Consider the following 53,982-nt stretch of genomic DNA (forward strand, 5'->3'; position numbering starts at 1 on the left):
AACGTCGTTGCCAAGTGGACCGGCTCCCGGCACGATTGGAAAGGCGCGATGACGCAGTTTGCACTGCTTTACCCGGAGCGATTCAATATCGGAATCTGAGTCTCAACCCGCCTCACACACGAAATTCCGGATACCTCCGGATGCCGACGTACTGAGTTGGTTCAAGTCGCAAGGTCATGGCTACCAGACGCGCATCAACAAGCTCCTGCGCGCGTACATGCAGGCGCATCAGCGGCGGCATTCCTGAATAACACCGCGCGTGCGGAGCTCAAAGCACTGTTCTCACATGCCAAAGCTCCGGAAACAGCACGACGTCCAGCATCTTCCTCAGATAGGGCGCGCCGCTCGTCCCGCCGGTTCCCTGCTTGAACCCGATGATCCGCTCGACCGTCGTCACGTGCCGGAACCGCCATTGCCGGAATGCATCCTCGAGATCGACGAGCTCCTCCGCCATCTCGTAAAGCTCCCAGTGCGCCTGCGGATTGCGGTAGACCTCGAGCCACGCGTCCTCGACCGTCTGGTCGTGCAGCGTCGGCTGCGTCCAGTCGCGCTCGAGCCGTTCCGGCGCGATTGGGAAGCCGCGCCGTGCGAGCAGGCGGATCACCTCGTCGTAGAACGACGGCGCCTCGAGCGTCGCGCGCACCTGCGCGAGCACGTCGGGCCGGTGCGCATGCGGCTGCAGCATCTGCGGATTCTTGTTGCCGAGCAGGAATTCGATCTGCCGATACTGGTACGACTGGAACCCGGACGACTGCCCGAGGTACGGCCGCATCGCCGAATATTCGGACGGTGTCATCGTCGCGAGCACGCTCCACGCGGACACGAGCTGCTCGAGAATCCGCGACACGCGCGCGAGCATCTTGAACGCGGGCGGCAGTTCGTCGCGATGGACCGCGCCGAGCGCCGCGCGCAACTCGTACAGCGCGAGCTTCATCCACAGCTCGCTCGTCTGATGCTGGATGATGAACAGCATCTCGTTGTGGTCCGGCGACAGCGGATGCTGCGCGTTCAGGATCGGCTCCAGCGACAGATAGTCGCCGTAGCTCATCGACTTCGAGAAATCGAGCTGCGCGTTGTGCCAGCCGGCTCCGTCGTCGGGCCCGCCGGGCACGTGCGACGCTTCGTGAGTGGCTTCGTGGGTTGCTTCCTGTGTTGCGCGTGCGCCCGAGAACGGGCAGCCCGACGGTGCGTCGTCGCCGGGCGGCTGCATATGACCGGAATTCACGGTTGTCTCCCCAATGAAATGGATGGTGGGTTCGCGCCGGCGAGGCGGGCGCGATGTATTTGTTTCAACGCGCGTTTCAGCGCGGCGCCAGTTCGCGCAGCACCGCGCGCACCGGGCTCGCGTCGAGCGTCGCGAGCTTCAGCGGCAGCGCGATCAGCTCGTAGTCGCCGGCCGGGACGTCGTCGAGGACGATCCCTTCGAGAATCGCCATCCGATGCGCGCGGATGCGCGCGTGCGCGTCCATCGTCTTCGATTCCTGCGGGTCGAGCGACGGCGTGTCGATGCCGACGAGGCGTACGCCGTGCGCGGCGAGCAGGTCGATCGTCGCCGGCGCGACCGCGCAGAATCGCGGGTCCCACTCGGAAACGGGCGCGTGCGCGTACGTGCGTAGCAGCACGCGCGGCGGCGTGCCGTCGAGCGCGGCCGCGACGTCGCCGGGCTCGACGACCGGCGATGCGCCGATGCAGTGGATCACGCGGCACGGGCCGAGATACGCGTCGAGCGGCACCGCGCCGATCGGCGCGCCGTCGGCGGCGTAATGGAGCGGCGCGTCCGCATGCGCGCCCGTGTGCGGCGACAGCGTGAGCCGCGCGACGTTGACGGGCGAGCCGGCTTCGATGCGCCACACGCGCTCGATCGACACCGGCGTGTCGCCGGGCCAGACGGGCGTTTCAGCGGCGATGGAAGGCGTGATGTCCCAGAGCTTGTGCATGCGGCATGAACGGTGGATGGATGCTTCGCATGATAGGCGGATGTCCGCAAAAGGTGCTTGCGAAATAGACATGGACAATCGGCCGGATTGACAGATAATTCGAATAGGAGGGAAAACGGAGACCAAAAAATGCATGGCATCACGCTAGACGCCACCGACTGCCGAATTCTCGCGGTACTGCAGGAGGAGGGCAGAATCAGCAACCTCGATCTGGCCGAACGGATCGCACTGTCGCCGTCGGCCTGTCTGCGCCGCATGCGGCTGCTCGAAGAGCAGGGGGTGATCGAGCACTATCGCGCGTGCCTGAGCCGCGAAAAGCTCGGCTTCGAACTCGAGGCGTTCGTCCAGGTGTCGATGCGCAACGAGGAGACGCAATGGCACGAGCGCTTCGCCGACGCGCTGCGCGAATGGCCGGAAGTCGCCAGCGCGTTCGTGGTGACGGGCGAGAGCCACTATCTGCTGCGCGTGCTCGCGCACAACCTGAAGCACTATTCCGACTTCGTGCTGAACCGGCTCTACAAGGCGCCGGGCGTGATGGACATCCGCTCGAACATCGTGCTGCAGACGCTGAAGGACGAAGCGGGCCCGCCCGTCGCGCTGGCCCGCACCGGGCCCGTCAAAGCGATGTGAGGCCGTGGAATGCGCCGCCGTGGAACACGAGCGGCGCGAGATCGGCGGCGTCCGGATGCACGCCGCAGCGCTCGACCTCGCCGACGAAGATCACGTGATCGCCTTCGTCGTAGCGGCTGCGGTTGTGACACTCGAACCACGCGAGCGCGCCGTCGAGCACCGGCATCCCCGATTCGCCGGCCGCGTGCGACACGCCTTCGAAACGGTCGCCCTTGACGGTCGCGAAGCGCTTGCACAGCTCGACCTGCGTGGCCGCGAGCACGTTGATCACGTAATGGCTGTTGCTGCGGAACACCGGCATCGACGCCGAGCGCTGCGCGAGGCTCCACAGCACGAGCGGCGGCGCGAGCGACACCGTATTGAACGAACTCGCGGTGATCCCGATCAGTTGCCCGGACGGCGCGCGCGTCGTGATCACGGTCACGCCGGTCGCGAACTGGCCGAGCGCTTGCCGGAACATGGCGGAATCGAAGTTCGGCGGGCTGGCGCGGGTCATCGGCGGGGCGTCCGGAGCGAAACCCGCGGCGTGCGTGCACAGCGGGCGGAAAGAGCGAAACGTGTGAAACGTGTGAAACGGACGAGGGGCGGCAAGGCAGTTCTTCTGGAATCGGGGTGAATGGCCCCGATTTTAGCGGAATCGCGCGTGGCCGGCCCGGTCGAACCTCAAGTTATCCGGCCCCTTGCCGTAACTCCTGTCTTTCACGTCAGACAGGTAAACGAAAGATGAATGTAGGTAATTTGACGGTCAGGGCGAAGCTGACCGCCGCGTTCGGCTTGTTCGCGGCGCTGGTGCTGTTCGTGTCGGGCCTCGCGCTGTTCGCGCTCGCGGGGGCGAACGACCGCTTCGCCAGCTACGTGAACGGGGTCAGCGCGCGTGCGGGGCTGGTCGAGGACGTCCGGGCGGCGGTCGACCGGCGCGCGATCGCCGCGCGCAATCTGGTGCTCGTGACGAATCCGGGCGATCTTGAGCTCGAGAAGCAGGCCGTCGCGCAGGCGCACGCGCAAGTGCAGGCGAAGCTGAAAGCGCTCAACGAGAAGATCGCGAGCGCGACCGACACGACCGACGACGCGCGGCGCCTCGAGGCCGAGATCGAACGGATCGAGCACCGCTACGGGCCGATTACGCTCGCGATCGTCGATGCCACGCTGCAGGGGCGCCACGACGAAGCGATCCGGATGACGAACGAGCAGGGCCGGCCGCTGCTCGTCGCGCTGATCAAGGCGACCGATGCCTACAGCGACTACACGCGCACGCGCGCGCAGCAGATGCTGCGCGAGTCGGACGCGCGCTATGTGCTGCAGCGGCTGCTGCTGATCGTGATCAGCATCGCGGCGGCGAGTGCGGCGGTGATCGCGGCGCTGATGATCACGCGCAGCTTCACGCGCGCGCTCGGCGCCGAGCCGGGCACGCTCGGCGACGTGACGCGCCGCGTCGCCGAAGGCGACCTGAGCTCCGTCGACGGGATGCGCGCGGCGCCCGACGGCAGCGTGCTCGCGTCGATGGGCGCGATGCAGGAAAGCCTCGTGCGGCTGATCGGGCAGGTTCGCTCGGCGAGCGAGAACATCGCGACGGGCTCGAGCCAGATCGCATCCGGCAACCAGGATCTGTCGTCGCGGACCGAGCAGCAGGCGTCGTCGCTGCAGGAAACCGCGTCGAGCATGGAGGAGCTGACGTCGACGGTGCGGCAGAACGCGGAGAACGCGCAGCAGGCCAGCATGCTCGCGACGAGCGCGTCGGAGATCGCGCAGAAGGGCAGCACGGTCGTCGGCGAGGTCGTCGACACGATGGACGACATCAGCCAGAGCTCGACGAAGATCGCCGAGATCACGGGGATCATCGAGGGGATCGCGTTTCAGACCAACATCCTCGCGCTGAACGCGGCAGTCGAGGCCGCGCGCGCGGGCGAGCAGGGGCGCGGCTTCGCGGTCGTCGCGAGCGAGGTGCGCAGCCTCGCGCAGCGCTCGTCGAGCGCGGCGAAGGAGATCAAGGACCTGATCGGCGCGTCGGTGCAGAAGGTCCGGGACGGCTCGGCGCTTGCCGGCCACGCGGGCCGCACGATGGCCGAGGTCACGCACGCGGTCGCGCGCGTGACCGACATCATGGGCGAGATTGCCGCGGCGTCGAGCGAGCAGAGCTTCGGGATCGAGCGCGTGAACGTCGCGATCTCGCAGATGGACGGCGTCACGCAGCAGAACGCCGCGCTCGTCGAGCAAGCCGCGGCCGCCGCGCGCTCGCTCGAGGATCAGGGGCGCCAACTCACCCGCGCGGTCGCGTTCTTCCGGCTCGATCCGCCGCAGCCGGCGTGAGCGCCACGCCACCCGCTCGCCCGCGCGTGCCGGCCTTGCGGCGCGCGGGTCTTTTCCCCCGCCGGGCGTCCGGGTTCCTATACTGAGCACTTTGAAGACTCTTTCCCCCGAGGTGCAGACATGAGCGAAGTGGCAACGCTGGGCGGCGGCTGTTTCTGGTGCCAGGAGGCCGTGTTCCTCGACGTCGACGGCGTGACGGCCGTCGAATCCGGCTACGCGGGCGGCCATACGCGCAATCCGGGCTACCGCGACGTCTGCGACGGCGACACCGGCCACGCGGAAGTTGTCGCCGTGACGTTCGATCCGGCGCGCATCGGGTATCGCGAGATTCTCGAAATCTTCTTCGCGACGCACGATCCGACCCAGTTGAACCGGCAGGGGAACGACGTCGGCACGCAGTACCGGTCGGTCGTGTTCACGCACTCGGACGCGCAGCGCGACACCGCGCTCGACGTGATCCGCGAGATCGAGCGCGAGGGCGTGTACGCGCAGCCGATCGTCACACAGGTCGAGCCGCTCGGCGGCAATTACTGGCCGGCCGAGGATTATCACCAGAACTATTACGCGCGCAATCCGGGCCAGGGCTACTGCGCGGTCGTGATCGGGCCGAAGCTCGCGAAATTCCGCCAGAAGTTCGCGCACCGGCTGAAGTCCCGGCGTGGGTAAGCGGGTGAGCGGGTGAGCGAGGGCGTGCGAGCGGTTCGCGCGCGGGTTTGCGTCGTTCGGCGCCGGCAGGCAGGCGGTCCGCGTGCCTAGCCGGCGGTGTCGCCGCGCGCCTGCGCGCACGCGGCGGCGATTTCGCGCGCGAGCGCGATGCACGACAGCGGCGCGGAGCCTTCCGCCTTGTTGTTGATCGTGATCGTGACCGGCTGCCCGGCCAGCACGTAGCGCGCGACCAGTTTGGCGAGCGCGGCGCGCGTGACCGGATCCTCGTCGACGAGTCGGTCGAACGGCTCGTATTTCGCCTTCGCTTGCTCGTACTTGAAGCCGCCGTGCAGGCTCCAGCGCACGATCAGCGGGCCGGGCGCGTCGCCGTCGAGCAGCGCGAGCGCGGCCGCCTGCCGCGGCGGATCCGGCATCCGCGCATGCAGGCCGACGCAGTAGCGCACGCCGAGCGCCGCGAGCGCGCGGATGAAGCGCGGCGTGAGCAGGCTCGCGTCGCGGATCTCGACCGCGTAGCGCGGACCGTCGTCGGCCGTGAGTGGTGGTAAAGGCGGCAGCGCCGCGAGGAACGCGGAGATCCGGTCGATCAGCGCGGCCGGATCGGCGAGCAGGTTGTCGGGCAGCGGCGAGAACTGGAACACGAGCACGCCCGCCTTGCGGCCCAGGCCTTCGAGGCACGGCTTGACGAATTCGTCGGTCGCGAGCGTCGCGTCGAGAAACGTCGGGTTCGGCCCCGACGGCTCGCCGCGCCGGCCGCGCACGACCGCGTCGGTGACCGACGCCGGCGCCTTCACGACGAAGCGGAAGTCGTCCGGCACCTGCTGCGCGTAGCGCAGATAGTCGGCGACCGACAGCGGCGCGTAGAACGAGCGATCGAGGCTGACGCTCTTCAGCAGCGGATGCTGCGCGTACGCTTCGAGGCCTTCGCGGGAGAGCTTCGTCTGCGCGTAGTCGCCGTCGAACACGATGCCGTCCCAGCCGGGGAAATACCACGACGACGTGCCGAGCCGCACGTTCGGCGGCAACGCGGCCGCGGCGGCGGCGACGTCCGGTGCGATCGGGGCCGGCGCGACGCCGCGCCGGCGCTTCTTCGCAGCGGCGGGCGGCGGATCGTCCGCCGCTTCGTTCGCTTCGTTCGCGTCGTTCGTCAGTCGGCCGGCATCGTCGCCGGACGCCGCGCCGAACAGATCGAATTGCCCATCGTGCCGATCCTGCCCATCCGGCGGCGGCCCGTCCGGATCGCGCGGTTGCCCGCGCCGTGCGCTGCCGTCACCCATGCGTGCCGGTGTGAGGCACCGCCGCGTCGCGCGGCAGCGCGTTTTCGTACATGTAGCGTCGCGACCACGGCAACGTTTTTGCGCTTTGGCCGGCCTTGCGGCACACCATCTGGAAGATCGACACGTCGTCGTGCTCGAACGCATACGCGCAGCCGGCCAGATACACGCGCCAGATGCGGAATTTCTCGTCGTCGACGAGCCTGCGCGCTTCTTCCGCGTGCGTCTCGAAGTTCTCGGTCCAGATTTCGAGCGTGCGCGCGTAGTGCCGGCGCAGGCTTTCGATGTCGATCGCCTCGAGCCCGCCGCGCTGCGCCGCTTCGAGCGCGAGGCTGATGTGCGGCAGCTCGCCGTCCGGGAACACGTAGCGGTCGATGAATTCGCCGCCGCCGAGCGCGGTTTCGCCGCTGTCGGCGTCGGTCGACGTGATCCCGTGATTCATCGCGATCCCGTCGTCGGTCAGCAGCTCGCCAATCTTCGCGAAATAAAGCGGCAGGTTCTTGCGACCGACGTGCTCGCACATCCCGACGCTCGTGATCCGGTCGAACTGCCCGTTGATTTCGCGGTAGTCCTGCAGGCGGATTTCGATCAGATCCTGAAGGCCGGCGGCCCGGACGCGCTCGGTCGCGAGGTCGAACTGGTTCTGCGACAGCGTGACGCCGACGCAGCGCGCGCCGAATTTGCCCGCCGCGCGCAGCACGAGCGCGCCCCAGCCGCAGCCGATGTCGAGCAGGCGCTGGCCGGGCTGCAGCCGGATCTTCGTCAGGATGTGGTCGATCTTCTTGATCTGCGCGGTCGCGAGGTCTTCGTCGCCGTTCTCGAAGTACGCGCACGAATAGACCATGTTCTCGTCGAGCCAGAGCTCGTAGAACGCATTCGACACGTCGTAGTGATACTGGATTGCCTTCTTGTCGGCCGTCTTCGAGTGACTGAAGTAGCGCCGCACGCGCGCGAGCTTGCTCGCGCTCGTGACCGTGCTGCGCGCGAGCGAGTAGCTGATGTTGATGATGTCGGACAGTTTGCCCTCGATGTCGATCTTGCCCTGCACGTATGCTTCGCCGAGGTTGTCGAGACTCGGTTCCAGCAGAAGCGGCAGTGCCGACGCGCTATTGACCTTCAGCGTGACCTGCGGCGCCGCGAACGTGCCGAAGTCCAGTTGATCGCCGTTCCACAGCACGAGGCGCGCGGGGATGTCCGCCTTTGCTCGTACATCGTCCGCCCACTGTGCCAGCTTCTTTTCCCAGAACATTTCGAATCTCCGAAGTTCGTTGAAATGAATACAGCCTAGCTTCTTGACGGCGCCCGCCCGCAAGCGAGGCGGGCGCCCGGAATCCGTGCGAAACCGCGAAGCGCGCGCCATCGGCGCGCGAGCGCTGCTACGGCGACAGGCGATCGATCGTCCAACCGTGCGGCGCATCGGGCTCGCGCGTGTAGCGCAGCCGGTCGTGCAGCCGCGACGGGCGGCCCTGCCAGAATTCGAACGCATCGGGCACGACGCGATAGCCGCCCCAGTGCGGCGGACGCGGCGGCTCGCCGCCATACCGATCGGCAAGCGCCTTCTCGCGCGCTTCGAGCGTCGCCCGGCCGTCGATCACCGCGCTCTGCTCGGATGCCCACGCACCGATTCGCGAGCCGAGCGGGCGCGACGCGAAGTAGCGGTCGCTTTCGTCGGCGCTCGTCTTCTCGACGCGGCCCTCGATGCGCACCTGGCGCTCGAGCTCGATCCAGTAGAACAGCAGCGCCGCGTACGGATGCGCGGCGAGGTCGCGGCCCTTGCGGCTGTCGTAGTTCGTGAAGAACACGAAGCCGCGCGCGTCGACGCCCTTGATCAGCACGATCCGTGCGGATGGCCGTCCGTCGGCACCGACGGTCGCGAGTGTCATCGTGTTTGGTTCGGGAAGTTTCGCCGTGAGCGCTTCCTTGAACCACCGGTCGAACTGCGCGAACGGGTCGGGGTTCGCGTCGGCTTCGTCGAGCGACGCGCGGGAATAATTGATACGGAGATCGGCGAGTGTCGTCATGTTATGCGAACGCTTCAATCATGAAATTAGTATAGCGAAGCCCGAAGATTCCTGCGTGGCAGCGCCGCGTCGGGCGCGCGGCGATCAGGCAAAATAGCGGGCTGCACGACTTCCGTTTTCCCTGCCGCCATGTCCGCATCCGACCCCGTCCCGACACCTGTCGATCTTAACCCGAGCCCTCCGGAGCCGTTTGACGCCGATCGTGCGCGGCGCTTCGGCGGGATCGGCCGGCTGTACGGCCCGGCCGCGCTCGCCGCGTTCGAGCGTGCGCACGTCGCGGTGATCGGGATCGGCGGCGTCGGCTCGTGGACCGCCGAGGCGCTCGCGCGCAGCGCGGTCGGCACGCTGACGCTGATCGATCTCGACAACGTCGCCGAGAGCAACACGAACCGGCAGATCCACGCGCTCGACGGCAACTACGGCAAGGCGAAGGTCGACGCGATGGCCGAGCGGATCGCGCTGATCGATCCGGCGTGCCGCGTGCGGCGGGTCGAGGATTTCGCCGAGCCCGAGAACTTCGACGCGCTGCTCGGCGGCGGGTTCGATTACGTGATCGACGCGATCGACAGCGTGCGCACGAAGGTCGCGCTGATCGCGTGGTGCGTCGCGCGCGGGCAGCCGCTCGTGACCGTCGGCGGCGCGGGCGGCCAGCTCGACCCGACGCGGATCCGCATCGACGATCTCGCACTGACGATCCAGGACCCGCTGCTGTCGAAGGTGCGCGCGCAACTGCGCAAGCACCACGGCTTTGCGCGCGGGCCGAAGGCGCGCTTCAAGGTCGCGGCCGTCTACTCGGACGAGCCGCTGATCTATCCGGAAGTCGCCGCGTGCGACATCGACGACGGCACCGAGCCGTCCGCGGCCGCGGGTGTCGCGGGGCTGAACTGCGCGGGCTTCGGCTCGAGCGTCTGCGTGACCGCGAGCTTCGGCTTCGCGGCCGCCGCGCATGCGCTGCGCGCGATCGCGGCGCGTGCGGGAAGCTAGCGCGCGCCGGAGGCCCGGGCGCGCCGGAAGCTAAAAAAGGCCGGCGGGCGCCGGCCTCGTCGATCAGTTGAGCGCCATGCTCAGCTTGCGCCGCCACGCGGCGACGAGCTCCGGCTGGTAGCTCGCGAGCTCGAACACCGAGATCATCGTCTTGCGGCCGAGATCGTCGCCGAACGCGCGGTCGCGCTTGACGATCTCGAGCAGCTGCTCGAGCGCGCCGTCGTAATTGCGCCGCGCGATCAGCGCCTGCGCGAGGTCGAAGCGCGCCTGCAGATCGGCGGGATCGGCCGCGACGCTCGCCTCGAGCGCGTCGGTCGGCGGCAGGTCGGTCGTCGCGTCGAGCGCTTCGAAGCGGGCGACGATCGCCTGGTAGCGCGGATCGTCGCCTTGCGTCGTCTGCGGCGACAGCCGCGCGGCCTCGTCGCGCGCCGCGTCGACCGCGTTCTGCGCGAGCAGCAGCTCGATCAGGTCGAGCCGCGCGTCGTCGTAGCCGGGGTTCAGCGCGAGCGCCGCTTCGAGATGGCTGCGCGCGTCGCCGATGCGCGATTCGGCGAGCGCGGCCTGCGCCGCCTGCCGCTGCGCCTCCTCGGGCGCCGGCAGCAGCCGGTCGAGGAACGCGCGCAACTGGCCTTCCGGCAGCACGCCGACGAACTGGTCGACCGGACGCCCGTCCGCGAACGCGATCACGTGCGGGATGCTGCGCGTCTGGAAGTGGCCGGCGAGCTCCGGGTTTTCGTCGACGTTGACCTTGACGAGCTTCCAGCGGCCTTCGTAATCGTTCTCGAGCTTTTCGAGCAGCGGGCCGAGCGTCTTGCAGGGGCCGCACCACGGCGCCCAGAAGTCGACCAGCACGGGCGTGTCGAGCGACGCGTCGATCACGTCCTTCTCGAAGGTGGCAAGGTTGGTGTCCATGTCGTTCTCTCGGGTTCGAATGTGCTCAGGATGGGGGCGCCCCCGCGTTTTTCAACGCGGCTTGCGCTCGGGCAGCGGAATCCACTCGGTCTCGCCCGGCACCTGGCCCATCTGCTGCTGCGTCCACGCGGTTTTCGCACGTTCGATCGCCTCGCGGCTGCTCGCGACGAAATTCCATTCGATGAAGCGCTCGCCGTCGATCTTGTCGCCGCCGAGCAGCATCGCGCGCGCGCCGGCGTCGCTCGTCAGCGCGACGTCCGCGCCCGGCGCGAGCACCGCCATCCGCTCGGGCTCGAGCGGCACGCCGTCGATCGACAGCGCGCCGTCGACCAGATAGACCGCGCGTTCCTCGTGCGACGCGTCGAGCACGATGCGGCCGCCGGCCTCGAACTCGGCGGCGACGTACAGCGTGCGCGAGAACGTCGAGACGGGCGCGCGCAGCCCGAACGCGTCGCCGGCGATCACGGTCAGCGCGACGCCGTCGCGCGCGAGCTTCGGCAGCGTGTCGGCCGGATGATGCTCGAACGACGGCGGATCGTTCTCGTGCGCGACCGGCAGCGCGATCCAGGTCTGGATCCCGTGGATCGTGTGGCCGCTTGCGCGCAGCGCATCCGGCGTGCGCTCCGAGTGGACGATCCCGCGGCCGGCGGTCATCCAGTTCACGTCGCCCGGCGTGATCGGCTGCACCGAGCCGAGACTGTCGCGGTGCAGGATCGCGCCGTCGAACAGGTACGTGACGGTCGCGAGCCCGATGTGCGGATGCGGGCGCACGTCGAGGCCGCTGCCGGCCGGCAGCTCGGCCGGCCCCATGTGATCGAAGAAGATGAACGGGCCGACGAGGCGCGCGGCGAGCGCGGGCAGCACGCGCCGCACGAGAAGATTGCCGATGTCGTGCACGTGCGGCTTCAGCAGGGCTCGAATGGAGTCGGTCATGGCGGGAACCTGTGGTGGCGACGGGGATGCGGCCCATTGTACCGGCACCGGCCGCCGCTGGTCGCCGCCGGTCGTCGCCGGTCACTGCGTCGCGGCCGCACGAACCGTTTCCATGCGCGCCGCGCGGGTTTCTGAAGCGTTCACCGAATCCCGGTAGACTGACCCGTTTCACGCCTGCGCACCGAGGAGACGACGATGATGGCCCCGAAGGATCTGCTGCTCGCACTCGTGGTGATTCTGGCCTGGGGCGTGAACTTCGTCGTGATCAAGGTCGGGCTGCACGGGATGCCGCCGATGCTGCTCGGCGCGCTGCGCTTCGTGTTCGCGGCGGTGCCGGCGGTGTTCTTCGTGCCGCGCCCGAAGATCTCGTGGCGGCTCCTGCTGCTGTACGGCGCGACGATCCAGCTCGGCCAGTTCGCGTTCCTGTTCACCGCGATGGCGGTCGGGATGCCGGCCGGGCTCGCATCGCTCGTGCTGCAGTCGCAGGCGTTCTTCACGCTCGTGTTCGCGACGCTGTTCCTCGGCGAGCGGATGCGCGCGCAGAACCTCGTCGGCCTCGCGATCGCGGCGGCCGGGCTCGCGGTGATCGCGACGGACGGCGGGCACGCGATGACGCTCGCGGGCTTCGCGCTGACGATCTGCGCGGCCGCGATGTGGGCGCTCGGCAACATCGTGACGAAGAAGCTCGGGCAGGCCGAGCTCGTATCGGTGATCGTGTGGGCGAGCCTCGTGCCGCCCGTGCCGTTCCTGCTGCTGTCGCTCGGGTTCGAGGGGCCGCGGCAGATCGTCGCCGCGCTCGGCTCGTTGACGCTGTCGTCGGTGTTCGCGGTCGCGTATCTCGCGTTCGTCGCGACGCTGCTCGGCTATGGGCTGTGGAGCCGGCTGCTGTCGCGCTATCCGGCCGCGCAGGTCGCGCAGCTCTCGCTGCTCGTGCCGATCGTCGGGCTCGCGTCGTCGTCGCTGCTGCTCGGCGAAGCGCTGACGCGCGCGCAACTCGCCGGCGCGGCGCTCGTGATGGGCGGGCTCGGGTTCAACGTGTTCGGCGGCAAGCTGCTGCGGCGCCGCGTCACGCCATCCGGTTCTTCGCGAGCGGCGGATTCGCGGCGAAATAGCGCTTGATCCCGCGGAAGATCGCGTCGGCCATCTGGTCGCGATAGCTTTCGTCGTTGAGCTTCGCTTCCTCTTCCGGATTGCTGATGAACGCGGTCTCGACGAGGATCGACGGAATGTCCGGCGCCTTCAGCACCGCGAACCCGGCCTGCTCGACCGAGCCCTTGTGCAGCTTGTTGATCGTGCCGACCTCTTTCAGCACGTAGCCGCCGTAGCGCAGCGAATCGCGGATCTGCGCGGTCGTCGACATGTCGAACAGCGCGCGGTTCACGGTCGCGTCCTGCGTCTTGACGTTGATCCCGCCGATCAGATCCGACGAGTTCTCCTTGTTCGCCATCCAGCGCGCGGCCGCGCTCGACGCGCCGTGCTCCGACAGCGCGAACACCGACGAGCCGCGCGCGGCCGGCGTCGTGAACGCGTCCGCGTGGATCGACACGAACAGATCCGCGCCGACGCGCCGCGCCTTCTGCACGCGCACGTTCAGCGGCACGAAGAAGTCCGCGTCGCGCGTCATCATCGCGCGCATGTTCGGCGCCGCGTCGATCTTCGCGCGCAGCCGCTTCGCGATGTCGAGCGCGACGTGCTTCTCGTACGTGCCGCCGCCGCCGATCGCGCCCGGATCCTCGCCGCCGTGGCCCGGATCGACCGCGACCGTCAACAGGCGCACGGTGCCGCCCTTGCCGGACTTCGGCGCGGTGAACGCGTACGCGTCGCTGCTGTCGCTGGCGTCGCCGCCGTCGTCCTTGCCGCCGTCGTTGTTGTTCGCGACGGCGGGGGGCGGCTTGACCGACGGCTTGACCGATGGCTTCGCGGGCGCCGCGGGCGCGCCGCCTGCCGCGGGCGGCGTGCGCGGCGCGGGCGTGTTCTGCGCGAAGCGCTGGAAGAACGCGTCGCTGCCGTCTGCGCCGGACGGCGGCGCGGCCGGGCCGTTGAGCGCGGTCGGCGGCTGAACCTGTTGCTGCGCGCGCGTGGCATCGTTGAGCTGCTGCTCCTTGCGCTCGGTCTGCGCGATCAGGTCGGTCAGCGGATCGGGCGCGACGGCCGGATACAGGTCGAACACGAGCCGGTAGCGGTAGGTGCCGACGGGCGGCAGCGTGAACACCTGCGGCTTCACCGAGCCCTTCAGGTCGAACACCATCCGCACGACGTGCGGCTGATACTGGCCGACGCGCACCGAGCGGATCTGCGGATCGTTCGGCGCGATCTTCGACACCAGATCGCGCAGCGCCTCGTCGAGATCGAGGCCGGTGAGGTCGACGACGAGGCGGTCGGGCGCCTGCAGCAGTTGCTGGCTGTTCTGCAGCGGCTGGTCGGATTCGATCGTGACGCGCGTGTAATCGCGCGCGGGCCACACGCGCACGCCGAGCACCGAGCTCGCATGCGCGAGCCGCGGCGCGACGAGGCCGAGCACCAGCGTCGACGCGCCCGCGCACAGGATCTGGCGGCGGCGCCAGTTGTGCGTCGCGGTGGCCGCCGATTCGATCGAGCGGAACGGTTTGATCAACATCTTTCGAGACATGCCTTTCCTGAAACGCTGTATGCCCGTGCGGTGAGGGCGCGGCCGTCGCCGTCCACGTCGAGCGATAACACGAGATCCGGGACGCCGAGCAGCGTGCCCGCCTGTTGCGGCCATTCGACGAGGCAGATCGCGCTGGAATTGAAATATTCGCGAAAGCCGGCGTCTGACCATTCGGCCGGATCGTTGAATCGATACAGATCGAAGTGATAGACCTCGAGTTCCCCGTCGTCGCGTTCGAGCGCGTACGGTTCGACGAGCGTGTAGGTCGGGCTGCGCACGCGGCCGCGATGGCCGAGGCCGCGCAGGATCGCGCGCACGACGGTGGTCTTGCCCGCGCCGAGGTCGCCGACGAGCTGGATCTGCAACCCGTCGAACGCGTGCGCGTGAAGGAGCGCGCCGCGCGTCGCGTCGAGCGCCTGCGCGAAGCGTGCGCCGAACGCGTGGGTCGCCGCCTCGTCGGGCAGCGCGATCGTGCGCTCCGCGAGCGCCGCGGGCAGCGCGGGCGTTTGAGGCAGGTGGCTGGGCGTGGCTGGCATTCTCGTAAAATAGTGCGATGAACCGATTACCGGAACGCGCCGCACCCGACACATCTTCGTCACATGACGAGGCGGTGTCGCCGCGCGTCCTCGACGAGACGGCGCTCGTCGCGCTCGCCGCACGCATCAGGGCATGGGGGCGCGAACTGGGTTTCGGGGCGATCGGCATCAGCGATACCGATCTCTCGGATGCCGAAGCGGGGCTCGCCGCCTGGCTCGAAGCCGGTTGCCACGGCGAAATGGATTATATGGCCAAACATGGGATGAAACGCGCGCGGCCGGCCGAACTTGTGGCCGGTACGCGACGCGTGATCTCCGCGCGGCTCGCGTATCTGCCGCGCGACACGCTCGCCGTGGACGCTCTCCCGGATGTACGTGCCGATGCCCGCACCGACGTCGCGACGGCCGCCGCCCAGACGGCCGCTGCCGTGCCGGCCGATCCCGCGCCGCGCGATTGGCGCGCACGCGAACTCGCGCGGCTCGACGATCCGCAGGCCGCGGTCGTGTCGATCTACGCGCGCGGCCGCGACTATCACAAGGTGCTGCGCAACCGCCTGCAGACGCTCGCCGAGCGCATCGAGCGCGAGATCGGCGGGTTCGGCTACCGCGTGTTCACCGATTCGGCGCCGGTGCTCGAGGTCGAGCTCGCGCAGAAGGCCGGTATCGGCTGGCGCGGCAAGCACACGCTGGTGCTGCAGCGCGACGCGGGCTCGCTGTTCTTCCTTGGTGAAATCTACGTCGATATACCGCTGCCGACCGATGCGCACACGTCGCCCGACACGGCGCCGCAGACGCCGGGCGCGCACTGCGGCAGCTGCACGCGCTGCATCGCCGCGTGCCCGACCGGCGCGATCGTCGCGCCGTATCGCGTCGATGCGCGGCGCTGCATCTCGTATCTGACGATCGAGCTGAAGGGCAGCATTCCGGAGGATCTGAGGCCGCTGATCGGCAACCGCGTGTACGGTTGCGACGACTGCCAGCTCGTCTGCCCGTGGAACAAGTTCGCGCAGGCCGCGCCCGTCGCCGATTTCGACGTGCGGCACGGGCTCGACCGCGCGACGCTCGTCGAGCTGTTCGGCTGGAGCGCCGCCGAGTTCGACGAGCGGATGCAGGGCAGCGCGATCCGCCGCATCGGCTACGCGTGCTGGCTGCGCAATCTCGCGGTCGGGCTCGGCAACGCGCTGCGCGCGCCGCGCGAGCGGCTGTCGCCGGCTGCGCGCGACGCGATCGTCGCCGCGCTGCGCGCGCGCGCCGCCGACGCGTCGCCGCTCGTGCGCGAGCACGTCGAGTGGGCGCTGCGCGCCGCGTGAGCACGGCGTAAACTGACGTTTGGGTATGACGTTCCGGTTCGTCTTGAGGAGACAACGATGTTCGATGCAGTGATCGACGCGCCGTTCGGCAAGATCGGCATTCGCACGGATGCGTCGGTGGTGCGGGAGATCGTCTATCTGCCCGATTCGGTGAAGAGCATCGCGCCGGCCTCGCCGCTCGCGAAGCGCACCGCGCAGCAGATCGAGCGCTATTTCGAGCGCGCGTCCGCGACGTTCGACCTGCCGCTCGCCGACGTCGGCACCGCGTTCCAGCATCGCGTGTGGGATGCGATCAGCGCGATTCCGCCCGGCGTCGTGCTGACCTACGGCCAGCTCGCGAAGCAGATCGGCAGCGCGCCGCGCGCGGTCGGCCAGGCGTGCGGCGCGAACTATTTTCCGCTCGTGATTCCGTGCCATCGCGTCGTCGCGTCGGGCGGGATCGGCGGCTTCGCGAATCACGACGGCGACGGCTACTTCGTGAAGGTCAAGCGCTGGCTGCTCGCGCACGAGGGCGTGCCGTACCAATGAGCGAGCCGTTGCTTTCAGAGGAAGACCGCGACGCGCTCGACGCGTCGCCCGCGTTCGTCGCGAGCCGCGCGTCGATCGACGCGTTCTGCGATGCGATGTGGCTCGAGCACGGGCTCGCGCGCAACACGCTCGACGCGTACCGGCGCGATCTGGCGCTGTTTTCTCAGTGGCTCGCGCGCACGCACGACACGGCGCTCGACGCCGTCACGCAGACGATGGTCGAGCGCTACATCGCGGCGCGCAGCGACGGCAAGGCGACGTCGTCGAACCGGCGCCTGTCGGTGTTCCGCCGCTACTACGGCTGGGCGATACGCGAGCATCGCGCGGCCGCCGATCCGACGCTGCGCGTGGTGTCGGCGAAGCAGGCGGCGCGCTTTCCGTCGACGCTGTCCGAAGCCCAGGTCGACGCGCTGCTCGGCGCGCCCGACGTCGATACGCCGCTCGGGCTGCGTGACCGCACGATGCTCGAGCTGATGTACGCGAGCGGGCTGCGCGTGAGCGAGCTCGTCACGCTGAAGACGGTCGAGGTCGGCCTGAACGACGGCGTCGTGCGCGTGATGGGGAAGGGCTCGAAGGAGCGGCTCGTGCCGTTCGGCGAGGTCGCCGCCGACTGGATCACGCGCTATCTGCGCGACGCGCGGCCCGCGCTGCTCGGTGCGCGCGCGGCCGACGCGCTGTTCGTCACCGGCCGTGGCGACGGGATGACGCGCCAGCAGTTCTGGAACATCATCAAGCGCCACGCGCAGGCGGCCGACGTGCGCACGCACCTGTCGCCGCACACGCTGCGCCACGCGTTCGCGACGCATCTGCTGAACCACGGCGCCGATCTGCGCGTCGTGCAGCTGCTGCTCGGGCACAGCGACATCTCGACGACGCAGATCTACACGCACGTCGCGCGCGAGCGGCTGAGGACGCTGCATGCGAAGCACCATCCCCGCGCATAGCGCGACGATGCGCGCGCGGTTTCGGCGCGTTCGCCGTTAAAATCCCGCCCATGAGCAAAACCCGACACGTGTCCGAAACGCCCGCGACCCAGCTATTGCGCCGCCATCGCGTCGCGTTCGGCGAGCATCCGTACGAATACGTCGAGCATGGCGGCACCGGCGAATCGGCGCGCCAGCTCGGCGTCGACGAGCACATCGTCGTGAAGACGCTCGTGATGGAGGACGAGCACGCGAAACCGCTGATCGTGCTAATGCACGGCGACCGCACGGTGTCGACGAAGAACCTCGCGCGGCAGATCGGCGCGAAGCGCGTCGAGCCGTGCAAGCCGGACGTCGCGAACCGGCACTCGGGCTATCTGGTCGGCGGCACGTCGCCGTTCGGCACGCGCAAGGCGATGCCCGTCTACGTCGAATCGACGGTCCTCGCGTTGCCGACGATCTACCTGAACGGCGGCCGGCGCGGCTATCTGGTCAGCCTCGACCCGGCGGTGCTGACGGCGCTGCTCGGCGCGAAGCCGGTGCAATGCGCGAGCGTCGAGTGACGCGCGCGATCCGGCCGGCCGCGGCTTCGGTAGAATGAGCGCCGCATTGGTCACGCCACGCCGCGCCGGGCCGCACCGCGCGGCCGTCCTTCCCCCAATATGTTGAAAGAAGAGTCCTTCGCATGCAGATCCTGCTCGTCGCCCTCGCTGCCTATCTGATCGGCTCGGTGTCGTTCGCCGTCGTCGTCAGCGCCGCGATGGGTCTCGCCGATCCCCGCTCGTACGGATCGAAGAACCCCGGCGCCACCAACGTGCTGCGCAGCGGCAACAAGAAGGCGGCGATCCTGACGCTCGCCGGCGACGCGTTCAAGGGCTGGTTCGCCGTCTGGCTCGCGAGGCGCTTCGGCTTCGGCGACGTCGCGCTCGCGTGGGCCGCGATCGCGGTGTTCCTCGGCCATCTGTATCCGGTGTTCTTCCGCTTCCAGGGCGGCAAGGGCGTCGCGACGGCGGCCGGCGTGCTGCTCGCGGTGAGCCCGGTGCTCGGCGTCGCGACGCTGCTGACCTGGCTGATCGTCGCGTTCTTCTTCCGCTATTCGTCGCTCGCCGCGCTGTGCGCGGCCGTGTTCGCGCCGGTGTTCGACGTGTTCCTGTTCGGCACGCGGCACAATCCGGTTGCATGGGCGGTGCTCGCGATGAGCGCGCTGCTGATCTGGCGCCACCGCGCGAATATCCGCAAGCTGCTCGCCGGCGAAGAGAGCCGGATCGGCGAAAAGAAGAAGGGGGGCGCCGACGGCCAGACGCCGGACGGCGGGCGGGCCTGACCGCGCAAGCGCGGCGCGCTCGCGCGTGATCGGCCGCGCCGGATGAGGAAACGGGTGGGCCGGCCGCGCCGGATGAGGAAACGTGGGGCCGGCTGCGCCGGCCCGCCCCGCGACGCTCAGTCGCGGAAGTTGTTGAAGTCGAGCGGCGTGTCGGTCACGTCCTTGCGCAGCATCGCGATCACGCTCTGCAGATCGTCGCGCTTCGTGCCGGCCACGCGCACCGCGTCGCCCTGGATGCTCGCCTGCACCTTGATCTTGCTGTCCTTCACGAGTTTCACGATCTTCTTCGCGAGATCGCCGGACACGCCTTTCTTCACCGTCACGACCTGCTTGACCTTGTCGCCACCGATCTTCTCGACCTTCCCGTAATCGAGGAAGCGCACGTCGACGTTGCGCTTGGCCATCTTGCCGAGCAGCACGTCGGTGACCTGGCCGAGCTTGAAGTCGTCGTCGGCGAACAGCGTCAGCTCGCGCTCCTTCTGCTCGACGCGCGCGTCGGAGCCCTTGAAATCGAAGCGCGTCGAAATCTCCTTGTTCGACTGCTCGATGGCGTTCTTCACTTCGATCATGTTCGCTTCGCTGACGACGTCGAACGATGGCATGGCATTCTCCCTTCGAAACGTGCGGGCCCGGCTCGTGCGCGGGCGCTCGCTATAATGGCGGACTGTCCGCCATTTTACCGGTAGCCCCCTCGTTTGCCCAAGGCCGCCCGCCGCCCGCCGCTCGTTTCGCGCCGGCCGGGCTGCTTCATTCCGATTGCCGCAGATTGCCGATGTCCGACGCCGATTCCGCCCTGACGCTGCTCCCCGACTACCCGCTGCGCGCGCACAACACGTTCGGCTTCGACGTGCGCGCGCGCTTCGCCGCGCGCATCGCGCACGCCGCGCAGTTCGACGCGCTCCATCGCGACGCGCGCATCGCGCATCTGCCGCGGCTCGTGCTGGGCGGTGGCAGCAACGTCGTGTTCACGCGCGACTTCGACGGCGTCGTGCTGATCGACGAGATCGCCGGCCGCCGCGCCGTGCGCGAGGACGGCGACGCGTGGCTCGTCGAGGCGGGCGGCGGCGAGAACTGGCACGCGTTCGTCGCCTGGACGCTCGAGCACGGGATGCCGGGCCTCGAGAACCTCGCGCTGATTCCGGGCACGGTCGGCGCGGCGCCGATCCAGAACATCGGCGCGTACGGGCTCGAGATGAAGACGTACTTCGATTCGCTCGTCGCGATCGAGCTCGCGACGGGTCGAAGCGAGCGCTTCGACGCCGCGCGCTGCGCGTTCGGCTATCGCGACAGCTTCTTCAAGCGCGAAGGGCGAGCGCGGTTCGCGATCGTGTCGGTGACGTTCCGGCTGCCGAAGCGCTGGACGCCGCGGCTCGGCTACGCGGACGTCGCGCGCGAGCTCGACGCGCGCGGGATCGCGCCCGCCGACGCGGCGCCGCGCGACGTGTTCGACGCGGTCGTCGCGATCCGTCGCGCGAAGCTGCCGGATCCGCTCGCGCTCGGCAACGCGGGCAGCTTCTTCAAGAACCCGGTGATCGACGCCGCGCAGTTCGACGCGCTGCGCGCGCACGCACCGGATGTCGTGTCGTACCCGCAGCCGGACGGCCGTGTGAAGCTCGCGGCCGGCTGGCTGATCGACCTCTGCGGCTGGAAGGGGCGCGCGCTCGGCGCGGCGGCGGTGCACGACCGGCAGGCGCTCGTGCTCGTCAATCGCGGCGGCGCGACCGGCGCGGACGTGCTCGCGCTCGCGCACGCGATCCAGCGCGACGTGAAGGAGCGCTTCGGCGTCGAGCTCGAGCCGGAGCCGCTCTGCGTCTGAGGCCGGCGGCGTCGCATTTTCCTTGAACTTCATTTAACCTTGAGGTTAAATGAAGTCATGCGATCGACACCCGACTCCCTTTCCGCCGTATTCGCCGCGCTGGCCGACCCGACCCGCCGCGCGATCCTGGTCCGTCTGGCGGAGGGCGCGGCGCCTGTCGGCGAGCTCGCGCGGCCGTTCGACATGTCGGCGCCGGCGATCTCGAAGCATCTGCGCGTGCTGTCGGACGCCGGCCTGATCGAGCGGGAGGTCAACGCGCGCTGGCGGATCTGCCGGCTGCGTGCGGACGGGATGCGCGATGCGCACGACTGGCTCGAAACCTATCGGCAATTCTGGGAAGACAGCCTCGATCGCCTGAAAGTGTTTGTCGAAGCGTCGTCCGGCGCCGGGCAGGACGCCGCCGCCGTGCCGGACACGCGTTCACCGCAACGGGAGAAGCCATGAGTCAAGCCGCGACGTTTCATCTGGAATTGCACCGCTTCATTCGCGCGCCGCGCGAGCGCGTGTTCGACGCGTTCACGAACGAAACCGCGCTCGCGGCCTGGCACTGCCCGCGCGGGATGACCGTGATCGAGGCGAGCGCCGACGCGCGCGTCGGCGGCCGATACCGCATCGTGATGGGCACACGCGAGGGATCGCGGCACATCGTGGTCGGCGAATATCAGAAGGTCGATCGCGTCGACTTTCTCGCGTACACGTGGGCATGGGAGTCGGGCTCGATGCCGCCCGAGCTGAAGACGCTGATCGAAGTCACGTTCACCGACAAGGACGGCGGCACCGATCTGCACATGCGCCACAGCGGCTTTCCGAGCACGCAGGCGCGCGATTCGCACATGGGCGGCTGGCAGTCGGTGTTCAACCGGCTCAGCGATCTGCTCGATCCGGCGGGCAGCGCGGGCACGGTCCGCGTGATCGGCGACACGCGCAGCACTTACGTCCGCACGGTACGGATGGCGCTCGCGGAGAAGGGCGTCGCGTACACGCTCGATCCGGCGCCGCCGCATTCGCCGGACGTGCTCGCGCACAACCCGTTCGGGCGCATTCCGGCGTTCTGCGACGGGCCGGTGTCGTTCTACGAGACGCGCGCGATCCTCGCCTACGTCGACGAGGCGTTCGACGGCCCGAGCCTGCTGCCGCAATGGGGCGCGACCGCGCATGCGCGCGGCGAGCAGTGGATCAGCCTCGTCAACTGCCACGCGTACGACGCGATGGTGCGCCGCTACGTGCTGCAGTACGTGTTCCCGAAGGGCGAGAACGGCCAGCCCGATCGCGCGGTCATCGACGCGGCGCTGCCCGACATCGACGCGCAGCTTCAGGCGTTCGACGGCGCGTACGGCGAGCGCGACTATCTGGTCGGCACCGAGCGCTCGATGGCGGATCTGTTCCTGGCGCCGATCCTCGCGTACGTCGAGATGTTCCCGGAAGGCGCCGCGCTGCTCGGCAAGTATCCGAACGTGCGGCGCGCGCAGGCGGCGATCCGCGCGCGGTCGAGCTTCGCCGAGACGCAGCCGGTGCTCGGCTGAGCGGCGCGCCGCGCCGCGCAAACGAAAAGCGCCGATCGACGATCGGCGCTTTCGCGGTTCTTTCGCGCGCGTGACGTGCGCGTCACGTGCGCTTGATACGTGCTTGATACGCGCTTGATACGCGCGGATCAGTGCTTGAGCTTGCCGAGCAGCAGGAACTCCATCAACGCCTTCTGCACGTGCAGGCGGTTCTCCGCTTCGTCCCACACGACGCTCTGCGGCCCGTCGATCACGCCGGCCGTCACTTCCTCGCCGCGGTGCGCGGGCAGGCAGTGCATGAAGAGCGCGTCGGGGTTCGCGTGGCCCATCATCTCCTCGTCGACGCACCAGTCGGCGAACGCCTTCATCCGCGCCTCGTTCTCGGCCTCGAAGCCCATGCTGGTCCACACGTCGGTCGTCACGAGGTCGGCGCCGTTGCATGCCTCGTTCGGATCGTCGAACACCTCGTAGCACGACGCGCTGCCGGGCGCGACGAGCTTCATGTCGAGCCCGTAGCCGGGCGGCGTCGACAGGCGCAGCTTGAAGCCGAGGATCTGCGCGGCCTCGATCCACGTATAGAGCATGTTGTTCGCGTCGCCGACCCACGCGACCGTCTTGCCGCGAATCGGGCCGCGATGCTCGTAGTACGTGAAGATGTCGGCGAGCACCTGGCACGGGTGGAACTCGTTCGTCAGGCCGTTGATCACCGGCACGCGCGAATTCTCGGCGAAGCGCTGGATCACGTCCTGCTCGAACGTGCGGATCATGATGATGTCGACCATCCGCGAGATCACCTGCGCGGAATCCTCGACGGGCTCGCCGCGGCCGAGCTGCGTATCGCGCGTGCTCATGAACACCGCGTGGCCGCCGAGCTGGAAGATCCCGGCCTCGAACGACAGGCGCGTGCGCGTCGAGCTCTTCTCGAAGATCATCGCGAGCGTGCGGTCGTGCAGCGGGTGATAGGTCTCGTAGTTCTTGAACTTGCGCTTCAGGATTCCCGTGCGTTCGAGCACGTACTCGTAGTCTTCCAGCGAGAAATCCTTGAACTGCAGGTAGTGACGAATGGTTTTGGCGGTCATGAAACGAAATACGGCGGACTCAGCCGGCCGACGGGCCGGACGGCGCCGCCGTCGGGTGTGATAACTGCAGGCAGCATAAAGGATTTCGGCGCCTTTGACGAGCCGGGGCGGGCCCCGAGCGGCCGCGCGGTGACGCCGCGCGATGGCGCGCTGCGGTATAATTTCGAGGTTTTTTCGAGCCCGGCAGGCGAGCCCCTATCCGGTCTGCCTGACGTAATCACGCGGCAATCATCCGAGCGCGCCGCACTGCACAATCGCGGTGCGCCACGCACGCCGGCGGCCCATCCGCGCCGCCTTCCGCATTGCGTTCTCGTGCGCGGGCGACCCCGCTCGCGCACCGCCGGTGCCGTCACTTGGGAACCTCATGGCTGACACTGCGCCGACCGAATACTTCATACAAGGCATCACGAAATCCGGGAAAACGTTTCGGCCGAGCGACTGGTCGGAGCGCCTGGCCGGCGTGATGTCGTGTTTCGGGCCGGGCGCGAGCGGGCCGAATGCGCGGCTGCAGTATTCGCTGTACGTGCGGCCGATCCTGCTCGGCGCGACGAAGTGCGTGATCGTCGATTCCCGTCTGCGCGACATCGAGCCGATGGCGTTCGATTTCGTGATGAACTTCGCGAAGGACAACGAGCTCGTCGTCACCGAGGCGTGCGAGCTGCCCGACTACGGGAAGAAATGAGACGCGGCCGGCGCGCGGTGACGCGCGCCGCGCGTCGGCATATCGGCCGGTGGCGGCCACGAAATAGCCCGCGCAAGTGGGCTTGATCACAGAAAAGCCCGCGGAAGCGGGCTTGGTCATAAAAAAGCCCGCTTGCGCGGGCTTTTTCGTCGATCGCAGGAAACAGGGGCGCCCGCGCGAGGCGGGCACACCGGATGTTTACTGCGCGGCCTGCAGGCCCTTGACGGCTGCGGCGAGGCGGCTCTTGTTGCGAGCGGCCTTGTTCTTGTGGACGATCTTCTTGTCGGCGATCGTGTCGATCGTCTTCGTCGCGAGCTTGAACAGCTCGGCGGCCTTGTCCTTGTCGCCGGCTTCGACAGCCTTGCGGACGGCCTTGATCGCGGTGCGGAATTTCGAGCGCAGCGCCGAGTTGTGCGAGTTTGCCTTCGCGGCCTGGCGGGCGCGCTTGCGTGCTTGTGCGGAGTTAGCCATGACGGTTCCTTATCCTGTCCTGTTCCCAGAGCTTGGAGCCTGACGGCCAAGCGCTGCTTGTCGATCTGACCCCTGAGAACGATTGCCCAGGAGCGCATCAAAAAAACGTTGGTTTTAACCGAGGCCCGGCATGCATGACGCCATACAGACGCATAGGTCGCGCATATGACAGGCTCAGAAACCGGCGATTATAGCAACAAAATCAAGCAGGTGGCAAGCCGGGCGTGAGCCGCATGCAGCATGCGGGTGCCGCGGCCGGGCGCGTTTCGTCGTCGGGCCGCTCAACGTCCGTATAATAAGCGCCCCATGAATCTATTCCGAGCCCTGCTGACGGTCAGCGGCTTCACGCTGCTGTCGCGCGTGACCGGTCTGGCCCGCGAGACGCTGATCGCCCGTGCGTTCGGTGCCAGTCAATACACCGACGCGTTCTACGTCGCGTTCCGCATCCCGAACCTGCTGCGCCGCCTGTCCGCCGAAGGCGCGTTCTCGCAGGCGTTCGTGCCGATCCTCGCCGAGTTCAAGACCCAGAAGGGGCACGACGCGACGAAGGCGCTCGTCGACGCGATGTCGACCGTGCTCGCGTGGGCGCTCGCCGCGCTGTCGGTCGTCGGGGTTGTCGGCGCGACGTGGGTCGTGTACGCGGTCGCGTCGGGCCTGCGCGCCGACGGCCAGGCGTTCCCGCTCGCCGTCACGATGACGCGGATCATGTTCCCGTACATCGTGCTCATTTCGCTGACGACGCTCGCGTCCGGCGTGCTGAACACGTACAAGAACTTCTCGCTGCCCGCGTTCGCGCCGATGCTGCTGAACGTCGCGTTCATCCTCGCGGCCGTGTTCGTCGCGCCGCACATGAAGGTGCCGGTGTACGCGCTCGCCTGGGCGGTGATGGTCGGCGGCGTGCTGCAGTTCATCGTGCAGCTGCCCGGCCTCAAGAAGATCGACATGGTGCCGCTGATCGGCCTCAACCCGGCGCGCGCGCTGCGCCATCCCGGCGTGAAGCGCGTGCTCGCGAAGATGGTGCCCGCGACGTTCGCGGTGTCCGTCGCGCAGCTTTCGCTGATCATCAACACGAACATCGCGTCGCGGCTCGGGCAGGGCGCGGTGTCGTGGATCAACTACGCGGACCGGCTGATGGAGTTCCCGACCGCGCTGCTAGGCGTCGCGCTCAGCACGATCCTGCTGCCGAGCCTGTCGAAGGCGCACGTCGACGCGGATACGACCGAATATTCGGCGTTGCTCGACTGGGGGCTGCGCGTGACGTTCCTGCTCGCCGCGCCGAGCGCGCTCGGGCTGTTCTTCTTCGCGGCGCCGCTGACGGCGACGCTGTTCAACTACGGGAAGTTCGACGCGTATACGGTCACGATGGTCGCGCGCGCGCTCGCGACGTACGGGGTCGGGCTGCTCGGGATCATCCTGATCAAGATCCTCGCGCCGGGTTTCTATGCGAAGCAGGACATCAAGACGCCGGTGAAGATCGCGGTCGGCGTGCTCATCGTCACGCAGCTGTCGAACTACGTGTTCGTGCCGCTGCTCGGCCATGCGGGGCTCACGTTCAGCATCGGCGTCGGCGCGTGCCTGAACTCGATCCTGCTGTTCGTGGGGCTGCGCCGGCGCGGGATCTACCATCCGTCGCCGGGCTGGCTGCGCTTTTTCGTGCAGCTCGCCGGCGCGTCGCTGGTGCTCGCGGGCACGATGCACTGGCTCGCGATCAGCTTCGACTGGACCGGCATGCGCGCGCAGCCGCTCGCGCGGATCGCGCTGATGGGCTCGTGCCTCGTGCTGTTCGCGGCGCTCTATTTCGGTATGCTGTGGGCGATGGGCTTCAAATACGCCTACTTCAGAAGGCGTGCCAAGTGATGACCATGACCCGCGTCCTCGATTACTTCACGTCGCTCGTGGCCGACGACGACAGCCTGCCCGTGACCGAGGCGGCGCTGTCGCTCGCGCAGGACGCGTACCCGGACCTCGATCTGCAGGGCACGCTCGCCGAGCTCGACGCGCTCGCGATGCGGCTGCGCAAGCGGCTGCCCGACGAAGCGGACCTGAAGGACCGGATCGCCGCGCTCAACGCGTTCTTCTTCCGCGAGCTCGGCTTCTCCTGCAACCGCAACGACTACTACGACCCCGACAACAGCCATCTGAACGCGGTGCTCAAGCGCCGGCTCGGCATTCCGATCTCGCTCGCGGTGCTGTATCTCGAGATCGCCGAGCAGATCGGGCTGCCGGTGCGCGGCGTGTCGTTCCCCGGGCATTTCCTGCTGCGCGCGACGCTGCCCGACGGCGACGTGATGATCGATCCGACCAATGGCCATTCGCTGTCCGAAAGCGAGATGGTCGAGATGCTCGAGCCATACGTCGCGCGCGCGAGCGGCGCGGTCGACAGCGCGCTGCGCGCGTTGCTGCAGCCGGCGACGAGCCGCGAGATCGTCGCGCGGATGCTGCGCAACCTGAAGGGGATCTATCTGCAGACCGAGCGCTGGCAGCGCTTGCTCGCGGTGCAGCAGCGGCTCGTGATCCTGCTGCCCGGCCAGCTCGACGAGATTCGCGACCGCGGCTTCGCGTATGCGCGGCTCGATTACCTGCGGCCCGCGCTCGAGGATCTCGAGCTGTATCTCGGCGAGCGGCCGGACGCGGAGGACGCGACCGTCGTCGAATCGCAGGTCGCCGAACTGCGGGAGCGGATGCAGCGCGGCGGTGACTGACCAGCGCCGCGCGCGTTGCCCGCTGTTGCCTGCTGTTTCCTGTTGTTGTCCGCTGTTGCCGGTTACTTCGGCTGCATCCGGATCGCACCGTCGAGGCGGATCACCTCGCCGTTGAGCATCGGATTCTCGACGATCTGCCTGACGAGCATCGCGTACTCGGCCGGCTTGCCGAGCCGCGACGGGAACGGGACCATCGCGCCGAGCGCGTCCTGCACGTCCTGCGGCAATCCGAGCAGCATCGGCGTCTCGAAGATGCCAGGCGCGATCGTCATCACGCGGATCGCGCTGCGCGACAGGTCGCGCGCGATCGGCAGCGTCATCCCGACGACGCCGCCCTTCGATGCCGAATACGCGGCCTGGCCGATCTGCCCGTCGAACGCGGCGACCGACGCGGTGTTCACGATCACGCCGCGCTCGCCGGTCTCGGCGACGGGCGCGTTCGCGGACATCGCGACGGCCGCCAGGCGGATCATGTTGAACGTGCCGACGAGGTTGACCGTGATCGTCTTCGCGAACAGCGCGAGCGGATGCGCGCCGTCCTTGCCGAGCGTTTTCGCGGCCGGCGCGATGCCCGCGCAGTTCACGAGGCCGCGCAGCGTGCCGAACTGCGTCGCGGCGTCGACCGCGGCTTGCGCGTCGTCCTCGCGCGACACGTCGCATTTGACGAACGCGCCGCCGAGTTCGCGCGCGAGCGCTTCACCCGCTTCCTGGTTCAGGTCGGCGAGCACGACCTTGCCGCCCTCCCGGGCCAGCAGCCGCGCGGTGCCCGCGCCGAGGCCCGATGCGCCGCCCGTGATCAGAAAGACGTTTCCGCGAATCTCCATGATTGCTCCTTGCTTGGCATGAGGTGCCGGCCCGCGCCGGTGGGCGACTGGCCGGGTTGGATCGATTCGGCCGATTGTACGAGCCGCCGCCACACGTCCGGTGAAAGCGAACGATCGTGCGTAAGCGACGCATGCGCGAAAAAAAACCGCCCGGGGAGGGCGGTTCTTTCGGTGCGGCGCTTTGATCCTGCTTTCAGCGCCAACTTCAGCGCCGACTTCGGTGCTTACTTCAGCGCGTCGAATGCACGGTCGCGGATCGCCTCGACGGTGCCGAGGCCGGAAATCTTCCGATAGGCGGGTGCCTTCAGGCCATTTTCCTCGCCGCGCACCGCCCAGTCGCCGTAGTACTTGATCAGCGGCATCGTCTGCGCTTCGTACACTTCGAGACGCTTCTTGACCGTCTCTTCCTTGTCGTCGTCACGCTGGATCAGCGGCTCGCCGGTCACGTCGTCCTTGCCGTCGACCTTCGGCGGGTTGAACTTCACGTGATACGTGCGACCCGACGCCGGGTGCGTGCGGCGGCCGCTCATGCGCTCGACGATCTCCGACGGCGGCACGTCGATCTCGAGCACGTAGTCGATCGCGACGCCCGCTTCCTTCATCGCGTCGGCCTGCGCGATCGTGCGCGGGAAGCCGTCGAACAGGTAGCCGTTCGCGCAATCCGATTCCTTCAGGCGCTCCTTCACGAGGCCGATGATCAGCGAATCGGGCACGAGCTTGCCTTCGTCCATGTAGCCCTTCGCTTCGACGCCGAGCGGGCTGCCGGCCTTCACGGCCGCGCGCAGCATGTCGCCCGTCGAGATTTGCGGGATGCCGAACTTTTCCTTGATGAAGTTTGCCTGGGTGCCCTTTCCCGCGCCGGGCGCGCCCAACAGGATCAAACGCATGGTGATATCTCCGGGTATGTAAATTTGTGGTGCGAGTGTCGGCGGCGTCGGCGACGGCGGGCGCGGTGCTTGCCGGGCGCGCGGCCGGCCGGTCTGACACGGCGCGTCGGCTTTGCGACGCGCGGCTGCCGGGCGGGGCTGCGGGCGGGGTCAAGCGAGGGTGCGCTGGTCGCGAACGGTTCGCACAGTCGTTTGATTATGCCACGGGTTATTTCGAATCCGGTCGAAAAAGGGCTCGCACGCGCGCGAGGTCGGCCGGCGTGTCGACGCCCGCCTCGGGCGCGCGCGCAGTGACGAGCACCGCGATCCGCTCGCCGTGCCACATCGCGCGCAGCTGCTCGAGCTGCTCCGCCTGCTCGATCGGCGCCTGCGTGAGCGTCGGATACGTGCGCAGGAAGCGCGCGCGATACGCGTAGAGGCCGATGTGCCGGTACACCGGGAACGCGGGCGCCGGCATCGACGCGACGTCGGGCCAGTGCGGCTGGTACGCGTCGCGGCTCCACGGGATCGGCGCGCGCGAGAAGTACAGCGCGACGCCCTGCGCGTCGAGCGTGACCTTCACGACGTTCGGGTTGAACACGTCGGCCGCCGCGTGGATCGGATGCGCGGCGGTCGCGATCGCGCACGCCGGATGCGCGGCGAGATGCGACGCGACGTCGCGCACGAGCGCCGGGTCGATCAGCGGCTCGTCGCCCTGCACGTTGACGACGACCGTGTCGTCCCGCCAGCCGAAATGCGCGGCGACTTCGGCGAGGCGGTCGGTGCCGGACTGATGGTCGGCGCGCGTGAGCACCGCGTCGAAGCCGTGCGCGCGCGCCGCGTCGAGCACGCTGGGCGCGTCGGACGCGACGAGCACCTGCTGCGCGCCCGCGTCGCGCGCGCGCTCGGCGACGCGCACGACCATCGGCTTGCCGCCGAGATCGGCGAGCGGCTTGTTCGGCAGCCGGGTCGACGCGAGCCGGGCGGGAATGACGGCGATGAAGGGCGGGGTGTCGGTCATCGGAGAGCGTGTGTCGGGCGGATCAGCGGCCGTTCGGATCGACCGGCGTGCCTTCGACGGTCTGGCGCGCCTCGTCGACGAGCATCACCGGAATGCCGTCGCGGATCGGGTACGCGAGCTTGTCCGCGTTGCAGATCAGCTCCTGCGCGGCGCGGTCGTAGTGGAGCGGGCCTTTGCAAATGGGGCAGACGAGGATTTCAAGCAGACGTGCGTCCACGGAGTTTCTCCACAACGAGGGCAATGAGGCGGGGATCGAGCGCGGCTTCGACCGGGACGACCCAGATTCGGGCATCGCGCCAGGAAGCGCCCAATTTTACTGCATCCTTCTCGGTGATCAGGATCGCGTCGACGTCGTCGTCCGCGAACGGATTGTCCGCGAACGCATAGTGGTCGGGCAGCGCGCGCGTCGCCGGCGCGAGGCCGGCCGAGCGCAGCGTCGCGAAAAAGCGCTCCGGCGCGCCGATGCCGGCCGCCGCGAGCACGCGCAGTGGCGCGAAGCGCGCGAGCGGGCGGCGCTGCGCGGGTGCGTCGAGATGCCACGCGTCGCCGGGCGCGAGCACGAGCGTGTAGGTGTCGGGCCACGGCGGCAGCGTGGCGCTGTAAGGATCGTTGACGAGCGTCGCGTCCCGGCGCCGCGACAGCGGCTCGCGCAACGGGCCCGCCGGCAGCAGGAAGCCGTTGCCGCCGAGCCGGTGATCGAACACGACGAGCTCGACCGCGCGCGCGAGCCGGTAGTGCTGCAGGCCGTCGTCGCTGACGATCACGTCGACGTCCGGATGCGCGCCGGTCAGCGCGCGCGCCGCCGCGACGCGATCCGGGCACACGTAGACGGGCGCATGCGTGCGGCGCGCGATCAGCAGCGGCTCGTCGCCGGCGTCCTTCGCGCGCGACGTCGCGGTGACGGCGGTCGGCGTCTTCACGTTCGCGCGGTAGCCGCGCGACACGACGCCGGGCGTGAAGCCCGCCGTGCGCAGCGCGTCGACGAGCGCGATCACGGTCGGCGTCTTGCCGGTGCCGCCGACCGTCACGTTGCCGACGACGACGACCGGCACGCCGACGTCGATCCGCTGCGCCCAGCCGAGCGCGTACGCGGCGCGGCGCAGTGCCGCGCCGGCGCCGAATGCGCACGCGAGCGGCGCGAGCGCCCACGCGAGCGCGCCGCGCCGCTGCCATTCGCGGGTCAGGCGCGTCTCGATGCGGGCGGCGACGCGCACGGCAAGGCCGTCCGGCGCGCGTGCCGGGGCGCGCGACGGCGCGGCGGAAGGCGGGTTCGTCAAGGCGGATCTCCGTGGTGCGGCGCGGGCCGCGCGGGCTGCGGAAGGCGGCACTCTAGCGCGCGGCGGCCCCGCCCGGCAAGCCGCGCGCGCCGCTGCACCGCGGCGCGCCGGTACCGGCCAGCCTGTGGATAACTCTGTGAAGAACCACGGCGCCGGAAGCCGCGGAAGCCCGTCCGGCGGGGCTTCGCTCGGATGAGAATCGTTTCGAAAGGTTTAAAACTTTTTAAAAATCAATGAGTTATTGTAATTCTTCAGGGTTTTTCGACGGCATTTAGCAGGTTTGCGCACGCTCGCGCGGGAATGTGGAAACTTTGCGCATGGTGCAATGCGATCAGGCGATAAAGCGTCGCGCGCTGGACGCCGCGCGCCGGTCGGACTATCGTGTGGCCGCCTGCATTCTTCCGACAGTCCATGCCTTCCGAATCCTCCTTTGCCGCGCCGGGCGCGATGCGCGGCGGCGACGACGTAATCCCCGTCTCGGTGCTCAACCGCGCGATCGGCACGATGCTCGAACGCTCGTTTCCGCTGATGTGGATCGCGGGCGAAGTGTCGAATTTCACCCGCGCCGCGAGCGGCCACTGGTATTTCTCGATCAAGGACGCGCAGGCGCAGATGCGCTGCGTGATGTTCCGCGGCCGCGCGCAGTACGCGGAGTTCACACCGCGCGAGGGCGACCGGATCGAGGTGCGCGCGGCCGTCACGATGTACGAGCCGCGCGGCGAGGTGCAGCTCAACGTCGAGGCGGTCCGGCGCACGGGCCAGGGGCGGCTCTACGAGGCGTTCCTGCGGCTGAAGGCGCAACTCGAGGCCGAAGGGCTGTTCGCGCCCGAGCGCAAGCGGCCGCTGCCCGCGCATCCGCGCGCGATCGGCATCGTCACGTCGCTGCAGGCCGCCGCGCTGCGCGACGTGCTGACGACGCTCGCGCGTCGCGCGCCGCATGTTCCGGTGATCGTCTATCCGGCGCCGGTGCAGGGCGCGGGCTCGGCGGAGAAGCTCGTCGCCGCGGTCGAGGCCGCGAACGCGCGCGCCGAGGTGGACGTGCTCGTCGTGTGCCGCGGCGGCGGGTCGATCGAGGATCTGTGGTCGTTCAACGACGAGGCGCTCGCGCGCGCGATCGCGGCGAGCGCGCTGCCGGTCGTCAGCGGCGTCGGCCACGAGACCGATTTCACGATCGCGGACTTCGCGGCCGACGTGCGCGCGCCGACGCCGACCGGCGCGGCCGAGCTCGCGAGCCCGCAGCGCGCGCTGCTGCTGCGCGAGATCGACGAGCGGCAGCGCGCGCTCGCGCGCGGGATGCGGCGCGGGCTCGAGTCGCGCGCGCAGCAGCTGGACTGGCTCGCGCGGCGGCTGGTCAGCCCGGCCGAGCGGCTCGAGCGGCAGCGCACGCATCTCGCGCAGCTCGCGGTGCGGCTCGCGTCGGCGGCCGGGCGGCCGGTGCGCGACGCGCGCGCGCGGTTCGCGCTCGCGCAGTTGCGCTGGCAGCGCGCGCGGCCCGATCCGTCGCACGCCCGGCGCGCGCTCGACGGGCTGTCGCAGCGTCTCGCGCTCGCGCTGCAGCGCCGTCACGAGCGCGAAGCGGCGCGCGTCGCCGGGTGCGCGGCGCGGCTCGAGGTGCTGAGCCCGCAGCGCACGCTCGAGCGCGGCTACGCGGCGCTGATCGACACGCAGACGGGCCGCGCGGTGCGCGCGCCCGCCGCGCTGAAGCCGCAGCGGCGGCTGACCGTGCATCTGGCCGAGGGCTCGGCCGACGTGTCGCTCGCGGACGTGCAGCCGCGCCTGTCGGATACGTTCTGACGACGCGCGCGACGCGGAAACGGGCGTTTTTCATATGGCGCGGATAAATGGCCCGCGGGTTTGCGGGGTTATTCGTCCTCGCCTACAATCGGACGCTCGGCAGCATTCACCACGCCTCCCTACATACCTCAACGAAGGAATCGCCATGGCTCATACGCTCCCGCCGCTCCCGTACGCTCAAGACGCGCTCGCGCCGACCATCTCGAAAGAGACGATCGAGTACCACTACGGCAAGCATCACCAGGCTTATGTGACGAACCTGAACAACCTGATTCCCGGCACGGAATTCGAAAACCTGTCGCTGGAAGAGATCGTGAAGAAGTCGTCGGGTGGCGTTTTCAACAACGCCGCGCAAATCTGGAACCACACGTTCTTCTGGAACAGCCTGTCGCCGAACGGCGGCGGCGCACCGTCGGGCGCGCTCGGCGACGCGATCAACGCGAAGTGGGGCTCGTACGACGCGTTCAAGGACGCGTTCACGAAGGCCGCGGTCGGCACGTTCGGCTCGGGCTGGGCATGGCTCGTGAAGAAGGCCGACGGTTCGCTCGACATCGTGTCGACGAGCAACGCCGCAACGCCGCTGACGACCGCGGACAAGGCGCTGCTGACGATCGACGTGTGGGAGCATGCGTACTACATCGACTACCGCAACGCGCGTCCGAAGTTCGTCGAAGCGTTCTGGAACATCGTGAACTGGGACTTCGCCGCCCAGAACTTCGCGTAAGCTCGCGTAAACATTTCGCCGCAACGTGACCATCGAAACGCGGGACACATCGAGCGATAGGCAGTGACGAGATCTCGAACCCGTTTCGAAGAAAAAGGCCCTCCTTTGTGAGGGCTTTTTTTTCGCCATTAAAAGGGGCTCACCCTACTTGCGTCGCGTTGCCGTTTCCTCCATCCGCCGTCCGCCCGACCGGGCGAGTGCGGCTCCATCGTTTTCCCGGGCATCGGCCGTTTGACGGTCGACGCCCAGATTTTGCGTCGCGGCGGCGATCGGCCGGCGCGATGCAATCCATGTGCCGTTGCGTCCGGGGGGGCGCGGTGTTGACTTTCCTCCAAGAAAAGGCAGAACCCCAAATATGGCATTTCGACGAAAGACTCGGACACTGGTTTGCGCTTCGCTCTGCGCGGGCATCACGCTGATGACCGCCGCGTGCGGAGGCTCGGACGACTCGGGCGCCGCGAGCACCCTGAAATCCAAAGGCGGCTCGACGACTTCGAGTACATCGGGCAGCACGTCGGGAACATCCGGCACGTCGGGTAGCACTTCGGGCAGCACGTCGGGTAGCACATCGGGCGGCACGTCGGGCAGCACCGGCACCCCGAACCCGACGGCGCTGAAGATGGCGGACTTCATTCTCGCGCAGCAGGACGCAAACGGCGCGATCCCCGACGAAGCGGGCACCCCGACCGTGAACACCGACTCCGACATGGAGTACGCGCTGATCGGTCTCGCCGCCGCGTACGGCGCGACGCGCGACGCGAAATACCTGACCGGCCTCGAGAAGGGCATCGCGTGGCTCGCCGCGCGCGAGGAGATGACCGACCCGACCTGGAAGGGAAGCTGGCGCTACGCGTATTCGTTCAATCCGCCGTACAACGCGATCCCGACGTCGCCGGGCGCCGGCATCGCCGACGTGCGCGGCGTCGACGCCACGTCCGCGCTGTTCGTCTATCTGCTGTACCAGGATCAGCGCCTGACCGGCAGCAACGCGCTGGTGAACCAGTACGGCGCGAACGCGCGCGCGGCGCTCGACTTCGTGCTCGCGAAGAACATCAACCCGAGCGGCTACTCCGGCAGCTCGTGGCAATTGCCGAACGGCAGCAGCACGTGGCAGTTCTGGGGGTACGAATATGCGGCGGACCAGGGCGACGTCTATCTCGGGATGAACGCCGGCGGGCTGCTGTTCCCGGACAACCCCGCGTACGCGAGCAAGGCGGCGTTCCTGAAGGCGAACGTGCCGTCGCAGTTCTATCTGGCGAGCCAGCAGCGCTATGCGGTCGGCCGCGATACCGGCTCGCCGCTGGACACGGACCTGGGCATCGACACGATCTTTCCGCAGGGCTATCTGCCGTGGGTGCTCGGCGCGAACACGCAGAGCATCGGCGCTGTCCAGTGGCTGATCGGCCAGACGGGCGCCGACGGCAGCATCCACTCGCCGTCCACCGATCCGGCCTATGCGCTGTCCAACGTGGTCCTGCTGCTCGGGGCCGGCACGCTCGGCATCCAGCCGCCGTCGACGACGCTGCCCTGGCTCATGAACAACGTGGTCGACCCGACGTCGTACGGCATCCACGACTACCCGGGCTCGCCGGACCTGGAGACCAACGTGTCCGGCTTCGCGGTCGTCGCGCTGCTCGGGACGCCGGCGTTCCCGTAAGCGGCCGGACGTGACGTGAAGCGACGCGGCGCGCGTTCAGCGCGCCGCGTCCGGCGGCCGGCTGGCGCGGCGCAGCGCGTCCACGTCGACGACCTCGATCTCGCCGACGTGCACGCGCACCGCGCCGGCCGCTTCCAGCGACTTCAGCAACTGGTTGGTCGTCTGCCGCGTCAGCGACAGCATCGCCGCGAGCTTCTCCTGCGGCAGCCGGATCCGCGTGCGGCCGACGCTGATGCCGCCGTAGCCGTCGACGATCATCAGCAATCGCATCGCGAGCCGCTGCGCGGCCGGCATCATGCTCATCGCCTCGACGCTCAGGAAGCTGAGCCGTAGCTTCTGCGCCATCAGCAGCGCGACGTGGCGCCACCACACGGGCGTCGCGTCGAGCAGCTCGACGAGCGGCGCGTGCGGCACGTTGAGCAGCAGCGAATCCTCGAGCGCGATCGCGTCGTGCGTGCGCGGCCGGCCGTCGAACACTGCGATCTCGCCAAACCACGTCGGCGGCTCGGCGACCGTCAGCAGCGCCTCCTTGCCGTGCGCGTCGACCGCGCCTATCGTGAGGGAACCACTCAGCACCGCGTAGAGCCCGCACGGCGGATCGCCGCGGCGAAACAGCGCGCGGCCGGCCGGCAGCCGCCGCAGCGACGCGTGCGACAGCAGCGCCGCGCGCAGGGCGGGCGGCAGCGCGGCGAACCACGGCTGCGTGTCGAGCAGCGGCAGGTAGCGGTCGACGGGGGAATTCATCCGGAGGCGCGCGATGTCGGCTAGCCGACAGAGATTCGGGGACGTGACGGGCATCATAGCGCGCAACCCACTCCTGGCGAGGAGACGCCGATGAAGTCGCTCGAAGATCATCTCGTGCAGTACGCGGCCTATCACCGCGACGCACGCAACATCGCAACGCATCTGGCCGGCATCCCGGCGATCGTGCTCGCGGTCGAGGTGCTGTTGTCGCGGCCGGCGCTCGGCGCCGCGGCGGGCATTGCGCTGTCGCCGGCGCTGCTGTTCGCGATCGCGTTCGTCGTGTTCTATCTGCGGCTCGACCTGCGCTTCGGCGTCGCGATGGCCGCATTGTTCGCGCTCGGGCTGTGGGCCGCGCAGACGATCGCCGCGCAGCCGACCGCGCAGTGGCTCGGCATCGGTGTCGGCCTGTTCGTCATCGGCTGGATCGTGCAGTTCGTCGGACATTACTTCGAAGGGCGCAAGCCGGCGTTCGTCGACGATCTGGTCGGGCTCGCGGTCGGGCCGCTGTTCGTCGTCGCCGAGCTCGCGTTCTTCGCGGGGCTGCGCGGCGATTTGCGCCGCGCGATCGAGCGGCGCGCGGGGCCCGTGCATGGCGGCGCGCACGACGCGCACGTCTGAGCGCAGCAACATGGACCGCACGACACTCGACGTCTACGACGCCCACGCGGCGCAATACGCGCAGGACTGGCTCGACCAGCCGTCGCCCGACGACATGTATGCGCTGCTCGAGCAGCATTTCGCGCCGGGGCCGACGGCGGACGTCGGCTGCGGCGCCGGGCGCGATACCGCGTGGCTCGCGGCACACGGCTTCGATGCGCGTGGCTATGACGCGAGCGCCGCGCTGCTCGCCGAGGCGCGACGGCGCCATCCGGCGCTGCGCTTCGAGCAGGCGGTGCTGCCGGAGCTCGCCGGCGTGCCGGCCGGCGCGTTTCGCAACGTGCTCTGCGAGACCGTGATCATGCATCTGGAGCCGGCCGAGGCGCTCGCGTCGGCGGCACGGCTCGCCGGATTGCTGATGCCCGGCGGCACGCTGTACCTGAGCTGGCGCGTGAATGCCGCCACGTCGCAGCGCGACGCGCGCGGGCGTTTGTACACGGTGCTCGACGGCGCGCACGTGCGCGCCGCGCTCGGCGACCCGATCGACGTGCTCGACGAGCACGAGACCGTCAGCGAATCGTCGGGCAAGCGCGTGCACCGATTGATCGTCCGCAAGGGCTGAGCGGGCGAGGGCGGCTGCGAGCCGACCGAATGCCGGCTGCATTTCACCCGCATCTCGCCCGCATTTCGCCGCACATCACCCGTGATGCGCGGCGGCTTCCCAGTTGATGTCGACGCAGATCACCTGCATTTCACCGGCGGCGGCGGGCGTCGCGATCGACGCGGTCACGCACAGGTGCGCCTCGTTGATCGACAGATACGGCGGCGTCAGATGCACGCGGCCCGGCGTGCGTAGCGCGTGGATGAAATACGGGCGGCGTTCCCAGCTCGCGCCTTCCGAATGCAGCAGCGGCCGGAAACGCTTCGCGCGCTGCGACACGCTACCGTGCGGCAGCACGTTGTCGCCGATCTGCCGGCCCGACGCGTCGAGCAGGAAGCAGCGCGCGGCTTCCGGCAGCGCGAGCAGCGTCGCGGCCGCGTCGGGCAGCGTGTCGCCGGCGACGATCTTCGCGCTCGCGTGCTCGAGCGCGGCGACGTACGGCGCGAGCCGCGCCGCCTGCATCCGCTCGCGCTCGGCGACGCGCAGCCGCAGCGCGGCCGACAGCGCGTCCATCCGGCCGGCCGCCGCCTGCGGCTGCACCGGGTCGACGCTCGGCCCCGCGAAATACTGGCCCTGCACGAAATCGACGTCGCATTCGAGCGCGATCAGCGCGTCGCGCTCGGTCGCGAGGCCGCCCATCAGCACGAGCTGGCCGGATTCGTGCAGCAGCGACACCATTCCCGGCAGCACGCGCTCGAGATGCGAGTGCTCGCTCGCCTGCGCGAGGATGCCGGGGTCGAGCGTGACGATGTCCGGATGCAGGTGCCACACGCGGTCGATGTTCGAATGCTTCGCGCCGAAGCCGCCGAGCGCGATCAGGAAGCCGGCCTTGCGCAGGCCGTCGACGATCGCGGCGAAGCGCGGCGTCTCGCCGCCCGCCTGCTCGGGCACCTCGAGCACGACCCGGTGCGGCGGCAGGCCGAGTGCCTTCAGGCTCGCGAGCAGCGCGTCGCCGTAGATGGTGTCCATCAGCGCGGCCGGGTGCAGGCTCAGGAAAAGCCATTCGTCGTGGCTGTCGAACGCGTGGAAGTTACCGAGATGCAACGATTCGGCGAGCCGGCCGAGCTCGAGCAGATCGCCGCGCCGCGCGGCCTGCGTGAACACCTCGTGCGACGCGATCTGGCCGCCGTCCTCGCCGTGCGCGCGCAGCGACGCGTGATAGCCGATCGCGCGCCGGTGCGACACCGAGAAAACCGGCTGGAACACGCTGAATACGGTGTACGCGCCATACAGCACGGTGCGCCGCTTGCCGGCATCGCCGGCAACGGGGCGGGGCGGTCGAAAGCCCGGAGGATCGATGTCGATCATGCTCATGATGTCGGCCGAGGTTGGGCTGCCAGTTTACCTACAGAATAGGCGAGCAAGAAGCATGCACAACCGGCGCGGCCCACGCGACGGGGCCGGCGCTGGCGCGCTGCACCGTGTTGGTGCGCGGCGGGCCGCGCGCGCCATTTGCGGGGGCAGTGCGGGCGCCGGGCAGGTGCCTGACAACTTGCCGGTCATGTGTCGGTCATGTGTCGGTCACGCGCGCGGGTCATGCGTCGCTGGTGCGCGGCTCAAGTGCGGCTCAAGTGCCGGTCATGCGCGGCTCACGCGCGCTCGGACGGATCGGTCTTGCGCGCGGCGCCGCGGATGTCGGGCGCGAGCTGCGCGAAGATCCACGCGGACGCGGCCGTGATGATCCCGATGCAGATGAACGTCGCGTGGAACGCGGACAGCGTGTGGCTCGGGGTCACATTGCGCATGATGCCGGTGAAGGTCGCGAGCAGCGCGCCGGCGACGGTCACGCCGAGGCTCATCGACAGCATCTGCACGAGCGAGAACAGGCTGTTGCCGCTGCTCGCGCCGCCGGTGCCGAGATCCTTCAGCGTCAGCGTGTTCATCGCGGTGAACTGCATCGAGTTGAAGCCGCCGAACGCGGCGAGCTGCGCGATCTTCATCCAGATCGGCATCGAATCGCGCATCAGCGCGAAGCTCGCCATCAGCAGGCCGACCATGATCGTGTTCGCGAGCAGCACCTTGCGATAGCCGTGGCGCTGGATCAGGCGCGTGATGATCCGCTTCGAGAACATCCCGGCGGCGGCGGTCGGCAGCATCATCAGCCCGGCCTCGAACGCGGTGTAGCCGAACGTCACCTGCAACAGCAGTGGGATCAGGTACGGCATCGCGCCGGTGCCGATCCGCGCGAACAGATTGCCGAGCAGTCCGACGCTGAACGTGTGGATCCTGAACAGATCGAGCGAGAAGATCGGCTGCGCGGCGCGCACCGCGTAGAGCCCGTACGCGACGAAGCACGCGAGGCTCAGGATCAGCAGCACGAGCACCACCGCGTGCTGCATCCCGAGATCGGCGAGGCCGTCGAGGGACAGCGAGATCGCGACCATGCCGATCGTCAGCAGCAGATAGCCCTTCACGTCGAACGGGCCGACCGCCGGATTGCGCGCGTCGGGCATCGACAGGAACGTCGCGATGCAGCCGGCGACGCCGACCGGCACGTTGATCAGGAAGATCCAGTGCCACGACGCGATCTTCACGAGCCAGCCGCCGAGCGTCGGGCCGATCAGCGGGCCGATCAGGCCGGGAATGGCAACGAACGACAGCGCGGGCAGATAACGTTCGGCCGGAAACGTGCGCAGCACCGCGAGGCGGCCGACCGGCAGCAGCATCGCGCCGCCGACGCCCTGCAGCACGCGGAACGCGACGAGCTGCTGCAGCGTATGCGCGTTCGCGCAGAACAGCGAGCCGGCCGAGAAGATCAGGATCGCGGCGAAGAACACGCGCCGTGTGCCGAACGTGTCGGCGAGCCAGCCGGAGACCGGAATCATCACCGCCATCGTCAGCGAATACGCGATCACGACCGACTGCATCTTGAGCGGCGATTCGCCGAGGCTCGCGGCCATCGACGGCAGCGCGGTGTTGACGATCGTCGCGTCGAGCGTCTGCATGAAAAAGCCCGTCGCGACGAGCCAGAGCATCACGGTGAGATTCTTTTCGCCGGGAGCGGCGGCGGGTGGGCGTTGGAACATGAGGAAGAAATGGCGGCGCGTGGGCGCGGAACAGCCGACATTGTAGGGAAAGCCGTGCGTGCGTGCAGAATCGGGGCGTGCGAGGGCAGGGCGGCGGGCCGCAGGCCTGCGGCGCTTGATCGCGCGTCGGCCAGATTCTAGACTCGTTCTCATCTTCGCTCTCCGGGGCGTTCCCTGGGGCGTTCCCGGGGGCGTTCCCGGGGGCGTTCTATCACGCCGCCGATCATGACCCCACATCTCGCACTCACCTATCTCTGGATGCTCGCACGAGGCGAGCCCGACGCGCTCGAGCGCGTCGCGATCGATGGGCACGATCCGGTGCTGCCGTCCGTGTTCCACGTCGGCACGCTCGCGGCCGCGACGATCGCGGCGGCCGGCCTTGCGGCGGCCGAGTGCCACCGGATCCGCACCGGCATCGCGCAGCGCGTCGACGTGCCGGTGCGCGACGCGCTCGTCGCGTTTCGCAGCGAGCGCTATCTGCGCGTCGACGACGGGCCGCCGCCCGAGCTGCGTCATCCGGTGACGGGCTTCTATGCGACACGCGACGGGCGCTGGATTCAGCTGCATGCGAATTTTCCGCATCATCTACAAGGCATCCTGAATGTGCTCGGCTGCGGCGGATCGCGCGACGAGGTGGCGGCGGCGATTCGCGAACGGGACGGCGCCGCGCTCGACACCGCGCTCGCCGACGCGGGCCTGTGTGCGGCATTGATTCGCACTCCAGATGAATGGGCTGCGCACGAGCAGGCGCATGCGCTCGCAGGGCTGCCGCTGTTCGACATCGAGCGGATCGGCGACGCGCCCGCGCAGCCGATCGGCGCGGGCGATGCGGGTGACGTGGGTGACGCGGGCCGGCCGCTCGATGGCGTGCGCGCGCTCGATCTGACGCGCATCATCGCGGGCCCGGTCGCCGGGCGCACGCTCGCGCAGCACGGCGCGCGGACGCTGCTCGTCAACGGCCCGCATCTGCCGAACATCGCGCCGCTCGTGATCGACAACGGGCGCGGCAAGCGATCCGCGTGGCTCGACCTGCGCGACGAAGTGGGCATCGCGACGTTGCGTGCGCTCGTGCGCGACGCGGACGTCTTTCTGCAGGCGTATCGTCCGGGCGCGCTCGCGGCGCGCGGCTTCGCGCCGGCCGAGCTCGCGGCCGAGCGGCCGGGGATCGTCTGCGTGTCGATTTCCGCGTACGGGCACGCGGGGCCGTGGGCGCGGCGGCGCGGCTTCGACAGCCTCGTGCAGTCGGCGAGCGGGATCGCGTGGCGCGAACAGCAGGCGACGCACGCGGATGGGCCGCGCCATCTGCCGTGCCAGGCGCTCGATCATGCGACCGGCTATCTCGCCGCGTTCGGCGCGATGATCGCGCTCGCGCGACGCGCGCGCGACGGCGGAAGCTGGCATGTGCGCGTGTCGCTCGCGCAGACCGGGCGCTGGCTGCAATCGTTCGGCCTCGTGCCGGACGGCGAACGCGCGCGCGATCTCGCGCTCGACGACGTGCGTGACAGGCTCGATCGAGTCGTGTCGCCGTTCGGCGTCGTCGATGCGGTGCGTCCGGCGGAGCGGCTGTCCGCGACGCCGCCGTATTTCGCGCTGCCGCCGGTGCCGCTCGGCACGCACGCGGCGCGCTGGGACGACTGAGCTACTTGCGCAGCTCGACGACGAAGTCGTAGTAGTCGTTGCGGCAGTACGTATCGGTGAGTTCGATTGCGCGCTGGTCGGCGGTGTAGCCGATCCGCGTGATCAGCAGCAGCGCGTCGTGCGGCGCGATGCCCATCTGCTTCGCGATCTCGTCGGTCGCGTTCACCGCGCGGAAGTGCTGAAGCGCGCGCACGATCGGCGTGCCGCGCTGATCGAGGTAGCTGTACAGTGAATCGCCGATTGCCTGCGGATCCGGAATCAGTGTGGCCGGAAACGTCGAATTCTCGACGGCCATGACGATACCGTCCGCGAGTCGCAGACGTTTCAATCGTGTAACGGACGCGGCCGGCGACAGGCCGAGCTGAATCACTTCGTCGCGGCTCGCGGGCTGGATGTCGCGCGAGATCCATTTCGAGCTCGGCTTGAAACCGCGGCGCTCGAGCATCTCGCTGAAGCTCGACAGACGCGACAGCGGGTCTTCGTAGCGCGGCTGGATGAAGTTGCCCGCGCCTTGCGTGCGGCGGATCAGCCCTTGCTCGACGAGCAGCGCGATCGCCTTGCGCGCGGTGATGCGCGACACGCCGAGCGCCTCGGAGAGTACGCGCTCCGACGGCAGCGCTTCGCCGGCCGTCCAGCGGTTGTGATGGATCGCATCGCCGAGCTTGCGCGCGAGCTGAAGATAGAGCGGAGTGTCGTTGTCCGGGTCGGGGCGCAGGTCCTGCCAGCGGTCGTCCGTCGTTGCGTTCATGGAATGGCTGTGGATCAGATTGCGGCCATTCTAAGTCATCATGCGGCCGCGTTATAGCCGGTTTTTGCGGTGCGCGACGCCGCCGGCGGCCCGAATCGCTACACTGGGGCCTCTTATTCCGACGCATCCGCGGCCGTGTTCGGCCGCGTTCCCGTAGCGAGGCACGCATGACAGACACGATCGCGACGATCGCTTTGCCCGACGGCGAGACGATCCCGAAGCTTGGGCAGGGCACCTGGGAAATGGGCGAGCGGCCCGCGCGCCGCCAGGATGAGATCGCCGCGCTGCGCGAGGGCGTCGCGCTCGGCATGACGCTCGTGGACACCGCGGAGATGTACGGCGAGGGCGCGACGGAATCGCTCGTCGGCGATGCGCTGCAAGGATTGCGCGACGACGTGTTCCTCGTCAGCAAGGTGTACCCGCATCACGCGAGCCGGCGCGGTGTCGCCGCCGCGTGCGACGCGAGCCTCAAGCGGCTGCGGACCGATCGCATCGATCTGTATCTGCTGCACTGGCGCGGATCGGTGCCGCTCGCGGAAACGGTCGAGGGTTTCGAGGCGCTGCGCCGCGCGGGCAAGATCCGCCACTGGGGCGTGAGCAACTTCGATACGGCCGATATGCGCGAACTCGTCGACGAGGCGGGCGGTGCCGCGTGTGCGACGAACCAGATCCTCTACAACGTCGCGCGGCGCGGACCGGAGTTCGATCTGCTGCCGTGGCTCGCCGAGCACCGGATGCCGACGATGGCGTACAGCCCGGTCGATCACGCGCGCTTGCCGAAGCATTCGCCGCTCGACGACATCGCGCGCGAACGCGGTGTGTCGGTGATGCGCGTCGCGCTTGCGTGGGTGCTCGCGCGGCCGGACGTGTTCGCGATTCCGAAGGCGGCTCGCATCGAGCACGTGCGCGACAATCGCGCGGCGCTCGACTTCGCGTTCAGCGAAGACGAGCGCGCGCGGCTCGATGCATACTTCCGTCCGCCTCGCAGCAAGCGCGCGCTCGAGATGCTCTGACGCGCGACGTGGCGTGGGCCTCTATTTGTGGCCGTTGCCTCCGTCGCCATTGCCGTTGCCGTTGCTATGTCCGCCGCTGCCGGAGGTTCCGCTGGTACCTGACGATCCGCCACTGCTGGAGGAACCTCCGCCGCTGGATGAGCCGCCACTAGACGAACCCCCTCCGTTACCGCTGCCACTTCCGCGGCCGTTGCCGTTGCCGTTGCCGACGCCGTTGGCCCCGCTGTTGCCATCACCACCGCTGCCGTTACCCTTGCCGTCGCCGCCGCCGTTGCCATGACCTCCGTGATGACTTCCGCCACCGCTGGAGGAACCGCCACCGCTAGAGGAACCGCCGCCGCTGGAGGAACCGCCACCGCTGGAGGAACCGCCTCCGCTGGAGGAACCGCCGCCGCTGGAGGAACCGCCGCCGCTAGAGGAACCGCCACCGCTGGATGAGCCGCCACCACTAGACGATCCCCCTCCGTTACCGCTGCCACTTCCGCGACCGTTGCCGTTGCCTACGCCGTTGCCCCCGCCGTTCCCATCACCACCGCTGCCGTTACCTTTGCCGTCGCCGCCGCCGTTGCCATGACCTCCGTGATGACTTCCGCCACCGCCGGAAGTGCCGCCACCGCTAGAGGTACCGCTGGTGCCTGACGATCCGCCGCCGCTGGAAGAGCCGCTGCTAGACGATCCCCCTCCGTTGCCGCTGCCACTTCCGCGGCCGTTACCGTTGCCTACGCCGTTGTCCCCGCCGTTGCCATCACCACCGCTGCCGTTACCATTACCGTCGCCGCCACCGTTACCATGACCTCCGTGGCCGTGATGGCCATGATGGCCACCACCCGAGGTACCACCGCCGCCCGAGGTGCCGCTGGTGCCCGATGTGCCGCTAGTGCCCGAGGAGGTGCCGCTGGTACCCGAGGTGCCGCTGGTGCCTGAGGTACCGCTGGTGCCCGAGGTGCCGCTGGTGCCCGAAGTACCGCTGGTGCCCGAGGTGCCGCTGGTGCCCGAGGTGCCGCTGGTGCCCGAGGTGCCGCTGGTGCCCGAGGTGCCGCTGGTACCTGAAGTACCGCTGGTACCTGAAGTACCGCTGGTACCCGAAGTACCGCTGGTGCCCGAGGTGCCGCTGGTGCCCGAAGTACCGCTGGTGCCCGAGGTGCCGCTGGTGCCCGAAGTACCGCTGGTACCCGAAGTACCGCTGGTACCCGAAGTGCCGCTGGTGCCCGAGGTGCCGCTGGTACCCGAAGTGCCGCTGGTACCCGAGGTACCGCTGGTACCCGAAGTGCCGCTGGTACCCGAAGTGCCGCTGGTACCCGAAGTGCCGCTGGTACCCGAAGTACCGCTGGTACCCGAGGTACCGCTGGTGCCCGAGGTGTTGCCGGTCGTGGTGCCACCGACGCCATGACCGGCCGGCCCGACGGTGCCGTTTCCGCTGCCTCCACTGCTACTGCCGCTACCCGTCCCGCTGCCACTGCCGCTGCCGCTTCCCGTCCCGCTATTGCCGCTGCCGCCGCCACGCGAAGCGATCAAGCACCCTTCTCGATCGTTCGGGCAGGGCGCTGCCGCGGACGGCATCGCGCCGCCCGACGCGCCGCTCGAGCCTGCGTCGGGCATCGCGCTCTGCGCGATCGTCAACGTGGGCAGGAATGGGATATCGACTGCCTGCTGGCCGACGATGAAGCCGGCGGGCAACGCTTCCTGTGCGACAGCAGGGGGCACGCAGCAGCACGCGAAAGCCGCGAGCGCGAGCCACTTCGTTCCGCAGCCCGGCCGAGCGGGGCGGAACGTCCGTTCCTTCTTAGCCATCTTGGCCTCCCAATGCGTGCGATCCCTTGTCGCCGCGCTGATTTACCCCTTGTGTGCAGGGAGCCGAGAATTGAAGTAGTTGTGAACGCCGATCCGGTCGAAACCGGGGCGCGTCGCCTGTCGAAGGACGTCCGCGCGCGGGCACTCCGCACGACGTCCTATCAGCGATAACCGTGCCATCGGATGCTCAGGCCCGTCGCGCAACGCGCATGCGCGACGCGCAGCGCGTCGTGAAACGGTGGAAGGGAGGAAATGTTTCGGACGTGAAACGCCCGAAAAATACGCGGTCGGCGCGCTGGCGCGTCGGCCGCGTGCTGTCAGCGATTGAACAGGATCGACACGATCCGGCAGAGCAGGAACAGCGCGACGTTCCCTTAACCGACGATGCCGAACCGCTGGCCGCTCGCGTCGAGCGCATCGCTTAACGGGGCGTGCAGCGCGAGCTTGTCGGCGAGGCGGCCGCGCGCGTCGATGCCGCCGATCGAAAGCCGGCCGGTTTCGGTTGCAGTATCGAAACCTGACCGAACGGCACGCCGACCGGATACATGCGCCAGCCCTTCGTGACGAAGCGGAACAGCGGGCGCAGCATCTGCGCGAGCCGTCCCGCCGGCCGGTGCGTGTGCGCGGTCCGTCATTCGATCACGCGCAGATCGGCCGCGTACAGATCCGGCGGAAAGAACACCGGAATCCCGCTGCCGTAGAACAGATTGAGCCGGCTTTCGATGGGGACCGTCGAGCCGTCCGGACGTGTCGCGTACGCGAGGCCGTTCGCAAGCGCGCGCGCGCTTTGCATGAACGCGAGAAAGTCGATCGCATGGGCGATGGGCTGCGTCAGATCGATCCTGACGCCGCTTTCCGCGCGGAACGTACTGTCCTTCCCGTACGCGAACGCCAGGCTCGCCGCCATCTCCTTGGCAAGTTGTCCGAACAGCGCGATGAACGTGACGAGCGCGTCCGCCTGCCGGGACACTTCGTCGCACTCGTGCGGCGCGACCGGTTGCCCGAGGCATTCGGCGGCCAGCAGGTAGCCGCGGACCGCGTTGTCGTGGAACGATCTCACCGCGCGCACGAGCCGGTCGTTTCCGTTGAGCTGGCTGTCGAACCATGCACGATCGCCATCGTTCAGGTCAACTGACGTAATGTGGATCGCACGGTCCCGCACGGCGAAGTCGAACGGCGCGAGCGCGAGGTCGGGCCGTTCGCGCACGATCGCGTGCACGACGAGCGCGAGCGCGCGGGCGATCCTCTGCGCGTCGGCGCTGAGCTTGAGCGGCGTGCGCAAGGCCGAGATCAGCTTGCGGCTGCGGGCCCGTTCCGCCTCGTTGGAACAGGCGGCCGACGTGGGCGTCGACCGTGCAGTTGCAGCATTGGGCATCTGGAATCGCGCGGCGGAGGTGCTTGGCATCGGATCCGACGGCGATGTCGATACATCGGCGATGTTGTCGATGCCGATGAGTGAAGGCATTCATTACTCCGTAACGTGATCGAATAAGGGCGAATTTTTTTGGATTATCAACTTCTTTTTTACAATATGTTTACGACCCGTTGAAACGATACTTTAGCAGCGCTAGTACTATATGTCTCGTCGAGAAAAAAAGCCCGTCCGAAACCGGACGGGCTTTTTTTTTCCGACAATACGAAACGTTACCGGGTGTCGGCGCGCTTCGCGTTGATCACCGCGTCGGATACGCTCGTCGGCGTCTCCGCGTAGTGCTTGAACTCCATCGTGTACGTTGCGCGACCCTGCGTTGCCGAGCGCAGCGACGTCGAATAGCCGAACATCTCGGCGAGCGGCACCTCGGCACGTACGAGCTTGCCGCCGCCGCCCGCGATGTCCTCCATCCCCTGCACGATCCCGCGCCGGCTCGACAGGTCGCCCATCACGTTGCCCATGAATTCCTCGGGCGTTTCGACCTCGACCGCCATCATCGGCTCGAGCAGCACCGGCTTCGCGCGCCGCATCGCCTCCTTGAACGCCATCGAGCCGGCCATCCGGAACGCGTTCTCGTTCGAGTCGACGTCGTGGTACGAGCCGAACGTCAGATGCACCTTCACGTCGACGACCGGGTAGCCGGCGAGCACGCCCGCCTTCAGCGTTTCCGTGATGCCCTTGTCGACGGCCGGGATGAACTCGCGCGGAATCACGCCGCCCTTGATCTCGTCGAGAAACTCATAGCCCTTCGCCGGATTCGGCTCGAGCGTGATCACCGCGTGGCCGTACTGGCCGCGCCCGCCCGATTGCTTGACGAATTTGCCCTCGACGTCCGACGCAGTGCTGCGCACGGTTTCGCGATACGCGACCTGCGGCTTGCCGACCGTCGCCTCGACGCCGAACTCGCGCCGCATCCGGTCGACGATGATCTCGAGATGCAGCTCGCCCATCCCGGAGATGATCGTCTGGCCCGATTCCTCGTCGGTCTGCACGCGGAACGACGGGTCTTCCTGCGCGAGCCGGTTCAGCGCGAGGCCCATCTTCTCCTGGTCGGCCTTCGTCTTCGGCTCGACCGCCTGCGAGATCACCGGCTCCGGAAACTCCATCTTCTCGAGGATGATCGGCTTGGCCGGATCGCACAGCGTGTCGCCCGTCGTCGCTTCCTTCAGGCCGACGGCCGCGGCGATGTCGCCCGCGCGCACCTCCTTGATTTCCTTGCGCTCGTTCGCGTGCATCTGCAGGATCCGGCCGAGCCGCTCCTTCTTGTCCTTCGTCGCGTTGAGCACGGTGTCGCCCGAATTGACGACGCCCGAATACACGCGGAAGAAGATCAGCTGGCCGACGAACGGGTCGGTCATGATCTTGAACGCGAGCGCGGAGAACGGCTCGTCGTCGTTCGGATGGCGCTCCGCTTCCTTGTCGTCGAGATCGTGGCCGAGGATCGCGGGCACGTCGGCGGGCGACGGCAGATAGTCGATCACCGCGTCGAGCATTGCCTGCACGCCCTTGTTCTTGAACGCGCTGCCGCACAGCATCGGCACGATCTCGTTGTGGATCGTGCGCTTGCGCAGCGCGGCCTTGATCTCGTCCTCGGTCAGCGAGTTGTGGTCGGTCAGATACTTCTCGAGCAGCTCCTCGCTCGCCTCGGCGGCGGCCTCGACCATCTTCTCGTGCCATTCGTGCGCGAGATCGACGAGGTTCGCGGGGATCTCCTCATAGGTGAACTTGACGCCCTGGCTGTCGTCGTCCCAGACGATCGCCTTCATTTTCACGAGATCGACGACGCCCTGGAAATGATCCTCGGCGCCGATCGGAATCTGGATCGGCACCGCGACGCCCTTCAGGCGCTCGCCGATTTGCCGCTGCACGCGGAAGAAGTCGGCGCCGACGCGGTCCATCTTGTTCACGAACGCGATGCGCGGCACCTTGTACTTGTTCGCCTGCCGCCAGACGGTTTCCGACTGCGGCTGCACGCCGCCGACCGAGTCGTAGACCATGCACGCGCCGTCGAGCACGCGCATCGAGCGCTCGACCTCGATCGTGAAGTCGACGTGCCCGGGGGTGTCGATGATGTTGATCCGGTGCTCCGGATAATTGCCGGCCATCCCCTTCCAGAAAGCGGTGGTCGCGGCCGACGTGATCGTGATGCCGCGCTCCTGCTCCTGCTCCATCCAGTCCATCGTGGCCGCGCCGTCGTGCACTTCGCCGATCTTGTGGCTCACGCCGGTATAGAACAGGATGCGTTCGGTAGTCGTGGTTTTGCCGGCATCGATGTGAGCGCTGATCCCGATATTGCGATAGCGCTCGATGGGGGTTTTGCGGGGCACGTGAACCTCCTGTGGGTGCGGGACGAATCGGGCCGGTTGCATGCGCCGACCCGCGATGGATCAAGCGAGATTTAAAGCATAGCGCGTGCGCATGTCTTTTGCAGACCGCACGGTGGGCGGGAGGGGGCGCCGCCGGGCGGGCCGAGGAAGCGGGCCGCCGGGCGGGCGAAAGCGGCGGGCCGAAGCGTGCCGAAGAGGCGGGCGAAAGCAAAAGGCCGGCGCGCGCGATGCGGCCGGCCCCGGCGGATCGGGTGACGCGCGGCGTACGGCGCCGCGCCGGCGGTCACTGCGGCTGCGGCAGCCCGTCGATCTTCATGCCGGGCTTGATGCCCTTCGCGGCGAACCAGCCCTTGCTCATCTCGAGCGCATAGACGCCGTTGTTGCGCGGACAGTGGTTGTTCGTGGTTTCGGCCTGCATTTCGTCGATGTCGGTGATCGTGCCGTCGGCGCGCATGAACGCGATCGACAGCGGGATCAGCGTGTTCTTCATCCAGAAGCAGTGCACCGCGTTCTCGTTGAACACGAACAGCATCCCTTCGTTCGGCGCGAGCTGGCTGCGGTACATCAGGCCCTGCTCGCGGTCGGGATCGTTCGCGGCGACGGCCGCGTCGATCACGTACATGCCCGCGCGCAGCTTCAGGTGCGGAAACTCGCTCGGCTGTTTCGCGCCGGGCGGGATCTGCGCGACGGCGGCCTGCATGCCGCCCGCGGCGAGCGCGAGCGCGACGGGAACGAGGACGGCGCGCGCGAGGCGGCCGAGCGACGGGCGCAGGGGAAATCGCACAGCAGAGCTCCTTTCGGGGAAATCGAGACCCGCATGGTACGCGAATCACGAAGGCGGGCACAAAAAGAAAAAGGCAGATCGCCTTGCGGAGACCTGCCTTTCAACGCCGTAAGAACGGCAACTACCTTGTTCTTGACTGCGTTATTCAGCTCGAGAGCTTAGTTCGATGCAGCAGCCGGGGCTTCAGCGGCGCTAGCAGCAGCCTTCTTCGCTGCGTGGTGCTTCTTCGCAGCGTGGTGCTTCTTGTGCGTGACCTTCTTGGCCGGTGCCGAAGCAGCTTCTGCCGGAGCAGCAGCCGAAGCAGCAGCCGGAGCCGAAGCTTGCGCGAAAGCTGCCGTTGCGAAGAGACCAGCGACCAGAGCGGCGATCAGTTTGTTCATGTTGTGTTCCTCAGCTTTAGTTAATTAACCAAATGACCCGGCAATAGGAGTCACGTCGTCTAACGGGGCCACCCACCTTTCGGTTGACAGTCACGCCGAGAAATTTCCCTGCGCACTGTCGGCACCGAATCGCATGCGAAAAAATTGCCGATGGGGCAACGCAAATGCGGTCCGGGCACCAATGCCGGATAGCTTTGAATGGCATCTGCGTCGTTTAACGCGCGATCTTCGCAGGCGGTTGACGAAAAAAATCGTGCATCGCGCAAAAGTCATGCGGGCCGCGCGAAACCGTCCCATGGCGCGCGCGGCGGCAGCTCGATCGTTTCACCTGGTGCAATGCCGAGCGCGAAAAGATCGAGCGCGCCGATCCCGACGCGCACCAGCCGCAACGTCGGAAAGCCGACCGCCGCGGTCATCCGTCGCACCTGGCGGTTCTTGCCCTCGGTGATCGCGAGCTCGATCCAGGTGGTCGGAATGGCCGCCCGGTAGCGGACCGGCGGGTTGCGCGGCCACAGCGCGTCCGGCGGCTCGATGAATTCGGCGCGGCACGGGCGCGTCACGTAGTCGCCGAGATCGACGCCGCGCGCGAGCGCCTTCAGCGCGGCCGCGTCCGGCGCGCCGTCGACCTGCGCCCAGTAGCGCTTCACGAGCTTGTGGCGCGGCTCGGCGATTTTTGCCTGCAGCGCGCCGTCGTCGGTCAGCAGCAACAGCCCCTCGCTGTCGGCGTCGAGCCGGCCGGCCGGGTACACGCCCGGGGTCTTGACCCAGTCGCCGAGCGACGGCCGGGTCTCGTGCGCGGAAAACTGGGAAATCGTGCCGAACGGCTTGTTGAGAGCGATCAGGGGCATGGCGGGCGCGCGCCGCGGGAAGCCGGGCGCAGTCTATGGCAAATGGCGGGATCTTAATGCATAATACGGAACGCTAAATCTTATGTCTTATATAAGACATAAGGGAGTGGTGGCTTCGCTCCCGCGCTTCGCGATGCCGCGCCCCCGTGGGGCGCTAGAATAGTTGTTCGCTGTTGTCGTCCGGGGAGCGGGCGTACCAGCGTGGGCGCCACGCGTGTCCCGCGCGCAGCCTCGGCCAGTTTCACACCTGCTCAGCACGTCCACTGGAGTCGATCATGCCGTATCAGCACATCTTGGTTCCCGACGGCGGTGACAAGATCACCGTGAACAAGGACTACTCGCTCAACGTTTCCGACCAGCCGATCATTCCCTATATCGAAGGCGACGGCACGGGCTTCGACATCACCCCGGTCATGATCAAGGTCGTCGACGCGGCGGTCGAGAAGACGTACAAGGGCAAGCGCAAGATCCACTGGATGGAGATCTACGCGGGCGAGAAGGCGACGAAGGTCTACGGCCCGGACGTGTGGCTGCCGGACGAGACGCTGCAGGTGCTGAAGGAATACGTGGTGTCGATCAAGGGGCCGCTCACGACGCCGGTCGGCGGCGGCATCCGCTCGCTGAACGTCGCGCTGCGCCAGGAGCTCGACCTGTACGTGTGCCTGCGCCCGGTCCAGTACTTCAAGGGCGTGCCGTCACCGGTGCGCGAGCCGGAGAAGACCGACATGGTGATCTTCCGCGAGAACTCGGAAGACATCTACGCGGGCATCGAATGGGCGGCCGAGTCCGAGCAGGCGAAGAAGGTGATCAAGTTCCTGCAGGACGAAATGGGCGTGAAGAAGATCCGCTTCCCGGAAACGTCGGGGATCGGCATCAAGCCGGTGTCGAAGGAAGGCACCGAGCGGCTCGTGCGCAAGGCGATCCAGTATGCGATCGACAACAACCGCAAGTCGGTCACGCTCGTGCACAAGGGCAACATCATGAAGTTCACGGAAGGATTGTTCCGTGATGCCGGCTACGCGCTCGCGCAGAAGGAGTTCGGCGCCCAGCTGATCGACGGCGGCCCGTGGATGCAGTTCAAGAACCCGAAGACCGGCAAGGAGATCGTGATCAAGGATTCGATCGCCGACGCGTTCCTGCAGCAGATCCTGCTGCGTCCGGCCGAGTACGACGTGATCGCGACGCTGAACCTGAACGGCGACTACATCTCCGACGCGCTTGCCGCGCAGGTCGGCGGCATCGGGATCGCGCCGGGCGCGAACCTGTCGGATTCGGTCGCGATGTTCGAGGCGACGCACGGCACCGCGCCGAAGTACGCGGGCAAGGACTACGTGAACCCCGGTTCGGAAATCCTGTCAGCGGAAATGATGCTGCGCCACCTCGGCTGGGCCGAGGCGGCCGACACGATCATCGCCGCGATGGAGAAGTCGATCCTGCAGAAGCGCGTCACGTACGACTTCGCGCGGCTGATGGAAGGCGCAACGCAGGTGTCGTGCTCGGGTTTCGGCGAAGTGCTGATCGAGAACATGTAAGCGCCCGCCCGGGCGTGTTATCGATGCATTGATGGCAGTTTGGCAGGGCGGTTCGCCGTCGCGCCGGCAGGCGCCGCGGCGGACCGGACGTGCGCCGCGCGATGCGGTGCTGCGGGCGTCGCGGCCCGCCCCCTGCAAGGTTTGAATTTCTTACGCAGCAACGCAACACACACCATGTCCAATTCCCCGAAGATCATCTATACCCTGACCGACGAAGCGCCCGCGCTCGCGACCTACTCGCTGCTCCCGATCGTGAAGGCGTTCACGCGCTCGTCGGGTGTCGCTGTCGAAACGCGCGACATCTCGCTCGCGGGCCGTATCGTCGCCGCGTTCGCGGACACGCTGCCGCCGGCGCAGCAGGGGGCCGACGATCTGGCGGAACTCGGCGCGCTCACGCTGAAGCCCGACGCGAACATCGTCAAGCTGCCGAACATCAGCGCGTCGGTGCCGCAGATGAAGGCCGCGATCGCCGAGCTGCGGGCGCAGGGCTACGCGCTGCCCGACTATCCGGAAGCGCCGTCGACCGACGCCGAACGGGAAATCAGGGCCCGCTACGACAAGGTCAAGGGCAGCGCGGTGAACCCGGTGCTGCGCGAAGGCAACTCGGATCGCCGCGCGCCGCTGTCGGTGAAGCACTACGCGCGCAAGCATCCGCACAAGATGGGCGCGTGGCGCGCCGATTCGAAGGCGCACGTCGCGCACATGACCGACGGCGACTTCTACGGCAGCGAGCGCTCCGCGCTGATCGGCGCGGCCGGCAGCGTGAGGATCGAGCTGACGACCACCGACGGCGCGAAAAAGGTGCTGAAGGACAAGACCGCGGTGAAGGCGGGCGAGATCATCGACGCGTCGGTGATGAGCAAGAACGCGCTGCGCCGCTTCCTCGACGAACAGATCGCGGATGCGAATGCGCAGGGCGTGCTGTTCTCGGTGCACCTGAAGGCGACGATGATGAAGGTGTCCGATCCGATCATGTTCGGCCACGTCGTGTCGGTGTTCTACCAGGACGTGCTCGCGAAGCACACGGATCTGCTCGCGCGCGCGGGCTTCAACCCGAACAACGGCATCGGCGATCTGTACGCGCGCCTGAAGGACATGCCGGCCGACACGCGCGAAGCGATCGACGCGGACATGA

The 53,982-nt window shown here is 68.2% G+C and carries 56 protein-coding genes and 2 pseudogenes (1 of these 58 only partly in view); 29 read left to right on the forward strand and 29 right to left on the reverse strand.

The features are described from left to right. The first annotated feature begins 58 nt into the window (after window positions 1–58). On the forward strand, window positions 59–247 hold the full coding sequence (locus HZI36_RS04840; RefSeq protein WP_179401501.1) for a BrnA antitoxin family protein: 189 nt from the start codon (window positions 59–61) through the stop codon (window positions 245–247). Window positions 248–268: 21 nt separating this feature from the next. Here HZI36_RS04840 and kynA read toward each other — a convergent pair whose 3' ends face one another. Both kynA and kynB read right to left on the reverse strand, forming a co-directional pair. Then, window positions 269–1,210, reverse strand: a complete 942-nt coding sequence (gene kynA, locus HZI36_RS04845; RefSeq protein WP_179401822.1) for a tryptophan 2,3-dioxygenase — start codon at window positions 1,208–1,210, stop codon at window positions 269–271. 91 nt (window positions 1,211–1,301) lie between these two features. Further along, complete coding sequence (gene kynB / locus HZI36_RS04850) at window positions 1,302–1,937, reverse strand: arylformamidase (protein WP_179401502.1); 636 nt, start codon at window positions 1,935–1,937, stop codon at window positions 1,302–1,304. 129 nt (window positions 1,938–2,066) lie between these two features. Between kynB and HZI36_RS04855 the strand changes: the two genes are divergently transcribed. Next, window positions 2,067–2,567, forward strand: a complete 501-nt coding sequence (locus tag HZI36_RS04855; protein ID WP_179401503.1) for an Lrp/AsnC family transcriptional regulator — start codon at window positions 2,067–2,069, stop codon at window positions 2,565–2,567. Here HZI36_RS04855 and HZI36_RS04860 read toward each other — a convergent pair. Further along, window positions 2,554–3,063, reverse strand: coding sequence for a flavin reductase family protein (locus HZI36_RS04860; RefSeq protein WP_179401504.1), 510 nt, complete (start codon window positions 3,061–3,063; stop codon window positions 2,554–2,556). The genes HZI36_RS04855 and HZI36_RS04860 overlap by 14 nt on opposite strands. A 227-nt stretch (window positions 3,064–3,290) precedes the next feature. Here HZI36_RS04860 and HZI36_RS04865 point away from each other — a divergent pair. Both HZI36_RS04865 and msrA read left to right on the forward strand, forming a co-directional pair. Further along, a pseudogene (locus HZI36_RS04865) lies at window positions 3,291–4,921 on the forward strand (methyl-accepting chemotaxis protein); the annotation flags it as partial. A gap of 73 nt (window positions 4,922–4,994) precedes the next feature. Then, window positions 4,995–5,540 (forward strand): peptide-methionine (S)-S-oxide reductase MsrA, encoded by a 546-nt coding sequence (gene msrA, locus HZI36_RS04870; protein WP_179401506.1) that lies wholly within the window; start codon window positions 4,995–4,997, stop codon window positions 5,538–5,540. Between the two features lie 86 nt (window positions 5,541–5,626). On the opposite strand, the gene HZI36_RS04875 is transcribed toward msrA, so the two are convergent. The 3 genes from HZI36_RS04875 to pdxH all read right to left on the reverse strand — a co-directional run bounded on the left by HZI36_RS04875 (window position 5,627) and on the right by pdxH (window position 8,832). After that, the gene (locus HZI36_RS04875) at window positions 5,627–6,814 is read right to left on the reverse strand and encodes a DUF72 domain-containing protein (RefSeq protein WP_179401507.1); all 1,188 of its coding nucleotides are present in this window, start codon (window positions 6,812–6,814) and stop codon (window positions 5,627–5,629) included. Next, complete coding sequence (locus HZI36_RS04880) at window positions 6,807–8,060, reverse strand: class I SAM-dependent methyltransferase (RefSeq protein WP_179401508.1); 1,254 nt, start codon at window positions 8,058–8,060, stop codon at window positions 6,807–6,809. Before HZI36_RS04880 ends, HZI36_RS04875 begins: the two co-directional genes overlap by 8 nt. A gap of 127 nt (window positions 8,061–8,187) precedes the next feature. After that, entirely contained in the window at window positions 8,188–8,832 is a 645-nt protein-coding gene (pdxH, locus tag HZI36_RS04885) for a pyridoxamine 5'-phosphate oxidase (protein ID WP_179401509.1), read from the reverse strand. Window positions 8,833–8,961: 129 nt separating this feature from the next. On the opposite strand from pdxH, the gene HZI36_RS04890 reads away from it, so the two are divergent. Further along, a complete protein-coding gene (locus HZI36_RS04890) occupies window positions 8,962–9,816 on the forward strand; it encodes a tRNA threonylcarbamoyladenosine dehydratase (RefSeq protein WP_179401510.1) in 855 nt (284 codons plus the stop codon). A gap of 63 nt (window positions 9,817–9,879) precedes the next feature. On the opposite strand, the gene trxA is transcribed toward HZI36_RS04890, so the two are convergent. Together trxA and HZI36_RS04900 are read right to left on the reverse strand one after the other, a co-directional pair. Continuing rightward, the gene (trxA, locus tag HZI36_RS04895) at window positions 9,880–10,728 is read right to left on the reverse strand and encodes a thioredoxin (protein ID WP_179401511.1); all 849 of its coding nucleotides are present in this window, start codon (window positions 10,726–10,728) and stop codon (window positions 9,880–9,882) included. 51 nt (window positions 10,729–10,779) lie between these two features. Further along, on the reverse strand, window positions 10,780–11,661 hold the full coding sequence (locus HZI36_RS04900) for a pirin family protein (protein WP_179401512.1): 882 nt from the start codon (window positions 11,659–11,661) through the stop codon (window positions 10,780–10,782). Window positions 11,662–11,859: 198 nt separating this feature from the next. Between HZI36_RS04900 and HZI36_RS04905 the strand changes: the two genes are divergently transcribed. After that, window positions 11,860–12,780: an EamA family transporter gene (locus HZI36_RS04905; RefSeq protein WP_179401823.1), complete on the forward strand. Its 921-nt coding sequence runs from the start codon at window positions 11,860–11,862 to the stop codon at window positions 12,778–12,780. Here HZI36_RS04905 and HZI36_RS04910 read toward each other — a convergent pair. After that, on the reverse strand, window positions 12,728–14,290 hold the full coding sequence (locus HZI36_RS04910) for an N-acetylmuramoyl-L-alanine amidase (RefSeq protein ID WP_179401513.1): 1,563 nt from the start codon (window positions 14,288–14,290) through the stop codon (window positions 12,728–12,730). The genes HZI36_RS04905 and HZI36_RS04910 overlap by 53 nt on opposite strands. Beyond that, the gene (gene tsaE, locus HZI36_RS04915) at window positions 14,272–14,826 is read right to left on the reverse strand and encodes a tRNA (adenosine(37)-N6)-threonylcarbamoyltransferase complex ATPase subunit type 1 TsaE (RefSeq protein WP_179401514.1); all 555 of its coding nucleotides are present in this window, start codon (window positions 14,824–14,826) and stop codon (window positions 14,272–14,274) included. Before tsaE ends, HZI36_RS04910 begins: the two co-directional genes overlap by 19 nt. A 17-nt stretch (window positions 14,827–14,843) precedes the next feature. Here tsaE and queG point away from each other — a divergent pair, with 17 nt between their 5' ends. From queG to plsY, 5 genes are all read left to right on the forward strand, one after another. After that, the gene (gene queG / locus HZI36_RS04920) at window positions 14,844–16,136 is read left to right on the forward strand and encodes a tRNA epoxyqueuosine(34) reductase QueG (RefSeq protein WP_179401515.1); all 1,293 of its coding nucleotides are present in this window, start codon (window positions 14,844–14,846) and stop codon (window positions 16,134–16,136) included. 57 nt (window positions 16,137–16,193) lie between these two features. After that, the gene (locus HZI36_RS04925) at window positions 16,194–16,664 is read left to right on the forward strand and encodes a methylated-DNA--[protein]-cysteine S-methyltransferase (RefSeq protein WP_179401516.1); all 471 of its coding nucleotides are present in this window, start codon (window positions 16,194–16,196) and stop codon (window positions 16,662–16,664) included. After that, window positions 16,661–17,608 (forward strand): site-specific tyrosine recombinase XerD, encoded by a 948-nt coding sequence (xerD, locus tag HZI36_RS04930; RefSeq protein WP_179401517.1) that lies wholly within the window; start codon window positions 16,661–16,663, stop codon window positions 17,606–17,608. The genes HZI36_RS04925 and xerD overlap by 4 nt, the downstream gene beginning before the upstream one ends. A 50-nt stretch (window positions 17,609–17,658) precedes the next feature. Then, entirely contained in the window at window positions 17,659–18,150 is a 492-nt protein-coding gene (locus HZI36_RS04935) for an aminoacyl-tRNA deacylase (RefSeq protein WP_179401518.1), read from the forward strand. A 122-nt stretch (window positions 18,151–18,272) separates the two neighbouring features. After that, complete coding sequence (gene plsY / locus HZI36_RS04940) at window positions 18,273–18,911, forward strand: glycerol-3-phosphate 1-O-acyltransferase PlsY (RefSeq protein WP_179401519.1); 639 nt, start codon at window positions 18,273–18,275, stop codon at window positions 18,909–18,911. A 116-nt stretch (window positions 18,912–19,027) separates the two neighbouring features. Here plsY and HZI36_RS04945 read toward each other — a convergent pair whose 3' ends face one another. After that, window positions 19,028–19,513 carry a YajQ family cyclic di-GMP-binding protein gene (locus tag HZI36_RS04945; protein ID WP_179401520.1) on the reverse strand — a complete coding sequence of 162 codons (486 nt, stop codon included), beginning with the start codon at window positions 19,511–19,513 and terminating at the stop codon, window positions 19,028–19,030. A gap of 164 nt (window positions 19,514–19,677) precedes the next feature. On the opposite strand from HZI36_RS04945, the gene murB reads away from it, so the two are divergent. From murB to HZI36_RS04960, 3 genes are read left to right on the forward strand one after another with little or no spacing between them, the layout of a single operon-like run. Then, a complete protein-coding gene (gene murB, locus HZI36_RS04950) occupies window positions 19,678–20,727 on the forward strand; it encodes a UDP-N-acetylmuramate dehydrogenase (protein WP_246326967.1) in 1,050 nt (349 codons plus the stop codon). Between the two features lie 57 nt (window positions 20,728–20,784). Next, a complete protein-coding gene (locus HZI36_RS04955; protein ID WP_179401522.1) occupies window positions 20,785–21,171 on the forward strand; it encodes an ArsR/SmtB family transcription factor in 387 nt (128 codons plus the stop codon). Continuing rightward, complete coding sequence (locus HZI36_RS04960; RefSeq protein ID WP_179401523.1) at window positions 21,168–22,250, forward strand: SRPBCC domain-containing protein; 1,083 nt, start codon at window positions 21,168–21,170, stop codon at window positions 22,248–22,250. The genes HZI36_RS04955 and HZI36_RS04960 overlap by 4 nt, the downstream gene beginning before the upstream one ends. Before the next feature lie 128 nt (window positions 22,251–22,378). Here the strand turns inward: HZI36_RS04960 and argF are convergent, their stop codons facing one another. Further along, on the reverse strand, window positions 22,379–23,308 hold the full coding sequence (gene argF / locus HZI36_RS04965; RefSeq protein WP_179401524.1) for an ornithine carbamoyltransferase: 930 nt from the start codon (window positions 23,306–23,308) through the stop codon (window positions 22,379–22,381). 364 nt (window positions 23,309–23,672) lie between these two features. Between argF and HZI36_RS04970 the strand changes: the two genes are divergently transcribed. Next, the gene (locus tag HZI36_RS04970) at window positions 23,673–23,990 is read left to right on the forward strand and encodes a DUF3579 domain-containing protein (protein ID WP_179401525.1); all 318 of its coding nucleotides are present in this window, start codon (window positions 23,673–23,675) and stop codon (window positions 23,988–23,990) included. Window positions 23,991–24,188: 198 nt separating this feature from the next. Here HZI36_RS04970 and rpsT read toward each other — a convergent pair whose 3' ends face one another. Further along, entirely contained in the window at window positions 24,189–24,461 is a 273-nt protein-coding gene (gene rpsT, locus HZI36_RS04975; protein ID WP_179401526.1) for a 30S ribosomal protein S20, read from the reverse strand. Window positions 24,462–24,701: 240 nt separating this feature from the next. On the opposite strand from rpsT, the gene murJ reads away from it, so the two are divergent. Together murJ and HZI36_RS04985 are read left to right on the forward strand one after the other, a co-directional pair. Beyond that, window positions 24,702–26,318, forward strand: a complete 1,617-nt coding sequence (gene murJ / locus HZI36_RS04980; RefSeq protein WP_425485201.1) for a murein biosynthesis integral membrane protein MurJ — start codon at window positions 24,702–24,704, stop codon at window positions 26,316–26,318. Window positions 26,319–26,323: 5 nt separating this feature from the next. Next, on the forward strand, window positions 26,324–27,163 hold the full coding sequence (locus HZI36_RS04985; protein WP_179401824.1) for a SirB1 family protein: 840 nt from the start codon (window positions 26,324–26,326) through the stop codon (window positions 27,161–27,163). 62 nt (window positions 27,164–27,225) lie between these two features. Here HZI36_RS04985 and HZI36_RS04990 read toward each other — a convergent pair whose 3' ends face one another. The 5 genes from HZI36_RS04990 to lpxK all read right to left on the reverse strand — a co-directional run bounded on the left by HZI36_RS04990 (window position 27,226) and on the right by lpxK (window position 31,088). Next, window positions 27,226–27,987 (reverse strand): 3-hydroxyacyl-CoA dehydrogenase, encoded by a 762-nt coding sequence (locus HZI36_RS04990; RefSeq protein ID WP_179401528.1) that lies wholly within the window; start codon window positions 27,985–27,987, stop codon window positions 27,226–27,228. Between the two features lie 224 nt (window positions 27,988–28,211). Beyond that, window positions 28,212–28,874: an adenylate kinase gene (gene adk, locus HZI36_RS04995; RefSeq protein ID WP_179401529.1), complete on the reverse strand. Its 663-nt coding sequence runs from the start codon at window positions 28,872–28,874 to the stop codon at window positions 28,212–28,214. A gap of 208 nt (window positions 28,875–29,082) precedes the next feature. Further along, the gene (kdsB, locus tag HZI36_RS05000) at window positions 29,083–29,874 is read right to left on the reverse strand and encodes a 3-deoxy-manno-octulosonate cytidylyltransferase (protein WP_179401530.1); all 792 of its coding nucleotides are present in this window, start codon (window positions 29,872–29,874) and stop codon (window positions 29,083–29,085) included. A gap of 22 nt (window positions 29,875–29,896) precedes the next feature. Continuing rightward, on the reverse strand, window positions 29,897–30,091 hold the full coding sequence (locus HZI36_RS05005) for a Trm112 family protein (RefSeq protein ID WP_179401531.1): 195 nt from the start codon (window positions 30,089–30,091) through the stop codon (window positions 29,897–29,899). Beyond that, the gene (gene lpxK, locus HZI36_RS05010; RefSeq protein WP_179401825.1) at window positions 30,072–31,088 is read right to left on the reverse strand and encodes a tetraacyldisaccharide 4'-kinase; all 1,017 of its coding nucleotides are present in this window, start codon (window positions 31,086–31,088) and stop codon (window positions 30,072–30,074) included. The genes HZI36_RS05005 and lpxK overlap by 20 nt, the downstream gene beginning before the upstream one ends. 474 nt (window positions 31,089–31,562) lie before the next feature. Between lpxK and xseA the strand changes: the two genes are divergently transcribed. Beyond that, on the forward strand, window positions 31,563–32,945 hold the full coding sequence (gene xseA / locus HZI36_RS05015) for an exodeoxyribonuclease VII large subunit (protein WP_179401532.1): 1,383 nt from the start codon (window positions 31,563–31,565) through the stop codon (window positions 32,943–32,945). Window positions 32,946–33,090: 145 nt separating this feature from the next. Beyond that, window positions 33,091–33,669 (forward strand): superoxide dismutase [Fe], encoded by a 579-nt coding sequence (gene sodB, locus HZI36_RS05020; protein ID WP_179401533.1) that lies wholly within the window; start codon window positions 33,091–33,093, stop codon window positions 33,667–33,669. A gap of 144 nt (window positions 33,670–33,813) precedes the next feature. On the opposite strand, the gene HZI36_RS26905 is transcribed toward sodB, so the two are convergent. After that, a complete protein-coding gene (locus tag HZI36_RS26905) occupies window positions 33,814–34,302 on the reverse strand; it encodes a hypothetical protein (RefSeq protein ID WP_246326968.1) in 489 nt (162 codons plus the stop codon). Between HZI36_RS26905 and HZI36_RS05025 the strand changes: the two genes are divergently transcribed. Beyond that, a complete protein-coding gene (locus tag HZI36_RS05025; protein WP_246326969.1) occupies window positions 34,289–35,326 on the forward strand; it encodes a hypothetical protein in 1,038 nt (345 codons plus the stop codon). The genes HZI36_RS26905 and HZI36_RS05025 overlap by 14 nt on opposite strands. Before the next feature lie 36 nt (window positions 35,327–35,362). On the opposite strand, the gene HZI36_RS05030 is transcribed toward HZI36_RS05025, so the two are convergent. After that, the gene (locus HZI36_RS05030) at window positions 35,363–36,070 is read right to left on the reverse strand and encodes a Crp/Fnr family transcriptional regulator (RefSeq protein ID WP_179401535.1); all 708 of its coding nucleotides are present in this window, start codon (window positions 36,068–36,070) and stop codon (window positions 35,363–35,365) included. A 90-nt stretch (window positions 36,071–36,160) separates the two neighbouring features. On the opposite strand from HZI36_RS05030, the gene HZI36_RS05035 reads away from it, so the two are divergent. Continuing rightward, window positions 36,161–36,688, forward strand: a complete 528-nt coding sequence (locus HZI36_RS05035; RefSeq protein WP_179401536.1) for an Mpo1 family 2-hydroxy fatty acid dioxygenase — start codon at window positions 36,161–36,163, stop codon at window positions 36,686–36,688. Between the two features lie 10 nt (window positions 36,689–36,698). Continuing rightward, the gene (locus HZI36_RS05040; protein WP_179401537.1) at window positions 36,699–37,289 is read left to right on the forward strand and encodes a class I SAM-dependent methyltransferase; all 591 of its coding nucleotides are present in this window, start codon (window positions 36,699–36,701) and stop codon (window positions 37,287–37,289) included. A gap of 75 nt (window positions 37,290–37,364) precedes the next feature. On the opposite strand, the gene HZI36_RS05045 is transcribed toward HZI36_RS05040, so the two are convergent. Beyond that, window positions 37,365–38,642 carry an EAL domain-containing protein gene (locus tag HZI36_RS05045; protein ID WP_179401538.1) on the reverse strand — a complete coding sequence of 426 codons (1,278 nt, stop codon included), beginning with the start codon at window positions 38,640–38,642 and terminating at the stop codon, window positions 37,365–37,367. A 275-nt stretch (window positions 38,643–38,917) separates the two neighbouring features. Continuing rightward, window positions 38,918–40,354: a multidrug transporter subunit MdtD gene (gene mdtD, locus HZI36_RS05050; protein ID WP_179401539.1), complete on the reverse strand. Its 1,437-nt coding sequence runs from the start codon at window positions 40,352–40,354 to the stop codon at window positions 38,918–38,920. 225 nt (window positions 40,355–40,579) lie between these two features. Between mdtD and HZI36_RS05055 the strand changes: the two genes are divergently transcribed. After that, window positions 40,580–41,992, forward strand: coding sequence for a CoA transferase (locus HZI36_RS05055; protein ID WP_179401540.1), 1,413 nt, complete (start codon window positions 40,580–40,582; stop codon window positions 41,990–41,992). Between the two features lies 1 nt (window position 41,993). Here the strand turns inward: HZI36_RS05055 and HZI36_RS05060 are convergent, their stop codons facing one another. Next, a complete protein-coding gene (locus HZI36_RS05060; protein ID WP_179401541.1) occupies window positions 41,994–42,740 on the reverse strand; it encodes a GntR family transcriptional regulator in 747 nt (248 codons plus the stop codon). Window positions 42,741–42,907: 167 nt separating this feature from the next. Here HZI36_RS05060 and HZI36_RS05065 point away from each other — a divergent pair, with 167 nt between their 5' ends. From HZI36_RS05065 to HZI36_RS05075, 3 genes are all read left to right on the forward strand, one after another. Beyond that, window positions 42,908–43,753, forward strand: coding sequence for an aldo/keto reductase (locus tag HZI36_RS05065; protein WP_179401542.1), 846 nt, complete (start codon window positions 42,908–42,910; stop codon window positions 43,751–43,753). Between the two features lie 859 nt (window positions 43,754–44,612). Then, on the forward strand, window positions 44,613–45,143 hold the full coding sequence (locus HZI36_RS26840) for a hypothetical protein (protein WP_218883669.1): 531 nt from the start codon (window positions 44,613–44,615) through the stop codon (window positions 45,141–45,143). 610 nt (window positions 45,144–45,753) lie between these two features. Continuing rightward, complete coding sequence (locus HZI36_RS05075) at window positions 45,754–45,969, forward strand: hypothetical protein (protein WP_179401543.1); 216 nt, start codon at window positions 45,754–45,756, stop codon at window positions 45,967–45,969. On the opposite strand, the pseudogene HZI36_RS26910 reads toward HZI36_RS05075, so the two are convergent. Together HZI36_RS26910 and HZI36_RS05080 are read right to left on the reverse strand one after the other, a co-directional pair. After that, a pseudogene (locus HZI36_RS26910) lies at window positions 45,862–46,169 on the reverse strand (HoxN/HupN/NixA family nickel/cobalt transporter); the annotation flags it as partial. The gene HZI36_RS05075 and the pseudogene HZI36_RS26910 sit on opposite strands and share 108 nt — an antisense overlap. Before the next feature lie 6 nt (window positions 46,170–46,175). Beyond that, on the reverse strand, window positions 46,176–46,826 hold the full coding sequence (locus HZI36_RS05080; protein ID WP_179401544.1) for a hypothetical protein: 651 nt from the start codon (window positions 46,824–46,826) through the stop codon (window positions 46,176–46,178). On the opposite strand from HZI36_RS05080, the gene HZI36_RS05085 reads away from it, so the two are divergent. Beyond that, the gene (locus tag HZI36_RS05085) at window positions 46,810–47,028 is read left to right on the forward strand and encodes a hypothetical protein (protein WP_179401545.1); all 219 of its coding nucleotides are present in this window, start codon (window positions 46,810–46,812) and stop codon (window positions 47,026–47,028) included. The two genes, HZI36_RS05080 and HZI36_RS05085, sit on opposite strands and share 17 nt — an antisense overlap. Window positions 47,029–47,188: 160 nt before the next feature. On the opposite strand, the gene fusA is transcribed toward HZI36_RS05085, so the two are convergent. The 4 genes from fusA to HZI36_RS05105 form a co-directional block, all read right to left on the reverse strand. After that, on the reverse strand, window positions 47,189–49,303 hold the full coding sequence (fusA, locus tag HZI36_RS05090) for an elongation factor G (protein WP_179401546.1): 2,115 nt from the start codon (window positions 49,301–49,303) through the stop codon (window positions 47,189–47,191). 283 nt (window positions 49,304–49,586) lie between these two features. Continuing rightward, a complete protein-coding gene (locus tag HZI36_RS05095; RefSeq protein WP_179401547.1) occupies window positions 49,587–50,087 on the reverse strand; it encodes a DUF192 domain-containing protein in 501 nt (166 codons plus the stop codon). 158 nt (window positions 50,088–50,245) lie between these two features. Beyond that, window positions 50,246–50,467 carry a hypothetical protein gene (locus tag HZI36_RS05100; protein WP_179401548.1) on the reverse strand — a complete coding sequence of 74 codons (222 nt, stop codon included), beginning with the start codon at window positions 50,465–50,467 and terminating at the stop codon, window positions 50,246–50,248. 269 nt (window positions 50,468–50,736) lie between these two features. Further along, on the reverse strand, window positions 50,737–51,315 hold the full coding sequence (locus HZI36_RS05105; RefSeq protein WP_179401549.1) for a pseudouridine synthase: 579 nt from the start codon (window positions 51,313–51,315) through the stop codon (window positions 50,737–50,739). A gap of 275 nt (window positions 51,316–51,590) precedes the next feature. On the opposite strand from HZI36_RS05105, the gene icd reads away from it, so the two are divergent. Together icd and HZI36_RS05115 are read left to right on the forward strand one after the other, a co-directional pair. After that, a complete protein-coding gene (gene icd, locus HZI36_RS05110) occupies window positions 51,591–52,847 on the forward strand; it encodes an NADP-dependent isocitrate dehydrogenase (RefSeq protein ID WP_179401550.1) in 1,257 nt (418 codons plus the stop codon). Between the two features lie 174 nt (window positions 52,848–53,021). Continuing rightward, on the forward strand, window positions 53,022–53,982 hold the 5' portion of the coding sequence (locus tag HZI36_RS05115; protein ID WP_179401551.1) for an NADP-dependent isocitrate dehydrogenase. It continues 1,268 nt past the right edge of the window; the window shows 961 of its 2,229 coding nt (coding positions 1–961); it begins with the start codon at window positions 53,022–53,024; its stop codon lies beyond the right edge, outside the window.

Origin of the sequence: Burkholderia guangdongensis, assembly GCF_013403875.1 — a bacterium.
Lineage (GTDB): Bacteria > Pseudomonadota > Gammaproteobacteria > Burkholderiales > Burkholderiaceae > Burkholderia > Burkholderia guangdongensis.

Excerpts from the sequence above, each read along its gene's own strand:
- kynA (WP_179401822.1), bottom strand. The coding sequence starts at position 1,210 with ATGCAGCCGCCCGGCGACGACGCACCGTCGGGCTGCCCGTTCTCGGGC.
- kynB (WP_179401502.1), bottom strand. The coding sequence starts at position 1,937 with ATGCACAAGCTCTGGGACATCACGCCTTCCATCGCCGCTGAAACGCCC.
- HZI36_RS04855 (WP_179401503.1), top strand. The coding sequence starts at position 2,067 with ATGCATGGCATCACGCTAGACGCCACCGACTGCCGAATTCTCGCGGTA.
- HZI36_RS04860 (WP_179401504.1), bottom strand. The coding sequence starts at position 3,063 with ATGACCCGCGCCAGCCCGCCGAACTTCGATTCCGCCATGTTCCGGCAA.
- msrA (WP_179401506.1), top strand. The coding sequence starts at position 4,995 with ATGAGCGAAGTGGCAACGCTGGGCGGCGGCTGTTTCTGGTGCCAGGAG.
- HZI36_RS04875 (WP_179401507.1), bottom strand. The coding sequence starts at position 6,814 with ATGGGTGACGGCAGCGCACGGCGCGGGCAACCGCGCGATCCGGACGGG.
- HZI36_RS04880 (WP_179401508.1), bottom strand. The coding sequence starts at position 8,060 with ATGTTCTGGGAAAAGAAGCTGGCACAGTGGGCGGACGATGTACGAGCA.
- pdxH (WP_179401509.1), bottom strand. The coding sequence starts at position 8,832 with ATGACGACACTCGCCGATCTCCGTATCAATTATTCCCGCGCGTCGCTC.
- HZI36_RS04890 (WP_179401510.1), top strand. The coding sequence starts at position 8,962 with ATGTCCGCATCCGACCCCGTCCCGACACCTGTCGATCTTAACCCGAGC.
- trxA (WP_179401511.1), bottom strand. The coding sequence starts at position 10,728 with ATGGACACCAACCTTGCCACCTTCGAGAAGGACGTGATCGACGCGTCG.
- HZI36_RS04900 (WP_179401512.1), bottom strand. The coding sequence starts at position 11,661 with ATGACCGACTCCATTCGAGCCCTGCTGAAGCCGCACGTGCACGACATC.
- HZI36_RS04905 (WP_179401823.1), top strand. The coding sequence starts at position 11,860 with ATGGCCCCGAAGGATCTGCTGCTCGCACTCGTGGTGATTCTGGCCTGG.
- HZI36_RS04910 (WP_179401513.1), bottom strand. The coding sequence starts at position 14,290 with ATGTCTCGAAAGATGTTGATCAAACCGTTCCGCTCGATCGAATCGGCG.
- tsaE (WP_179401514.1), bottom strand. The coding sequence starts at position 14,826 with ATGCCAGCCACGCCCAGCCACCTGCCTCAAACGCCCGCGCTGCCCGCG.
- queG (WP_179401515.1), top strand. The coding sequence starts at position 14,844 with ATGAACCGATTACCGGAACGCGCCGCACCCGACACATCTTCGTCACAT.
- HZI36_RS04925 (WP_179401516.1), top strand. The coding sequence starts at position 16,194 with ATGTTCGATGCAGTGATCGACGCGCCGTTCGGCAAGATCGGCATTCGC.
- xerD (WP_179401517.1), top strand. The coding sequence starts at position 16,661 with ATGAGCGAGCCGTTGCTTTCAGAGGAAGACCGCGACGCGCTCGACGCG.
- HZI36_RS04935 (WP_179401518.1), top strand. The coding sequence starts at position 17,659 with ATGAGCAAAACCCGACACGTGTCCGAAACGCCCGCGACCCAGCTATTG.
- plsY (WP_179401519.1), top strand. The coding sequence starts at position 18,273 with ATGCAGATCCTGCTCGTCGCCCTCGCTGCCTATCTGATCGGCTCGGTG.
- HZI36_RS04945 (WP_179401520.1), bottom strand. The coding sequence starts at position 19,513 with ATGCCATCGTTCGACGTCGTCAGCGAAGCGAACATGATCGAAGTGAAG.
- HZI36_RS04955 (WP_179401522.1), top strand. The coding sequence starts at position 20,785 with ATGCGATCGACACCCGACTCCCTTTCCGCCGTATTCGCCGCGCTGGCC.
- HZI36_RS04960 (WP_179401523.1), top strand. The coding sequence starts at position 21,168 with ATGAGTCAAGCCGCGACGTTTCATCTGGAATTGCACCGCTTCATTCGC.
- argF (WP_179401524.1), bottom strand. The coding sequence starts at position 23,308 with ATGACCGCCAAAACCATTCGTCACTACCTGCAGTTCAAGGATTTCTCG.
- HZI36_RS04970 (WP_179401525.1), top strand. The coding sequence starts at position 23,673 with ATGGCTGACACTGCGCCGACCGAATACTTCATACAAGGCATCACGAAA.
- rpsT (WP_179401526.1), bottom strand. The coding sequence starts at position 24,461 with ATGGCTAACTCCGCACAAGCACGCAAGCGCGCCCGCCAGGCCGCGAAG.
- murJ (WP_425485201.1), top strand. The coding sequence starts at position 24,702 with ATGCGGGTGCCGCGGCCGGGCGCGTTTCGTCGTCGGGCCGCTCAACGT.
- HZI36_RS04985 (WP_179401824.1), top strand. The coding sequence starts at position 26,324 with ATGACCCGCGTCCTCGATTACTTCACGTCGCTCGTGGCCGACGACGAC.
- HZI36_RS04990 (WP_179401528.1), bottom strand. The coding sequence starts at position 27,987 with ATGGAGATTCGCGGAAACGTCTTTCTGATCACGGGCGGCGCATCGGGC.
- adk (WP_179401529.1), bottom strand. The coding sequence starts at position 28,874 with ATGCGTTTGATCCTGTTGGGCGCGCCCGGCGCGGGAAAGGGCACCCAG.
- kdsB (WP_179401530.1), bottom strand. The coding sequence starts at position 29,874 with ATGACCGACACCCCGCCCTTCATCGCCGTCATTCCCGCCCGGCTCGCG.
- xseA (WP_179401532.1), top strand. The coding sequence starts at position 31,563 with ATGCCTTCCGAATCCTCCTTTGCCGCGCCGGGCGCGATGCGCGGCGGC.
- sodB (WP_179401533.1), top strand. The coding sequence starts at position 33,091 with ATGGCTCATACGCTCCCGCCGCTCCCGTACGCTCAAGACGCGCTCGCG.
- HZI36_RS05025 (WP_246326969.1), top strand. The coding sequence starts at position 34,289 with ATGGCGGACTTCATTCTCGCGCAGCAGGACGCAAACGGCGCGATCCCC.
- HZI36_RS26905 (WP_246326968.1), bottom strand. The coding sequence starts at position 34,302 with ATGAAGTCCGCCATCTTCAGCGCCGTCGGGTTCGGGGTGCCGGTGCTG.
- HZI36_RS05030 (WP_179401535.1), bottom strand. The coding sequence starts at position 36,070 with ATGAATTCCCCCGTCGACCGCTACCTGCCGCTGCTCGACACGCAGCCG.
- HZI36_RS05035 (WP_179401536.1), top strand. The coding sequence starts at position 36,161 with ATGAAGTCGCTCGAAGATCATCTCGTGCAGTACGCGGCCTATCACCGC.
- HZI36_RS05040 (WP_179401537.1), top strand. The coding sequence starts at position 36,699 with ATGGACCGCACGACACTCGACGTCTACGACGCCCACGCGGCGCAATAC.
- HZI36_RS05045 (WP_179401538.1), bottom strand. The coding sequence starts at position 38,642 with ATGAGCATGATCGACATCGATCCTCCGGGCTTTCGACCGCCCCGCCCC.
- mdtD (WP_179401539.1), bottom strand. The coding sequence starts at position 40,354 with ATGTTCCAACGCCCACCCGCCGCCGCTCCCGGCGAAAAGAATCTCACC.
- HZI36_RS05055 (WP_179401540.1), top strand. The coding sequence starts at position 40,580 with ATGACCCCACATCTCGCACTCACCTATCTCTGGATGCTCGCACGAGGC.
- HZI36_RS05060 (WP_179401541.1), bottom strand. The coding sequence starts at position 42,740 with ATGAACGCAACGACGGACGACCGCTGGCAGGACCTGCGCCCCGACCCG.
- HZI36_RS05065 (WP_179401542.1), top strand. The coding sequence starts at position 42,908 with ATGACAGACACGATCGCGACGATCGCTTTGCCCGACGGCGAGACGATC.
- HZI36_RS05075 (WP_179401543.1), top strand. The coding sequence starts at position 45,754 with ATGCGCGACGCGCAGCGCGTCGTGAAACGGTGGAAGGGAGGAAATGTT.
- HZI36_RS05100 (WP_179401548.1), bottom strand. The coding sequence starts at position 50,467 with ATGAACAAACTGATCGCCGCTCTGGTCGCTGGTCTCTTCGCAACGGCA.
- HZI36_RS05105 (WP_179401549.1), bottom strand. The coding sequence starts at position 51,315 with ATGCCCCTGATCGCTCTCAACAAGCCGTTCGGCACGATTTCCCAGTTT.
- icd (WP_179401550.1), top strand. The coding sequence starts at position 51,591 with ATGCCGTATCAGCACATCTTGGTTCCCGACGGCGGTGACAAGATCACC.